Origin of the sequence: Anaerosolibacter carboniphilus (assembly GCF_014205875.1) — a bacterium.
In the GTDB taxonomy this organism is placed as follows: domain Bacteria; phylum Bacillota; class Clostridia; order Peptostreptococcales; family Thermotaleaceae; genus Anaerosolibacter; species Anaerosolibacter carboniphilus.
In genome coordinates this window covers 1-56,688 of record NZ_JACHEN010000031.1, presented here as the reverse complement: position 1 = coordinate 56,688, position 56,688 = coordinate 1, and the positions used below count along the sequence as shown (strand labels likewise).

The window sequence follows — 56,688 nt, the reverse complement described above, 5'->3', positions numbered from 1 at the left end:
AATTGATACAGTAATACTTATTATTTTACCGTTTGATAGAATAAATGCGTTTTGTTCCACGTTTGAACGAATACGTTCAGCTATACTTATTGCTTGCTGTGGATGACAATCTATTAGCATTACGGAAAATTCTTCTCCACCATTTCTTGAAACTATATCAAAATTTCGGCATATTTTAAGCAGAATTTTGCCAAGTTCTTTCAGTACAATATCGCCTTCTTCATTATGCTGGCGTAGCCACTTGTATATGGTAATTTCATGAACACCAAGATCATTAGCTACACTTTTAACGCTACGACCTTGCTCTTTAACTAATCGAACTGTTTCAAGTTTAAAGTCTTGATCATAAGGTTTTTTCTTACTCATTGAGGACATCTCCGTCTTAGTCTTATTATACTAGCTTTGGTGTGTGTCCATCAAATCGGGTATGATTCAACATAAATTAATGCATACTTTATATAAGTCGATGGGTTAATAAATCTAAAGTATAGAAATCCTGAAAAAGCAAAAATGAGAATTAAAGATAACAGCACATAAAGAGAAATCCACTTATAAGACAAAACAAGCAGTTTTCCGCATTGTTCACATTTGACTTGACGGATATATTCGTTATTAACAATTAACTTTTTCCATAATGGAACTGCTTGTCCTAAGCAATTTGGACATTTAGCAAACACAGTAATCACCTCAAAAGTAATTTGAATTATTGTAACATGTGTAGTATTTCACGTCAATTAAATGTAGTCCTAATGTAGCAAAGTATACGAATATCACTAAATTGAGGTTTAGTTTAGAAAATCTGATATAGATGAATAGAAATCTTACAATATTAGGATATTCGTTATATGGCTATTCAAATAGAAAAAGAGACCTATGGAGTGGTCTCTTTAGGACTAGGCAATAGGGGGTCATCCCCATATTTATTAGGTCCATCTGTACCTTTTTTAATCGCCAAAATCAATATGAAAATAAGTATTAGAATATTGAAACCAAGAAGATTTGTAATTTCACCAAGAATATGTAAAAAAGCAATCGTTAGCATACAGTAACCTGGAAGATTAATATCGTGTAGACGCTGTATTGATTTTAGTATAACAATTATTGATAAAGTTGTAGTGAAGAGGCTAAAAATTAGCAGAAAAGCCTGATTAACTCTACCATCAATAATCATTTCTAAAATAATAAATATGCCCGCGATGAGTTGATATAAGTTGTATTTCTGTCGATTGATACGGCCTTTATATGAAAAGATATGTTTTAAAATTGTAATCACTCCTCTTACAAGAATAGCATTATTTTACAACAACAGTCCATTTTAGTAAATAAGGCTACAAGTGGATTATTGATTTTAGGAGCATAGGTTTTGGTACTTTGATATATCACTATCTGTGGGATGGCATATAATACTAAATTTGCAGTTTGTGGAGTGTGGGCAATATGAGAATTATAAAACTACTAAAATGCCATATATTCAATAAGCATGATTATAAAATAATTTCTTATGAATCAACACCAAAAGGATATAGGCAACGTTTCTTTTGTCCAATTTGCGGATCAAGAAAAGTAAAAATTAAAGTTATACGAAATATACCAGATTATTCAACAATGAAATTTCGTGAAATATAAGATTAATGGAAAATGAAAGGGGAATGGAAATGATAACATTAGGGAAAAAGGCAAAGGATAAAATCACTGGATTTGAAGGAATTATCACAGGAAGGGCTCAGTATTTGTATGGGTGTGATCAATACTGTATCGCTCCACCTGCACGAGACGGAGAGATTAAGCACAGTGAATGGTTTGATGAAGGTAGAATATTAGTGGTTGGTGATGGTGTAAAACCTGAGGATGTGGGAGTAGAGAAATCTGGGGGACCAAATAGAGATTGCCCAAGATAGAAGATACGAATAATAAGTTTTCCGAGGAACTTAACATACTACATAAATGTATAACTCCCGTACTGAATTCGGCAGGAGGGGAGTTCAAGGGGGAAAGCTTAGGACAGAAGTTAAGTGCGAGAAATGTGGTAGAACCCTCTGTGACCTAGAAGGGAAAGTTAAGATCAGATTAAAGAAGTTATTATATTGAAAATTATGTTTTCAGGAATTCAGCATAGATACCGAATTGTATTGTAGAATGGCTTGAAATGGATAGGTTGTAGGAAATACATAAAAAGAGAAAGGCTTGTTAAACAAAAACACTATTGCCGAGGAAATAGTGAAATTTAAACGTTTTGAGACAAAATTAGTGTTTAAAAACAGAATCCTGAAGAAGCGAGTCGAAAGATGCTAAAGTTGTATTTAGCGAAGATGTTTAGGAACATAAAATAAATACAAGAAAGACCAATATACAGGAGTTGATATAGGTGATATATCATATCTGAGTATTACAGCAGAACCTATAACCAGCATTGTAACTAGTAATGCTGCCACATATTTTTTACTACCACAGATAGAAATAAGTCTAGCTTTATAATTGAATATTCTATCAAGTAGATAAAGTATTAAAATCAAAATCGCCGAAGAAAAAATTAAGGGCAAAGCATTCATAGGAAAATCATCCTTTCAAATCTTAGTAGGATGATTATATCAAAAGTATACAATAATTACCACAATGGGGAATAAGCAAGGAATAAATAGTTAGTGCGATTTTAAATCGGAGCATTAAAGAACATGAAAAATAAAGCAATTAATCCTATAATAGCTCCAATAATACCTTTCATTCTTTGGATTACGAAATATGACTTAGGTGGTTTTTTATGAGATTTCCATTCTTCCGTTATATGCCAAACCAAATGTGGATTGATCGCGGTTAACAGTGAGAAAATGGTACCGACTACAAAAAATAGTTTGAAAACAATTAAAAATATCATAAAAAATCCCATAATAATACCTCCTAAAATAAGATTTCGTCTGAAATAGAATTTAGGCCCCTCTTATGACTCCGACTGCAACAAATACGAGAAAACTTAGCAGGAAGCAGATAAAGAAGAAGGGGATTGCAAAGGGCCTCCATTTTGGGTAACAACGGGCTATCCAAAAAGTAAATATAGCATTGATAATAAAATACAAGATACGTGCATTATGCTCAGATATGAATGTACCAAAGGCTATAATATAAAAAATAGAAAGCTCCATATAAACGGAGTTATTATCCCAAATATAATTAACAGACAGCCTTTTTTATCATCATTGTCCATAAAAAGTCTCCTTTAAATACTCGTTTGTATATATGAAAGATAGATATAAAATATCTCAATGATATTTTGAGAATTAAGATGAATATAAGGTCATAGTCGAAAAATTGAGGTTTCACGAACAAAGCAAAAAAGATACATTAAAAAATTGTACCTAAATAGAAGTTAATCTAAATTATTCCGATTTGTATAGGATTCGAAACCCTCAAGTATGATGAGTAAAATTTGACAAATGATTTTCCATATAACAATTGAAACTATGAATACGCATCCTCCTACAAAGATACCTTTCATAACATTTGGCCCAGTTGTGAAAGTGTAAAAACCCGGTTGCTCGGCTGGAACTTGAATCTGCATAGGAGATAAAATGGCAAAGTATTTTCCTAACCAAGATGCAGAGAAGAACAAAGGGAATATACCAATATAAAAAAGTCTTTGTAGTAAATTAAAGGCAGATTCTTTTTTAAAAGATAGGAACTTTTCAAACACGTAAATACCCCCTGAATTAATCAAATTCAGAATAATGATATTATGGAAAATTATTACAGTCAAATTCATATTTCTTTTAAGAGAGATGTACTAAATTATGTTTTAGTGCATGATTAGAGGAAAAGAATGATACTTGTAGATGAAAAGGGAAACATTTACGAAAATGGAAATTTAATAGGGCGATGTTCAGTTATAGAGCATGTAAATCTAAAAGATAATCATTGCCCACAAGGGTACTACATACAGTTACATGTCTGTTTGAGATGTAAGCATTTTAGAAATGCATAAATATATAAAAATAGCACAGTACCTTGAATAAAAACTACAGGGTACTGCAAAAGAATCCTATAATTATGCAACGGGTGCGAAATTTACAGTTAGTCGTGTCTTAATTATTTGATGAAGTAAATAAAAAACTGTTCTTTGGAAATTGAATAATGTGATATTGGGAAAATATGTTGAATTTGACTGGAATATAGATTGAAATTTAACAATTTTAAAAAATATTTTGCTTTCTATTTTAAAGCGTAGTAGTCTTGTAATGAAGAAATTATCTATTCTTTAAAGGAGGCGAAGAAAGCAAATGATGGATATTATGATTGAAAAGATGCCAGCATATCGGATTGCTTACATAAGGCAGATTGGTCCTTATGGAATTCAGAATGTGCAAACGATGGAAGAGTTAAAAGAATGGGCGAAACTTAACCATTTATTCAATGACGAATCTATAATCTTTGGAATTGCTCAAGACAATCCCGAAACTACTAGACCTGAAGACTGCCGTTATGATATCTGCATTGTTGTTTCAAACGACTATTCAGTAATTGACGACTATGTAAGAGAAGGTAATATTGTTGGAGGGAAATATGCTGTTTTTAAAATTCATCATACAGCAGAAGCAGTTCAGCAAGCGTGGATTGATATTTTTCCAGAATTATTAAGGCAAAGATATCAACTTGATGAATCAAGACCAATTATCGAAAGGTATATGGTTCAAATGGTTAACAATCATTATTGTGAAATTTGTTTACCCATATATTAAAGTAGTCATTGGATAAATTTTCAATTTATCAAGATAATACTTACCAAGATATAATTAATGAAAAACATATTACAATATCGCATTATTCAAAATGAATTTGCGGTATTTTTTTATTACGCAAATCAACTATGATATGCACTAAATATGAGTTTTGTCAACAAATATAAGAGCTCCTATCAAAAAGACAGAAGCTCAATAAAAAAGGAGAATTTAGCTACTTACATTATAACCCTAGAGAATTTGTCCAAATCAGAAAAATTATTATTAATTAAAGTTTTCTGAGAAACCTAACATACTACATAAATCTATGGCTCCTGTTCTGAACTCGGCAGTATGGGAGCCCAAGGGGGAATGCTTATGACAGAAGTAAAGTGCGAGAAATGCGGTAGAACCCTTTGTGAACTAGAAGGGAAAGTCAGAATTAAGTGCAGAAAATGTGGCCATATGAATTACATAGTTGCTGATACAGCGGACCAAGCGCCCCAGGGAAATTGACACCCTGGGATTTTTCTATTGTGGGAGGAATTAGGATGAGAATAAAAGTACGAAAGAATCATTGTAAGGGATGCACATGGGTTAAACATTTAGAGGGAAGGCTATATTGTCCCTTTGAAAGATGCATTAAGAGATACGGGTGGACTGAGCATAAGTAATTGAAAGGGGTGGGAAGATGATCGAGGTTAAGGAAAAATACTACAAGATGGCAGAGAAGGCATTGAAATATTATCATCTATTGAGGGCGAATATTGATAATCTTGAGGACGAGTTGCTGGAAGTCGACCTCGAGTTGGGAGCAAAGGCTATCGATTACAGTAGAGAGAAGATTGGACAGACATTTAAAATTAATCATCCGGTAGAAGAAGAAGTAATCCATAGAGTAGAGAAAAAGGATATGATTCAGAGGCAAATTGATTTCTTGAATAATAAACTGGCCAGGGTGGACAGAGCACTAGAGTCGTTGGATGAAGTAGAGCAAAAGGTTATTATCAGCAGGTATCTAAAGGGAAGGCCATGGTATAAGATAGCCTATGAGGTTAGCTATAATGAAAGATGGTGTAAGGAAGTAAGAAAGAGAGGAATCAGTAAGGTAGCAGTTGCACTATATGGGAATACAGCACTTATAGAGCACGAATTCCTGGATGCTATGTGATAAGATGATATCGTAGAAATTAGTTTCAAGTTTATAAGCAAATTTAGGAATTTTTCCTAGAGAGATCAAATTTAGTTATTTAAAAAGGACTTTAGTACAAAGAGTAGAATATAATTAGTAGAAACTGGAAGATTAGGTGGAGGCTTATGACTGAAGATATGAAGGATGAAAAAGAAAAGGTTTATACAGCAAGCAAAGAGCACATTAAGAAAGCTGTCTTTAAATCACTTGCTATAGCTGCAGCATATAGTGTGTTTATGCTTCTAATAGGGAGAAGTACATTTACTTTCTTAAGTATTTTTGTTGGGATTATACTCGGTGCTATTTTTTTATTTACTGTTAATGCAATTTCAAAGAATAAAGTGTTTGTTGCCAATGAGTATATAGCCTTTAAACCCATATATACCAATGAAATGGATACATACAACTGGCATAGAGTTACTTCGGTTGCTATTGGAAATGTTGAGGATAATAGAGGGAGAGTTCCTGTCACAATTTATGGAGTGCAAATGGTTTATTTTAGAGATACTCTAGACGATGAAAAGGTAGCAACATCAATTGCATTTGCATTAGATCATTTTGTTGATTATGATTTATTGATTGATGATATCAAACAGATATGTATCACTAGAGGCATTAGCGTTCAGGATGGTAGATAGGGATATTTGTATAGGGCAAAGATGCATGCTTGCTACCTTTTTTCGGTGGAATCTATCTGTGATAGGCTATAATTGAGATTGAAAGGGGAGATAAAATTGAATGTTATACTAGCTTTGATTATTATTCCGTTGGTGATTTTTCTAATTACTTGGTTATTTCAATGGCTTTGGAATATTACAGTGCCAGGAATATTTGGTTTAAGGGAAATTACATTTTGGGAAGCTTTTAGATTAATTATTATGGCAGGCATCTTGTTCGGCGGTGGTCGCTGGACTAATATTGGAGGATGATAGAGTCTTTTAAAGGCTCTTTTTTCATTCTCAAAACAACTCAAAAGCATGTAGTGTCGAGGTGGTGGTATGTTAGAAATTAGAGCTCCAGATACAAAAGAGTTAGCAAAAGCAGATTACCTGAAAGGTATGAAGTATAAAGAATTAGCTGAGAAGTACGGTGTCACCTTAAATACTATCAAATCATGGAAGCAACGATATGAATGGGATAGAAAAAGTGTGCACACAAAAGAATCAGAAAGCAAAAAGGGTGCACACAAAAAAAGAGGCGCACCAAAAGGAAATAAGAATGCTGAGAAACATGGGTTCTTTTCCAAGTGGCTTCCGGAAGAAACATTGGAAATCATGAATGAAATAGAAACTAGATCACCTATTGATCTTCTTTGGGATAACATTAAGATAAAATATGCAGCTATCATTAGAGCTCAAAAGATCATGAATGTTAGAGATAAGCGCGATGAGACCAAAGTATTAAAGAAGAAGAAAGGCCAGTATTTTAATAAAGATGATGAAGTTAAGTTTCTCCCACTTGAAGAGGAATGGGAATACCAGCATGCGTGGGATAAATACGCCAATTTTCTTAATGCTCAATCAAGGGCCATGTCTGAACTCAGAAGTATGATTAAACAATATGATGCAATGCTACATTCGGACCTCGCTACTGAAGAACAGAAATTAAGGATAGAAAAACTTAAGAGTGAAATTGATTCAGTCGGCAAGTCTGGAGAAGATACAAAAGACTGGGTAGAATCTATAAAAGATATCGCCAATAGGAGGAAAGCAAAATGAATCCTCTTACAGAACTATTAGATATATACTGGGATAATCCCGTAGCCTTTACAGAAGATATGTTAGATTTTTATTGTGATTCTTGGCAGGAAAAAGTACTTATGGATTTAGCTTCGAGCCCTAAGGTAAGTGTAAGGTCAGGTCAAGGGGTGGGTAAAACTGGATTAGAATCTATAGCAGCTTTATGGTACTTAGCATGTAGGCCATTTCCTAAGGTAATTGCTACAGCACCAACGAAGCAGCAGCTTCATGATGTTCTTTGGGCCGAGATATCAAAATGGTTAGCAACCAGTAAGATAGAAAGACTCCTAGAATGGACGAAAACAAGGGTCTACATGAAAGGTATGGCGAAAGATGGTTTGTCACTGCTAGGACTGCGACACGACCTGAAAACATGCAAGGATTTCATGAAGAGTATATGTTATTTATCGTAGATGAAGCATCCGGCGTTGCTGATCCAATCATGGAAGCTATACTCGGTACCTTATCTGGAAAAGAAAATAAGCTCTTGATGTGTGGAAACCCTACAAGAATCAGTGGGGTTTTTTATGATTCTCATCATAGAGATAGGGCCGATTATAAGACTCATAAGATATCTAGCTTAGATTCTCCAAGGACCTCAAAAGAAAATATAGAGATGCTTAAAAGAAAGTATCATGAGGACTCAGATGTTTATCGCATAAGGGTACTTGGTGAATTTCCAAAAGCTGAACCAGATACCTTTATTGCCTTAGAACTTGCTGAGCTGGCAACTAAGGCTAAAATTGATTCTGTAGGTGATACAATCCATCTTGGAATTGACGTTGCTCGATTTGGTGATGATGAGACGGTCATTGCTCCGAGAATTGGTTCAAAAGTATTTAAGCTACACTGCTATTCGAAGAATGATACCATGGTAACTGCCGGGTGGGGAATTAGTATCGCTAAACAAATGCTTGAGAAGTTCCCTACTGCATACAAAGTTTGCTTCAAGGTCGATGATAGCGGTGTAGGCGGTGGCGTTACAGATAGGCTCAATGAAGTAATCAGAGAGGAAGAATTGGAAAATTGGGAAGTGATACCCGTAAACAACGGATCATCCTCTGATGATGAACACTATGATAACAAAGGGACTGAATGCTGGGCCGCTGTTAGAGATATTTTACAAGAAAATTTCTCTGATCATGTGCAGGGTAAAGATCCTATTATTGAGCTACCAGATGACGAGAAACTAATTTCTCAGCTTACTACGAGAAAATACCGTATGACAAGCAAGGGGAAAATCGCACTAGAAAGAAAAGAAGAAATGAAGAAGCGTGGGCTTCAGTCACCGGATAGAGCAGATGCAGTCGTATTGGCATTCTATGAACCACCTGATAAGAATCCATTCTACGTCTCTGTACTAGAACGGTAAAGGAGGTGAGATATTGAGATTAAGAGATTTTTTTAAAAGAAAAAACAAACAAACTCCTGATGGAGTAACAATCCAAACCAGGACAGGGTATCAGCACCCTTTCAATGCAATTAATCAATATGTTCCTCTAAGGGTTGAGTATGAGCTTTATAAGACTATGAGGGAAGCGGTTCCGGTACTAGACACAGCTGTATCAAGAATTGTGAGACTGGTTGGGAAATTTGATATTGAATGTGATAATGATAGACAGCAACAGGAGATTAGAGATTTCCTTGAAAATGTAAAAGTGAATTCTAATCAGAAGGGTATCTATGCATTTGCAGCCAGCTATTTAGATCAATTGATTGAATGTGGGAACAGTGCTGGAGAAATTGTTCTAAATAACCGTAGAAATGATCTTTACGCACTAAAGAATGTTGATATTTCCAGCATTAGATTAAGACAGACAGAAAACCCCCTTGAGAATTCAATCTCTCAAATACAACCAGGTCATTATGAACCAAAGGTCCTTCCGTATCAGGATCTTATTTTATTTACGCCCCTTAATCCAAAAGGTGATTCGCCCTATGGAGTATCCTTATTTCGATCGATGCCTTTTGTTACGGGGGTTCTATTAAAGATATTCAATTCTATGGGTACAAATTGGGAGAGATTCGGTAATGTTCGATATAGTGTAATCTATAAGCCTCAAGATGATAAAGAGGACATAAATAAGATTAAAGAAAGAGTAAAGCTGATCGAGGCTTGCAGAGGGCTATCAGCCATATGATGTTAATAATGCACTTTGGTTTCCAAATCCCCCTAGTAATTTAGTAGCAACAGCAGGTGATGCTCAAGTAAATCTTACATGGGATGCAGTTGAAGGAGCAACAAAATACTATATTAAAAGATCATTAACAGCTGGTGGAAATTATCAAACAGTGGGAGAAGCTGTTTATGGAGATGGAGAAAGCTACACAGATAAGGGTCTAGATAATGGAAATACATATTATTATGTTGTTTCAACAATAATTGATGGCGTAGAGGGTCCAGATTCAAATGAAGCATCTGCTACACCACGAGGGACTATTGTAACTCCGCAGCCAACAGGTGACAAGGCAATATTAACAATTACAATGGTAAACGGAGTAGAGAAAGAGTATGATTTGCCAATGTCCAAGGTATTAGAGTCTATTTCTTGGTATGAAAGCGAAGGAGCCGACAAGCCGTACTTTTTATTTGATAAAGATTTCAATATAGGGCCTTTCAAAGCAAGAAAAGATTATATAGCATTTGATAAAATAGCATCTTTTGAAGTAAATGAATATGATGCAGAGTAACTTGTTGCAGGAGCTTAGGCTCCTGCTTTTCCTTTTACATAGAAACTTTGTTTTGCGTAGTTAATAGAAATTATGTAATATGATATAAACAGATAAAGCGATGATTTAGCACTCGCAAAGTGGCAATTTGATAATTGTACGGATGTTTGATAATATTTTCAAGCTGTGAATGAGGAGCTCTACATATAAATAATAATCCTATTGCTAGTAACTAATTCAAAAGGAGGGATTAGCCTTTGAATGCTAAAGGAATTAATGAATTTCCAGAATTAGAAACAAGTCGACTATTATTGAGAAAGATAACAAGCGAGGATGCAAAGGTCTTATTAAATTATTGGTCTGATGAAGATGTAATACGTTATATGAATATCGAATCATTAACAAAAATTGAATTCATACATGAGATGATAGACTTGCTAAATAATCTCTACGACAATAGGCAGGCTATAAGATGGGGGATTATTAATAAGGAAAATAACCATTTGATTGGAACATGTGGTTATAATAGTGGGCTTGATGAAAATGAGCATACCGGTGAAATTGGGTATGAAATAGGGAAAGAATATTGGGGGAAAGGATTTATGCAAGAGGCGCTAAAAAGTGTAATTGATTATGGATTTCAGACAATGGATTTAAATAGAATTGAAGCATTGGTTATGCTAGAGAACATAGCCTCTATTGAACTGTTGAAGAAGTTAGGATTTAAAGAAGAAGGAGTCTTAAGAGAACATGGGTTCTATAAAAATAGTTTTTGGGATGAATATTGCTTCTCTCTATTGAAGAGAGAATGGATGATCTGATTTATCTTCTAAATGAATAATTGATAGAAAGTGGGATTTCTCCTACCTTCTATTAATTTGAAGGAAATCTAAGGATAATAGCGAAAAATAAATTAAAACTTCTAAGTCGTACAGATTAAAAATCATGAAGTATGATTGTTCATTCGATTCTGTTTGAGGAGGAGACTGTTTATATGAATATAACTGTAAGACAGGAAACAGCGCAGGATTATAAGGTGACAGAGTTTATTGTGGAAAAGGCGTTTGAAAATGCAGAGTATAGCGACCATAAAGAGCAGTTTTTAGTTGCGAGGCTGAGAAAAAGTGCTTCTTTTATACCTGAGCTTTCCCTTGTAGCAGAGCTTGACGGAAAAACCGTAGGGCATATTATGCTTACAAAAATATTTATTCAAAATGAAGTGAAAGAATATGAATCATTAGCGTTAGCGCCTGTTTCAGTTTTACCACAATACCAGAATAAAAGTATCGGTAATGCACTTATAATTGAAAGCTTAAAAATCGCAAAACAGTTAGGGTTTAAGTCCATAGTTCTACTTGGGCATAGTAAATATTATCCACGATTCGGCTTTAGACCTGCTAGCATATGGGGAATTAAAGCTCCATTTGATGTGCCGGACGAAGCTTTTATGGCGTTGGAACTTGAAGAAAGAAGTCTTGAAGGTATCGCAGGAACTGTTGTTTATCCAAAAGAATTTTTCGAATAGGTTGTCTCAGCCTCAAAACTAAAAGGTCAACAGATAAATAAGTCTGTTGTCCTTTCTTTTTTAAAAGACAAAAAATCAAATATGGTTATTTGTTTTTTATTGCTAACAACAAATTACGACAAGATAATCCATGAAAAGATATTAAAATATAACTAATAAGAGCCAATAAATATAAAAGGAGGGCATATGGAAAACGAGGAGAAGATAGCAGAGACATATACAGCTTCAACGAATGATAAAGTAGTACAGGAGAATAGCGAAAGTATTCATAATTCGAAGCCACATCCATTCTATGCAGGAGTATGCGACTGGTATATAGTTGCCACTATCTATGCTGCTATTATAGCGTTGATAGAAAGTGTGAAGGGTTCAAGTTTATTTGAATCAGCTTTAACTACGTTCATTATGGCTATAACCACCAATATTCTGATAATCGTTTTAGTTATTTTCTATCATAAAATAATATCTAAAAGAGTATTATGGCTTAGCCCTGGTGAGAAAATTGCTGGAAAGTTTATTATAAGTGGTGAAAAGGTGTGGAAAAATCCATATTCACTTAATAGATGGGGATTATTCTTTTTTAGCATTTTAACATTAATTGTTCTAGGTAACAATTTTGATGGAATATCTAACGGTTATCAGTATACACTAGCCAGATTAATTGGCATGTACATTAGTACTTTTTTGCAGATTATGGGCTTGATTTTAATTGGCCAAGGACAGTTAAAAGCATCTTTTATATTTATAGGTATACATGTATTAAGTATTTTTGTAGGATTTCAATTAAGTAATTATAGCGAATATGAAATGATAAGCACATTTGTGTTTAAATTCTCGATAATACTCTTATTTCTGGATGTTATAGTATTTTCAATCTATTATTTTTTACATAAAAAGATATTGTTGTTAAAACAACAATGAGAATGAAGAGAGAGGCCTAAGCTATTTAGAAGTCAATTTTGCAACATTAAATGGAAAAGGTAGGTTAACTTCTTGAAGAGGCACTAATGAGTGCAATAAAGACTACAATAGCATTTTCTCGTTTGGCATAACATTAACTTACTTGAGATGATCTAAAAATAATCTAGTGAAAATATCAATTAAATCCAAATATTACATGTTAGGAGATGAAGAATACATGCAAATCAAAGGTTTTATTTCGAAAATTATACTGTTATCACTTTCTGCAACTCTTCTTTTAGGGTGTAGTTCGAAGGACGAAAATAAGGATTTAGCCCTTAATAAAGCTCCAGAGAGTATTGTAGACTCTTCTAAAGAAAGTATTACTGAAGAACAATCAACTCAGACCCTGCAAGTTTCAGTTGAGCAGTCAACTTCTACACAATCAGTAGAAACCAAAGAAAAAGAGGTACCTTTAGATTATGAATTTCATAAAAAGTTAAATATCTTCTTTAGTAATTTCTCTGAAGTATACATGCCTGATTTTAAAGAAGGTGATGTAACGAATGAAGCATTGATTCATTTTTCATGGTGGCATAACTATATTAATAATTCTAATTCTCTTAAGAGTTTTAATAACGATGGTTATGGATACATATCTGAAAATCAAATCTATAAGAGTATCAATAAGTATTTCGGAATAGACATGACGACTAGAAATCTTAGTGATGTAGAATCAAAACGAGAGAATGGCTATTATAAGGAGATCTGTGCTGATGGAGAAGCCTTTCCGTTTTCCCAGCTAACAAAACTGCTAGACAACGGTGATGGAACTTATACGGCGGATGTAGACATTTATGATCCTCAAGCGCTAGATATCTGTAGTTATGAACCAAAAGATAAGTGGGATGAAGAGACATTAGTAGAATCAAAGCTTTCAAGAAAAATGAAATGTCTCATTAAAAAAGAAGGGGATAGGTATGTTTTATTAGAGTATTTGACTCAGATGAACTACTAATCATTTTGTAATTTATTTTGAAAGGAGTATTGCAACTAATGAAGAAAAACACTATATTATTTTTTATATTTTTATCTATACTTGTTACTAGCATCCAGCAGATTACATTTGCAGGAAATATAACTTTTCCAGATGCAAAATATAGTTGGAGCAGAAGTTATATTGAAAAATTGGCTGAGAAGAAAATAATGAATGGCTATACTGATGGTACATTTAAACCAGACAATAAGGTGACTGTATATGAGTTTACAACTATTCTTATTAAAGCATTAGGGCATAATCCGCCAGCTTCAACAGAAGGAAATTGGTATGATAGCTATATTAATAAGGCAATGGAGCTATCAATTATAAAGGAAGGCGAATTTAGTGATTACACGAAGCATATTAATCGCGTTGAAGCAGCCAGAATGATTACTAGGATGATAGGGAAAGAGACAGAAGCAGTAGAGTGGATAAATAAAAAAGAAGAAAATCTAAATTATTCAAATATTTGGGGATCAGATATTCAAGATGTGCCATATGAATTAAGGGTTTATATCAAGACGATCCGAGATAACGATTTAATGAGGGATCATGAAATGGGAAAATTCTTTCCCTATAGTCCTTTAACAAGGGCAGATGTTGCAAAATTATTCTATATGGCAATAACTAAAATTAATAAAGATTTCTTTAAAAGTTATGGAGCATATAAAACCCTAGATCAGTTACAATCGATAGATTTAGGACCATTAACCGATAATAAAGAAGAAAATAGTAAAAAGCTATTTAATACCTTAGGACTTAAAGATGGATATTTGTGGGAAAGTCATGGTGAGGATTTTAGTAGTCGGAAGATATATTATGCCAATGTAAACGATCTACCAGTAAAAGTTGGAAATGTAATGGTTAGAGGAGTTGAAATTAAGCATAAAGACAAATATAACGGTGATATAATTGCAATTAAGCTTACAAACCTGCTCGATGAAAGGGAATTACATTCTAGTGTTGGCATTGGCTTAATTGATAGCAAGTATTTTAGACCAAGGAGAATATGCAATTTTTCAAATGAAGATGGATATTATAATTATTTTTATGATCTGTATCCGGACTTTTCGGGGTTAAGCGGACTAACTCAATCAATTATGCCAAATCAAGATTATACTGCAATTACTTTTTTGCAGGAACCGTTAGAATCAGAATTAATAAAGAATGTTTCAAAGCCCACTAAGAGTAGCATTGATAAAATCGCTATATTTACCAAATCTAAATATATAGGTTATAATGGAACAATAGCAGAGAAAGGTGAGCAACCAATTTTAATTATAAATTTAAAATAGATGAAAGGCACATTAGCTATATAAATAGTTACTGTGCCTTTCATTTTTGTTTAGGCTTTTGATGCACATTAATTTTTAAAAGACATGGTGACCGCTCTTTCAGCACAGGTAGGCACTCATCCGCACCTTTACTATACTGAAAGAGGCGTGTAGAAGTAACCTCCATAGGATTGAATTTAGTCCTACAAACTGGAATTTACTCTTTCACTTTATTGCTGCATTTTTTATTAGTCTTTACACAGAACAAACGTTCGGGTATAATTATATTAATACAATGATAATAGGGTTGATATTATGGAAAAGCACATGTCGAGTACTACTAGAAAACAATTAGAATTGCTATTAGCTATTTTAGACTATATTGATTCAAATGGCTATAGTCCAGCCATCAGAGATCTTCAAGGACTAGTTACATTTAATTCCACATGTACTATTCATAAATATATTTGTATGCTTGAGGACGCTGGCTATATACAAAGAAAAGAGCTAAGCTCTAGAGCGTTGATGATAACAGATGAAGGTAGATTAATAATAAAGAAAATAAGGTTTAATTTTTAGAATGAGGTGATTAAATGATCGATCATGTTCTAAACTATGCCTTAGAAACTAAGAAGCCTGTTACTATCATTTATCAAAGAGACATGGAAATTTCGCAGCGACAAATTCTAATAAGAAATATTGAACGAAACATAGTTCACGCATACTGTTATAGCAAGAAGGCTATTAGAAATTTTAAGAAGGAAAATATTTTGTCAGCTATGATTCCAGGAGTAAAGAAAAGTAAGATGCACGTTTCATAGAAAGTATGATAAAAGATCAGCTGAAAGGCTGATCTTTTACGCTGTTTCCTCTTGAGAGGTGAAATTTTCTTCACTATCCGTTTTGTAACTGATGAAATATTTTAGCGTTAGAATAAGCAGAATACTGCCTGTTATCAAAGCCACTAAATTAAAGTTACCATCAAAATAAAGAAGTTCGCTTACAGCAATGAAATTATTGAAAATATGCATCACAATGCTTGGAATCAAAGAGTTAGTCTTTAGATAAATAAATCAAAGAATTAAGCCTATTATAAATGCATTAAGATCTTGGTGAATGTTTAAATGTATAAAACCGAATATTATTGAGGAGGTGACTACAGCAACCCAAGGCTTATTTCTCATTAGTAAACCTTTCATAATAATGCCTCGATAAAGAATTTCCTCGTATATAGGACCTGTAATAACTACCAATAGAATTAATACGATCGGGCTTACGGATAATTCTTCAAAATAATCTATAAGATACTCATCTGGAGGAATATCTTTCAGAAGGTGTATAAGTGTATTATCAATGAACAAGTTATAACCTACCACGAGCAATAGGATATGCAAGCAAGTTTTTAAAGAGGGTTTACCTCCTAAAGTAATGGCTTGAGAAAATCTTTTTTTAGCGTATCGATTTAGATAAAGAATAACTAATAAATAAATAAAAAATTCTTCAGCAAACTGTAAAAAAGCCATGGAATTAGGATTAGAATTGAAAAACGGGAAAAGCATAGCAATTTCAAAAGGTATATATAATCCAACTTGTATTGCTATGACTAAAAGTACGAATAAAAAAGAACCTATAACAGTAAAGCCAGGTACTTTTGTTTTTGATTTTTCCATGATTGGCCTCCTAACTTGGCTTGTTCTACCCGTGCGGGTGATGGGTGGTTTTAACATGAATATCAACTCCTTCAACTTTAGGATTTAAGTTGAAAGATGAAAGTGGAGATTTATGAGATTTTCTGCATGGAGAGAAGTGTTTTCACACGCCTTTCTACTGCTTGATAATCCCCAATATTGATGGCTTTAGATTTGTTAGTAAAAGCCAGGATAGAGTTACTAAGATCAACTGTATCTTCAAAGAATACTAAACTGCGATTGCGTTCAGGATCCTTCTGAACTTTTTTTATTTCATGGCTACTGGCTACAAAAAATACCATAAGGTCCTTATCTGTAATTTGCATTAGTTTATTATGCTGCAAATCATCACCTTAAGTGCTATAAATTCATAGTTTTGGTATATCTATTTTTGAAAAAAGATAAAAAGTTCATAATTCACGATGTGAAACGATGTACTCCAAATATCTTAATGTAACTCTCAATTACGAGTACTGGCTAAAAACAACCTAGAACATACGTTCTTGAAAAGTTAAAGATTTTTAGCTTATAATAGAATATATCTAATACCAAATTAAGGCAGTAAGAACATTAAAAAGCAATTGAATAGATATAGAATACATCAATTAAAGTAGCATTCAAATTATAAGGGAGTGAAAATATGATAGCTAAAGACTATAATAAGATTAAAACTGTGAATGAAATTGATGAATATGGAACGTCAGAAGGGATACTAGATAACTGTACCGGAATTATCGTTCTAGATAATGATAGAGTCTTACTTGGATTAAGAACAGATGGACAAGGGTGGAGCATAGCTGGTGGAAAAATGGATGGGGCTGAGACGACTTATGAATGTGCAATTAGAGAATTAGAAGAAGAATTTGGATTGACGGGTTTGAATCTAGACTATTTAGGGCAAGTTGAATCTAGGGCATTCGTTAAAGGTGTTGATAGGATAGTAATGCCTCATATTTTCCTTTGCAAACAATTTAAAGGGGAAATAAAGATTGCGATAGATGAAATGGTAGAGTATAAATGGGTAAAATTCGAAGAATTAGAAGAAATCCATCACTGGTTTCCACCAAGTAAAAAAGCACTTGAAATGTTCTTAGCTAATTAGTTTGAAGATAGAAAGTAAAAAAGGAGGAAATTGAGAATGTACATAAACGGGAACGTTTATAGGCTGTTTGAAACAATAGAAGGGTATTGGGCTCCTAAAATAATCGGAGAAGTGAATGACGATTATATTAAACTAGCTAAGTTCAAAGGTGAATTTGTATGGCATGAGCATGAGAATGAGGATGAGATGTTCTATGTAGTAAGAGGTAGTTTTGATCTACACTATGAAGATGAAACATGGCTACTAAAAGAAGGAGATATTCATGTGGTGAAGAAGGGGGTTAAGCATAAGCCAGTAGCCACGGATGAGTGCTGGGTTATGCTTATCGAGAGAAAAGAGACAAAGCATACGGGGAATGTTAAAAGTGAGCTAACTAAATCTATTGATGATCAATTAGTAAAATAAGAAGTATGTTAGAATGGGGGAACTTAGAATATGAACATCTCTAAAGAAAAAGGCGTTATTTTCATAATTTATGCTGAAGATCAAGATAAATCAAAAGCCTTTTATCAAAAGGTATTAGAATCCAGACCAACCTTAGATGTGCCTGGAATGACAGAGTTTAAGTTGAATGAGTATGCTGTGTTAGGGATTATGCCTGAAGAAGGCATTTATAGGGTGCTTGAAGGAAAGATACCACATCCTAATGAAGCTAGTAAAAAGCCTAGATGTGAGATCTATATATATGTGGATGACCCAGACAAATATCTTGATAGGCTTGTTGAAGCTGGAGGGACATATATAAGCGAGGGAAAGATAAGATCTTGGGGTGATTGTGTCTCATATGGATCAGATCTAGATGGGCATATTTTAGCATTTGCAAAGATAGTAAATTGCTAAGTTTGTATACAGGAAAATAGTGAAAATGTAATGATGAAGATTACAGTTATTTGAGGGAACTTTATGAAGAAAGTGACATGACGATACCCAAGGAAATTCCTAGTAATGAAAATTGTGAAATATCCCATCTATAAGGAATATATTGACAGTAAATATAAAATAATATAATATAATTTACAAACATACTTTGAAAAATTCTGTGAAGAGAAGAGTATCCATTTATATATTCTAATAGCGAGCAGGAGTATGGTGGAAGTTCTGCAAGAAATCAAATGGAGAAGAGGGCCTCTGAGAAGCTGCCTGAACTATTGTAAGGGTTAGCCGTTAACTGCGTTAAAGTTTTAAGTGGACTATATAGTCAATTTGAGTGGTACCGCGGATATATACCCGTCTCTATTATTAGAGATGGGTATTTTTTATTTGCTATTTTAAATTAGTCAAAAAATCTAATGGGAGGTATATATATGAAAATGCTCATTAAGAAAATAAGTAATATAGTTGAAGATCAATTCGAACAATTTGGCTATGATAGAGAATATGGCACAATCACAATATCAAATAGACCAGATTTATGCCAATTCCAATGTAATGGAGCTCTTTCTGCTGCTAAACAATATAAAAAGGCACCTGTTCAAATAGCCAATGAGATATTAGAGGAACTGAAAAAAATAGAGGCATTTCAAGATGTTTCAATAGCGGGTCCTGGCTTTATCAATATCAATATTGAAGATCGTTTCCTCACTGAGTATATAAATGAAATGTATAATAATAAAAAACTTGGATGTGATGAAGTTCCTAATCCAAAGACCATTATTATAGATTATGGTGGCGCAAATGTTGCAAAGCCCCTTCATGTTGGACATCTTCGTTCAGCCATAATTGGTGAAAGTCTTAAAAGAATTTCTAAGTTTATGGGACATAACGTAATAGGCGATGTTCATTTAGGTGATTGGGGTCTACAAATAGGCATGGTAATATCTGAGCTTAGAAGACGGAACCCAGACCTTCCATATTTTGATGAAAGCTTCCAAGGAGATTATTCAAAAGAAGCTCCCTTTACAATAGATGAGCTTGAAGAAATATATCCTACTGCTAGTAAACTAGCAAAAACAGATAGCGTAGCTATGGAAGAATCTAAAAAGGCAACTTCTGAGCTTCAAAAAGGACGAAGGGGTTATGTTGAACTTTGGAAGCATATTTTAAATGTCTCTGTAGCGGACCTAAAAAAGGGTTATGGTAATTTAAATGTGCATTTTGATCTTTGGAAAGGCGAAAGCGATAGTCAAAAATATGTTGATGGAATGGTAAAATATTTGAAAGACAATAACTATACTTCAGAGAGTGAAGGATTGCTAATAGTTGATGTCGCTAAAGAAGCGGATACTCATATAATTCCTCCTTTCATAGTTTTAAAGTCCGATGGGGCTTCCTTGTATAGTACAACTGACCTTGCAACTATATGGGAGAGAGTTGAAGAGTATGCACCTGATCAAATCATATATGTCGTTGATAAAAGACAAGATTTGCATTTCGAGCAAGTATTCAGATGTGCTAAAAAAACGAAGATTGCAGGTGAAGCTTTAAAACTAGAATTTATCGGATTCGGAACTATGAATGGCAAGGATGGTAAGCCTTTTAAAACAAGAGAAGGTGGCGTGATGAGACTACAAGATCTAATTCAAATCATTAAGGATGCAGTTAAGGATAAGCTCCAGGAAAACAAATCTATTGATTTTGTAGAAGCAGACGAGATTGCAAGAAAGGTTGGATTGTCTGCGTTGAAATATGGTGATTTGTCCAATCAGGCCACGAAAGATTACGTATTTGACATTGAGAGGTTTTCATCTTTCGAAGGAAACACGGGCCCCTATATTTTATATACAGTCGTTAGAATTAAATCTATTCTAAGAAGAATTACTGAGGAAGGTTTTCAATATTCCAATAAAATAAACACTCCATATAGTAACGTGGAAAGAAGTCTATTTTTAAAGCTATCAAAATTCAATGAAGTGGTGGAATTAAGCTTTAAAGATAAGGCACCCAACAAAATATGTGACTACGTTTATGATCTGGCTAGTACCTTTAATAGATTTTATCATGATAACAAAATAATAGCAGAGGAAAATATCGATAAAAAGGCATCCTGGATTAACCTTATTTCTCTAACAATGAGAGTTCTTGAGACAGGATTGGATCTACTTGGTATTGAGACTCCAGAAAGAATGTAGTTTGGGAAAAATTAACAAACAAAGTAGATTTGTTTTCTTGATTTTTGCATAGATTTGTATTTGCTTGAAATCATAAAAAGAGCCACAATAGCAGTAGTGATGAGAATTTAAGTGAAAATTGAAGTATGCTTTATGTTTTGACAGACTAAGAGCTTTGGGGGATCTAGAAAGTTCTAAAATAATTTTTCAACAAATAATTATGAATATAACTTGAATGAAGAATGTAAAATAATTTGTGTGCGAGTAAAATAGAACTCCTGTCTGTATAGAAACTAATGCAGATAGGAGTTTTTCCATGTCGCTTAATAATTTAGTGCCAAATGCACTATTTTTATTTTACATACAGAATACGACAATATTTCTGTTATAAACCAGCTAGAATAAAAATAGTATGGCAATTTATTTTACGAGGGCATGGATAAAGAGCATATTAGCGTACTGCCCAACAAAACCATATTCATTAGGAGGATATAAATGAAAAAAGAATTCTTTTTTTCTACGAAGGCACTGATCATTAACGATAATAAATTTCTAGCAATATATAAATTGATAGATGATAAGAAACGATGGGATTTACCTGGTGGCAGAATGGAATTTGGAGAAACAGCGGAAGAAACTTTAGCCAGAGAGATAAGGGAAGAACTAGAGATAGAGGTAAAACCAATTAAGCTAATAGATACATGGGAATATAAACCTAGCGAAAACTTTCATACCACTGGGATAATATATCATTGTGAAATTATTCCTGGAGAGATAAATATCTCTGACGAGCATGATGGATTTGATTGGATCAGTATACAGGATATTGGAGAAATTTTTGACAGAGATATATTTGTTGATAGAATGAAATCTTGGAACTGGGACTCAATAATGAATAGTAAAATAGTATACAAGTGCTATAATAATGATTAATTTTGAAGTGGAGGATATGTATATACGGGAAAAGAATTGTCAGAAATGACGCTGGAAGAATTATGGGAGTTATTTCCTATCATCTTAAGAGAACATAGTACAGATTATAAAGATTGGTATGAAATTGAAAAACGAGAGCTTTTAAATTGTATTGATAGTAAAAATATTATGCGTATTAACCATATAGGAAGTATCTCGGTTGAAGGTTTGATTGCTAAGCCAACAGTAGATATATTGTTAGAAATAAATAATGAAAGCAATATTGAATAATTAACAGACGCCATATTACATAACGGTTGGTTGTTGATGTCATCTCGAAAAAACCCATGGATGGATATGGTGTTTAATAAAGGATATACAAAAGAAGGGTTTGCAGAAAAAGTATATCATTTACATGTTCGCTATTATGATAACTGGGATGAATTGTATTTTAGAGACTACCTTAAGGAACATGAAGAAGTTGCTAAAGAATATGGTAAACTTAAATTAGAACTTATAGGAAAATATGAACATAACCGAGATGGATATACAGACGCTAAATCTGATTTCATTTTAAAATATACAGAAATGGCAAAACAAGAATATGCCGACAAATATAACCCCAAAAATAATCTACTGTCATTTTAATACATAACATTCTTATAATGAGTAGTAAAATCAAAGTGATTTATTGAATAATAGGTTGATAATGGGGGGATTGTTTATGTTCAAATACATAATAGATAACGATGTTGAACTAAAAATATTGGATATTAACAATGCGGAAGAGTTATTTGATTTAATTTATTCATGTAAATCATATCTTATGGAATGGCTTCCATGGGTTGATGGTACGAAAAGTATGGCAGATACAAAAACATTTATAGAAATGAGCAAGAAACAAATTGCGTCAAATAGTGGATTTCAAGCAGGAATATGGTATAAACAAAAATTAGCTGGTGTTATAGGTTATCACAAGATGGATTGGACAAATAAATCAACAAGTATAGGTTACTGGTTAGGAGAAAACTATCAAGGAAAAGGAATAACGGTAAGAGCAACGAAGGCATTTGTAGAATATGCATTAACAGATTTAAATCTAAACAGAGTAGAGATTAGATGTGCTGAAAAAAACTATAAAAGTAGGGCTATTCCTGAAAGATTAGGTTTTAGTAACGAAGGAACTTCAAAGGAAGTAGAATGGCTGTATGACCATTATGTCAGCCATGTTATTTATGGTATGTTGGCTAGTCAGTGGAAAAATGCTAGAAGTATACATTAGGAATAAAGATGAATGTACTGCATATGGTGCTTTATATAATAATAGTATTTTAGTGAATACCTGGACAGCGATAATGAAAAAAACAATTGAATTGCAATAGTACCTGACAAAAAATAAATACGCCTTAAAGTAAAGACGATATCCTTATCGTCTTTTTTACTCCTCTCCCTTTTAAGGAGAACACTTTCAAATAATGGATACTTCTTTCTATCGAACAAACGCTCGAATTAGAAGGTCGGGAGTTCGAATATCTCTGGGCGCACCCCAAATAAGAACCTTGGATTTCCGAGTTTTTTATCATGCTTAAAAAATCTCTGACTTGCATACTTGTAGTCTAAAAGTAACGTTCATCAGGGCGTAAGGTTGATTTTATGACATTATAAAAGGGAATCTCTTCAAAATAATACCATTAAATAAGTTATCAATTTCTTTTAACGCAAAATCAGCAAAATTAATTAGTCTTTCCGATTTTATATCGAATGTCTTATAGATATCAGTATAAGTATTTAACGCAGATTGAATTATGTCTCTATATTGTGCTGGAAGATTGAAATTTGCCCATTCTCCTCCTTCTTTTTTAGAACATACTTTTCCACTGTGTAAGAAATATAAAACTCTACATAAATTTAAAACATAATAAATTGGATTATCGGTAATCTCTTCTTTTGAAGAGCGAATATCATTTATAATTGACTCAATATAGTACTTTTTAGGAACTACTTGGAATACTTCATTAATTGGTTTGCCAACCAGGCAAATTCCCCTCTCTCTTACAACTACTATATGGCCAGCTAAATCAGGGTCCTCGGAATTACCGCAGATGTAATTTAATTGATTTATATATTTATCTCTATGATAATCTGAATAATGTAATATAAAAGGAGTTGGATACTTAAAGTTTTTTGTATCATTTTCTAGAAGAACACTCATCTCAAAACCTTTTCTAGCACTATTTCCTGATAAGTTGATTAGTACATTAATTAGCCCTCTCATATCATTGAAGGTAGGTGCTTCTTTAACTACAACTAAAAAATCTATATCACTTGAATAAGGATTGAAGCAATTCATTGCCAATGAACCATGAAGATAAATTCCTACAAGATTTCCATGTAAAATGGAACAATAAGAGCTTACAATAGTATCTAAAATTTGTTTCACTGGTAACATTAACAACTCACCTGCCCATTTTAATCATAATAAGCTACAATTACGAATTAATTTTATTATACAGAATATGAATATTCCTTGTATATAGATCAAACAATATAGTTTTTAATAGAGCCTTAAATTAAAATCCTAAATTCTTTTTCTGAATGTTATCAAGGGGTGACAGTCTGTGGAAGTTATGAATTACATAGGATGATGCAAGCTGAGAGTATCTACGTACAATTTCTTGACTTGTATGTGATGATGGGACTTTAAGAAAGACTCGAAAGCTGGATAACGGAAGATTTGCTGATAAGCATTGGATCAAGAACTATCAATACAGGCCTATTAATGAAAGATTGGTTGAGAAATTTCCTGAGCTTAAGCATATTAAGCATAATTTGATTCTGTTTCTTGAGGATGTTGACTTTTCACTGGGTGCAGCAAAGAATCCCTGGACGGCACAAATGAAGCTGGTCAATAAGCAGCTCGCTGCCATGACCGGATATGAATATATTCTTGGAACGAGATTCTATTATACTGACAGCATCCAAAAAGAGCAGCCAGCTATATATTTTTTTCGGCATATATAAGATAAATCCAGAATGAATGACCATCTTTCAACCAGATATATACAAATTTATTTAGACAAGGCTTTATAGCTTCAGTTACATCATTTTGTGATCTGTTTTCAATATTTGATAGGTCAAGTGAAGGTAATTGAGGGAGATCATCTGGTAGAGCAAGAATAGGTATAATGGAAGGATTATTTGGCTGTTGAGTTGTAGCTTTGTTAGATTGTATAGACACTTTGAAATTACTCCTTTCTTCTAATTGAACTATATAGTATTCAAAAAAGAAAAAGAGTGTACGAGATTAACAATAGTTTCATTCAATTTTGGAAGGAGAATAAAGATGCTATCAGCCATCATTAAAGCTGAACTAAAACAATAGACGCGCATCTCTTCTCCTAATACATACTATTCAAATGACAGTAATTTATACAATAAAAGGGTAATGCTTGTGACAGAAGTAAAGTGCAAGGTTACCTGGGAACTGTTAGATTGCAAAAAAAAGAAATGATTTAAAAAGCGGACAGATAGCATTGAAGCATCTACCCACAGGTTATACATTAGATTATAAAGTTAAGCGGTGATTGGTCCAAATGCTGCGATATACCGTGCATCAATGGATATTAGAGTTCTTACAGGAATTGATCCAAAGGCTTCAGTTAATATAGTTCTAATGAATGGTATTGGCCCTTGGGATTCACAAGATGCTACTCTCTTAATTAATGTGTTAGGGCTACCGCCTTCAAGCACAAACGCTCCTATGGCACCAACAACTATACCACCTTGAGCTAAGATTTGACATGTGTCAGGCAAAACCTGCTCAATAGAAGTTTCACTTGACATAGATTTTCCTTCAATCATAATATTTTGATGCAAAACATAATGCAGCATAGTGCCTTGTCCCAGTTCACGGTATGCATATCAATGATTAGGTGTCAAAAAATGCTTAAAATAAGATGTAGTAAACAGAAAAACTACCCAAGGAATAAGGGTAGTCAAGTAAGGAATACATTTGTGGGGTGGACACATTGCAAAGGATTTTGTCCTAGTACATACTTACTAAATTTACTTTATTTTCAAAAGCTAGCAGTAAATTATTTTCTTGCAATAAAGAAAGTTCCACACAGCAAAAGAATAACACCTATAAGCTTTAGCCAATCAAATTCATGCTGTTTTGTAATGAATGCATCTATTAAGAGTCCGCATATGATTTCAGATGCAACTACAATAGTGAGAGTGGTTGCTACACCTAATTTGGGCATAGTTTTTGTTACAAGATAAATGATGAAGGTTCCGAATATACCACCGATAAGTAAATGGGGTCTAACATGAATTACTTGAGCATATTGGCTTAAACTACCCTTTAGTAGATTTGCTATAAGTATAATGAGTGCTCCGGTAATCAGGCTGTGTAGTGTGGCAATTATAGGAGTAACAATATTTCCAAGTTTTGCATTAATGCTTGTTTCTAAAGCAGTAAAAATACCTGCAGAAATAGCGAAAAGGATGGGAAGAAGATCTTTCATTGTATCACCAACTTTTTCAAATTTAAGAAAACCCGTCTTTATAACAAATATGAATGATGCATGGAAAAACGGAGTCTCTATGAATATATGTTTATAGTTCGCTTTCCATGAAGATATTTAGAGAAGGATATTTCGTAAGGATGATAGCTGTAAGAAAGTTTAAAGAGATGCAACGATCTAAGGTAACTTTCTAGTGTAGGTGATCCTATTGGACCAGAAAATGATAAATATATTTCAGAAGCAGTGAAGGGAGCGGGGATAATTATTGATGCATGGGGATCGAATGGAAAGTCTACAGAGGCGCATGAATATTTAAAGGCTATCAGCAATTAAATTCTATAAAAATTTGTGCTGAAAGTATGATGAAAAATCAAAAATCATGTGATGATTAAAATTTTTGGGGAACTTTCATGCTTTTTTATATTTTCATACAGATAACATATCGAAACTGCTATAATGTATTAAAGGAGTTGTTACAAATGAACGTCGGGCAAATAAAACAAAAGCTTCAGTCTGAACAGTATGAATTCTTAAGAACTAATGAGCATCTAGGTAATAATATAATTTTACTAACTACAGGTGGCTCTCATGCATATGGTACGAATGTAGAAACTAGCGACCTAGACATTAGGGGAATCGCGATGGAAAGAGAGAAAGAAATATTGGGCTTGTCAAGCTTTGAAGCTTTTGAAAATAAAGAAACAGACACTACAATTTATGGATTAAGAAAAATAGTTGGGTTATTACTTGATTGTAATCCTAATACTATTGAGATGATGGGAACCAAGGATGAACATTTATTTGTAGTGTCAGAGGAAGGGAAGATGTTAAGAGATAATGTACAGATATTCCTATCAAGGCGAGCAGTACATAGCTTTGGCGGTTATGCCACTGCACAATTAAGAAGACTTCAAAATGCTCTAGCGAGGGATTCATATCCTCAAGAAGAAAAAGAAAGACACATATTAAATAGTGTTCTGATTCAAATGGAGCATCTTCAAAGGCATTATACGAATTTCACGAAGAATGGGAGCATAAATCTGTATATTGATAAATCCGATAAAGAAGACATTGAAAGTGAAATATTTATGGATATTGAGTTGAAACACTATCCACTTAGGGATTTCAAAAACATCTATAGTGAAATGAGTAATGTTGTTAAGGATTATTCTAAGTTAAATCATAGAAATAAAAAGAAAGATAAACTACATCTAAATAAGCATGCAATGCATCTGATTAGATTACTAATAATGGGAACTGAGCTGCTGGAGGGAAAAGTAATAAATACCTATAGAGATAAAGACAAAGAAATGCTTTTAGATATTAGAAATAGTAAATATTTATATGAGGAAATCTTTGAAATGGTAGATGAGTATGAAAGTAAGTTTAAATATGCCGCTGAGAACACAGAACTCCCACAGATGCCAGACCATAGTAAAGCTGAAGAATTATTAATAGAGATCAGCAGAAGGAGATTACTGAAATGAAAATTCAGATGCCGCAAGAAGTGGATTCGATTTTAAAGATTATCAATAAGAGTAGTTATGAATCATTTATTGTTGGTGGCTGTGTTAGAGATTCTTTATTAGGAAGAGCTCCAAAGGATTGGGACATTACGACTAATGCTAAGCCGGATGTTATTGTTGAAATATTTGAAAGTAAAGGATATAAAGTAATACCTACTGGATTAAAACATGGTACCGTCACCCTGGTTGAGAATGGAGAACACTATGAGGTTACAACCTACAGAATTGATGGGTTATATGAAGATAATAGAAGACCTAGTAGTGTAAAGTTTACTTCTAATATTCAAGAAGATTTAAGTAGACGGGATTTCACTATTAATGCTATGGCATATAATCACACTGATGGACTCGTCGATTATTTTAATGGTCATAGTGACTTGCAGAATAAAGTGATAAGGTGTGTAGGGGATCCTAACAGTAGATTTCAAGAGGATGCACTTAGAATGATGAGAGCCATTAGGTTTACTGCACAATTGGGATTCCATCTAGAAACTGCAACTAAAAATGCTATTTTAGATAATTCATACTTACTTGAAAATATTAGTAAAGAAAGAATCCGTGAGGAATTTTCTAAAATAATTGTTTCGGATAAACCATCATCCTATATAAAAGATATGGTCTCAGTAAATTTAATGAGATATGTAATCCCTGAAATATATGAATGCATAGGATTCGAACAACACAATCCTAATCACGATAAAGATATATTTAATCATATTCTTGATGTTTTAGATAATACAGAGGATGATTTAATCTTGAGATTATCTGCATTATTTCATGATATTGGAAAGCCACAGACATTTATTCTAGATGAAGATGGAATAGGACATTTCTATACTCATCACCTGAGAAGTGCGGATATAGCAGAAGGGATAATGAGACGATTACGTTATGATAATAAATCTATTGAACAGGTCATGATCCTAGTTAGAGAGCATATGTCAAAATATGAAAAACTTAGAGTTGCAACCGTTAAAAAGTTCATAAACAGAGTGGGAGTAGAGAACCTAGATAGAATATTTAAATTGCAAATTGCGGATATCAAAGGATCAGCGAACAGAGATGGTATAAGTAGCATAACAGAGTTAAGAGATGAAGTTGAAAGGGTTCTTAATGAAAAACAGCCCTTATCTGTAAAGGAACTAAAGATCGATGGATCTGATTTGATAACATTAGGGATACCACAAGGGAAGCGAATTGGAGAAATTTTAAATGAATTAATGGAGATGGTTCTAGAACAACCTGAGTTAAATGAAAAGGAAAAGTTGATTGAGATTGTGAAGTCAGAGATGAATCAAGTTTCAATCGTTGGAAACTAAACATATCTTTAATTCATAGATTTGAAATTAGACATATAGCCTTTAGGAAGGAAAAGTGATTTTCAATAAGTTAGAGGTAATAATCGAAGAAATAAGATGTATTAATTGTGAGAGATTACTTGGGAAAGTCCTTAGGGAGATAAGAAAAGAAATTGAGATCAAATGTACTGAATGCAAAACAACACACAAATATATATTAGAGGCTCTAGAAGCCCAGACCACTTAAGTCTGGGTTTTTATTTTGCGAGGGATTGAGGATGAGAGCAGAAGTACGAAAGAATCATTGTAAGGACTATAGTAGGGAGAAGATTGGACAGAGCTTTAGAGTCATTGGATGAAGTAGAGCAAAAAGTGATTACTAGTAGGTATTTAAAGGGTAGACCATGGGATAAGATAGCCTATGGGGTCAGCTATAATGAGAGATGGTGCAAGGAAGTGAGGAATCGGTAAGACAGCTTTTGCACTATATGGAAATATAGCACTTATTGAGCACGAATTCCTAGATGCTATGTGATAAGATGGTGCCGTAGAAACATATATGGTAATGAGCTCATAAGTTGAGTATAGTGGGTAAATGAAAAATAGGTAATTTTCACTATTTATGTAAATTAAAACATTCTGTAAAATAAACATACAACCCATTACATGCTGAGGAGGACAATTATGAGAGGGAATAAAATTTTATCTGTAGCATTAGTAACTGCATTAGTATTATCTAGTGCGACGATATCTTTAGCGGCTCCAAAAGGAAATGCAGGTAAAGGAAATAACGAAAAAACAGTAAAGAAGAGCGAGTCTACAAAGCCGGAAAAATCAGTAGATTCTGCTACCACTGAAAATCAAACCATTGAAACAGCAACTACAGAAAATCAAACTGTTGAAACACCAAGTACTGGTACAAAAACAAAAGCAGAAATTAAAAAAGAAATTAAGAATCTAAGAGAAGCTGCTAAGCAAGCATATACTGAAGAAGAAGTTCAGAAAATTAATGAATCAATAGAAGCAATTAAAGCTAGTAACCCAAATGTAAAAGTAATTCCTGTAGAGAATATCATCTCAAAAAATATGAAGATTAAGTTTGATACACCTCCTGTTATAAAGGATGGCAGAACTCTAGTACCTGTAAGAGCTTTAACTCAAGCTTTTGGTGCTGAAGTAGGTTGGAATAGTGAGACAAAGGAAGTAACTATTTCAAAAGGTGATGTTGAGATAGTTTTAAAACTTGGTAGCAATATTGCTATAGTAAATGGACAGGAAGTTGAAATTGAAGTGCCAGCTGAGACAATAAATAGTAGAACAGTGATTCCATTAAGATTTATTGTAGAAAGTCTTGGCCTAAAAACAAACTGGGATGAAGACAGTGAGACGATCGAAATAATTGATGAAGATCAGACTACAGATGAAACTACAACTGATGACACTACAGTAACAAATCCCGATCCATCGGCTGGAGATCAAAATACAGACGGACAAGAAACTATAGATGAGACTTCAACTGATACTAACCTAGATCAATCAAATAGCGATACTGAAACACAAGTAGGAGATCAAACAACGACTGATACATCAGCTGGTGAAGCGACAACTCCAACTGATGCTGATCAGACTCAACAGAATACTACTAATTAATCTTCCGAAGATAAAAAGAGCCATTGGCTCTTTTTTCATACCAAGCTTCATTCCAAGAATGATATGAACTGAGTATTAATGATACTTCATATTTATTTAAAACTATATTAAAAGTAGTCTTTACACTGTATGGGAATAAAGTACTTATCGAGCACAGATTTCTAGATGCTATGTGATAGGATGGTATTGTAGAAAAGAAGCATGATTGATACTCATTCATTACGAAAGGAATATTAGCAGAAAACGTTTGGAAATAAATGTAATTTATGATATGATAGATTTGTATTTAGGACTATAAGAAAATACAAATCTTTTCTGAAGGGATTGTTTAAATTGAGAAAAGCATTAGCTATGGTGTTTATATTAGTTCTTATATTAGCAGTAGCATGTAGTATTAGTTTAAAAGAAGAATCTCCAATTGCAACAATAGAATCTTCAGAGCCTACTCCTACAGTGAATGATACTGCAGTGGAGAATATTAAAGTGGAAGATTTAAGTCAATATTTTACCGGATATGATGGAACCTTTGTTTTATTTGACAAAAAATTAGGCGAGTACATAATCTACAATGAACCTAAGAGTAAAAAGAGAGTTCCACCTTGTTCCACATTCAAGATTGTAAACTCGCTTATTGGGTTAGATACAGGTGTGGTTCAAGATGAGAACTCGGTATATAAATGGGATGGCAAAAAACGTTCTATTGAAGAATGGAATAGAGATCATACTCTAGCGTCTGCTGTAAAATATTCTGCTGTATGGTATTTCCAAGAACTAGCCCGAAATGTAGGTTCAGAAAGAATGCAGTCTCATTTAGATGAAATGAATTATGGTAACAGAGACATATCAGCAGGCATAGATAAGTTTTGGTTGCAATCGTCATTAGAGGTCTCTCCAGTAGAGCAAGTTGACATGCTAAGAAAATTATATGATTATCAGTTGCCTTTTTCAAAACGAAGCGTAGATATAGTAAAGAAAATAATAATTAATTCAGAAGAAAATGGTGTTATATTATCAGCTAAAACAGGCTCAGGTGAGAAAGCTGGTAAAGGCATAAATGGCTGGTATGTAGGTTGTGTTGAAAATGATGATAATGTATATTTCTTTGCGACAAACATTGAAGCAGAAAATAATGCAGCAGGAGTGAAGGCAAAAGAGATAACTATTAACATATTAACGGATAAGAATATTCTTTAGCAATTAATGAATTGCACAATAATAAGCAAGTTAACCCTAGATCCTATGTGACATGATGATATTGTAGTATAAAAGTACTAGTTTTTAAAAATGGGAATTTTATTAGAGGTATTTGTAGATCGTTGTAGAATGATAGCACTAATAACATAATCAGGAGGTGTTGTCATGAATATAAGTGGTTATGCAGCACAGAACACATACAGTATTAAACAAGCTTTGAATATGTCTATTCTACAAAAAGCTATGAACCAGGATGCCACAGCTGTAAGTATGTTGGTTGAAGCTATGCAGAATGCAAGCAGAAGCATGATGGAAAATTCAGTAACTCCAAATAAAGGTGGCAATATAGATATTTCAGTTTAGAACTAGGGTACTCAGAAATGAGTACTGTTTTTTATATTAGCCTTATCGAAAATTGCTATCAAAATTTGAAGGATACTTTTCTGCTATAAAGAATATCAATAGAAGGAGAGGAGGGATTAACTATGAGCTTACTAAGTGGTTTGATGGGAAATGCATCAGAAGTAAATATATCTGAGGTTCAAAAGGAGTTCTTACAGATTTTAGCTGACAATGAGAACATTGAAAAAGCTTACAAGCTAGTTAGAGATATGTTTATCTTCACAAATAAAAGATTAATATTAGTAGATAGACAAGGGTTAACAGGAAAGAAAAGTGAGTATCATTCAATACCTTACAGAAGTATAACGCATTTTAGTATTGAGACAGCAGGTAACTTTGATTTAGATGCGGAGCTAAAGATTTGGATATCTGGAACTCAGTTACCGATTCAAAAACAGTTTAACAAAAGCCTTAACATATATGAGCTACAGTCCGTATTAGCTTCGTATGTTTTGAAGTAAAATAGATAGCAGTTGGGATCACGAGATAATACTTTCTTTTTCCGGCTGCTTTTATAATATTCATATAAGGAAAACGTTGAGATTTCAATAATGAGATAACGCACTAAGTATAATTAGTGTGTTTTTAAAGTGTTAATGTATAATATTTATCTATGAAAGATCTGGGAATCAACCCAAAATCTCGTAAAGGGTAACAATTATAAATTCTGGTGGAACAGAATATATAATCAAAAGAGCCGTTACAAAATAACCTCTCATAGATAGCCATTTCATCGTTAGACCTCCTTAGCATTTTATTGAATGATAATATAGTATATGTTCTGGTGGATGATGGGTGTGACTTTAAAATTGATAGAAGGAATGAATGAGGTATATGGAACTAACGCCAAAACAGAAGACATTTATAAATTACTATATTGAGTTAGGCAATGCCAGGACCTGGTGCTCCTACTCCAACATTACCTGGGCAAGTTGGAACCGGTGGACTGTTGACGGAAGCAATGAAAAAAGGAGCAGTGAACATGCTTCCAGTTTTTAGTGCCGAAGCAATAACAGCCTTCTTAAGTGGCCTTCCTATTTTAGGTTTAGCGGGTATGTTAGCATCTGATAAAATAGCATCTTTTGAAGTAAATGAATACGACGCAGAATAACTTTTTCTAGGGACTTAGGTCCCTACTTTTTCTTTTTCAGGCAAAATAAGAGGGGTTTTTCCACAAAAATCGAAATATATAGACAAACGTATTTTGGAGGGAATAGTGTGCACGGTCTTATTATTATTTTATCATTTCTCATACTACTCATAGGCACATTAGCGATCCAGGATAGGCTAATAAAATCAAAATATAAATATGGGTGGTTTAAGGTGTTTATTCCATCTATAGTATTAATAGTTATTAAAGAATTTTTTGGATATAAAGCGAATTTAGTAGGTGGGGAGGTAGGATTAGAATACTCTTTATATTCCATAGGATTTGGTTTGGTATGCATTGGAAGCTCTGTTTATGGTGCTTGGTTGATTTATAAGTTGAGAAAGATATAAAATTCATGTATTTGAGTTTTATAGGATGTACATGTGGCGATAAGGCAACATCAGGATATGTTAATATCATAACTATGAGAATCTAATACAGAGTCTTATATATATTGGAATATACTCTCGATATATAAGGCTTTTTTCTTTTCATTATTCTGAATTAAATTTGGAATTTTGATTTATTGTTGATAAAATGATTTAGGTTTCCTATAAAATCGACACGATATTATAAATTTTTCATATGCTATAATCTATGCTTTAATATGGGAGATAGAGGAAATTTGAAACCAATAAGGAATAGAAAATAGAGGTAAAATAGAATCTATCTCATGTATCTCAAGTGGGCTTGAGCTCACTTTTTCTTGTTCATTACACCATTGGAATAGTTAGACATGCTCCTGATGATAGTACAATAAATATTCAACATTTTTTCGTTAAATAGAAATTAAGTGAAATTTATTGTGGTTTTTAAAACGTATGATCTGCAAAGTATATGGACTTTGGTTATCTATTTCTATTGTGCGAAATGTATTTTTGCAGTAGGATTATTGTATTATTTCTATTAATTATCTTTTTAGAAGAATTATTGAGAAAAATTGTGTTTACTGGTATTTTGAGGAGGAAAATAATGAATATAGAGATTAAGAATAATTGTTTAAATATTGATTGGAGCTATGTATCTGAAACTTTAAAAAAAGTTGGAATGGCATATTATGATGCTAAAATACATAAAAAGGCTTTTGAAAATAGCCATACAGTAGTGTTTGTTTTTGACAATGGAATATTAATTGGCTTTGGTCGTGCAATTTCAGATGGAGTATACCAAGCTGCAATTTATGACGTAGCAGTATTACCAGAATATCAAGGAAAAGGAATAGGAAAGATTATCGTGAACAATATTTTAAAACATCTTCCAAATTGCAACTTCATATTATATGCTTCACCTGGCAAAGAGGTATTCTACGAAAAGTTGAATTTTAAAAAAATGAAAACAGGAATGGCATTATTTCAAAATGCTGAAATAATGCAAAAGAAAGACTTTATAGAATAAGTAGAGGTATACTCCCTAACTGAGCGCTTTATACGAGTAATATGCCGTTTATTGAAAATGTTTAAAGGAAAATATTTTGTCAGCTATGATTTCGAGAATCAAAAGAGAGTTCAAAATGTGTCCTAGAACACAGTGAGTAAGGCCAGCTACAGCGAACTGAATGTTTTAGTGCTGTATTGAAATTGACATTCGGAAATAACAGCTTCTTATTCCAAAGAGACGCGGAAGCCATAGTTCAACAACGCCAGAATATGGTGCTAAAGTAAAATATATTGAAATGTGGTCTAAACTATCAGACCGTTGTGATATGAATGAGATTAAAAAGTGTGTGAAAATATTTGTTAATGAATTTTTACATGAGGACGTTTTAAACGTTGAATTATTAAATATTCCAACATATGAGGAAGCAAAGTTATCATATGATAAGGATTATGCACCATACATTATATGAGGATAGGATATGCTTAGTTTGAAAGATATATATCATGTCTAGACATATTAGGGGATAATTGAATTAGCTATAAAATGTAACTATTTTGTGTCTAGGTTATTGATCTAAATCCAATTGTGAATTAGTTATATATTACGAATCTAACATTATTATGTAGAAGGAGGAAACTTATGGACCAGCTAATTTTATTTTCAAAATTTCCATTCGTTCAGACAAGTGAAATTACTCTTAGAAAAATAGAAAAATCTGATTTAGATGAGCTTTACTCAATATATAGTAACGAAAACTTATTCAAATATAGACCAGGAGAAGTAAAAAGGAATAAGTCTACTGTTGAAAATATGATTTCTCATTTTGAAAGAGATTTTGGCAAAAAGAAAACCATATTTCTTGGAATTTGTCTGAATGAAGATTTGAAAAGGATTATTGGGATTGCTGAAATATTTGATTTTGACACAAAAGTGAACATGGCTACGATTGGATACACTTTAAACGAAGATTATTGGGGACATGGTTTTGCTACTAAAACAGTAGAAGCATTACGTGATTATTTGTTAAATACTATCGGAATAAATAGAGTGCAAGCCTTTGTTATGCCTAATAATATCAAGTCAAAAAATGTGTTAGAAAGAAATAAATTTACAAAAGAAGGAACAATAAGACAAGGGGCAGTTTGGAAAGGAAATGGTGTTATTGATTTAGATTTGTATTCATTTTTAAAATCAGATTTATAGTTCATGAACAATACATGAGACTGTAAAATAATTTGTGGAAGAGTAAAAAAAACTCCTATTTGGCATTGAAAGTACTACTGGCAGATAGGAGTTTTTTTATGTTTTGTCTTAATTTTTAAACAGAATAAATCTATTCTGCCAGATGAGAGATCCTTCCAATACAAACCCACAGAATTATTTATACTCCTCGTATTTTATGCTCATTTTGTAAGGTTTTCTATGGCGGCAACAGCTTCGATTTCCACCAATTGATTTGTATATCCTAATACTGTAACTCCAGATAAGGTGCTTGGGACATCATGTTCACCAAACTCTGTTCTTATTGCTCTCCATGCAGTTACCAAGTCTGATCGATTTTGAGATGCTACAAGAACCCTGGTATATACGACGTTTTCAAGTGAGGCACCGCACTCCTTCAATACAACTTTCAAATTCTCCATACAAAGTTTTGCTTGAAGATCATAATTATCTAGGGCAGACACTTCTCCATCTTTATTAAGAGGACATGCTCCTGCTAGGAATAGTAAATCCATACCCGGAGGTACTTGAGCAGCGTAAGCATAATCAACGGAAGCTAGATTTGTTGAGCGAATTAATGATATTTTCTTATTCATTTTGATCCCTTTCTTTTGTTGTAATATCTATACGAAATATCATAGAGTAGTTTTTTATTTTTTGCTCATTTCTCTAAATTTAAGTATTTCGTATTTTTCTATAATTGCTACTTAAAACTTGATGATTTATTATTTCGATGCTACCTATAAATGTCCTTTAAAAAAGTAGACTTTATTGGATGATTCCTAATTGATATAAACGGGTACCTGTATTTATATAATAAATTCCATACTTACTGTAATACTTAAAAGAAATTTGACATCAATAACTCAATGCTTAAGGCACTATTTTTTATTTTCAATGACAAAATATTACAATCTTTCTGTAATTGACAAGCTAAAATATAGATGAGTAGAAAATTTTGGAGTCTATGTACTGAATAAAAATGCCACAGTGCAAAAAAAGATCCATAGCAGGAGGTATTATTATGGAACTATCTCTTGAATTAAGAAGAATGTTAGTTGATTTAGGAGCTTCTTTAATTGGTTTTGCAGACTTGAGACAACTATCTTCGAATTGTAGAAAAGGTATGGAATATGGAATTTCAATCGGAATTGGATTAAATCCTCTAATAATTACAGGGATTGAAAATGGTCCAACCTACGAATATTTTGAAGAGTACAAACGAGTAAATAATCTTTTAGACACATTGGCTTTAAAAGCAGGAAATTTCCTAGAGAATGCTGGACATAAAGCGATTTTTAGAACTGCAACAGAAGTTGTTGCGGATTCTACATATAGCACAGATTTACCTCATAAAACTGTTGCTACTCGAGCAGGACTTGGATGGATCGGAAAGTGTGCACTTCTCGTGACACCAGAGTTTGGTTCTGCTGTAAGAATAACTACAGTTTTGACGGATGCTCATCTAGAAGTTGGAGTTCCAATTAATGAGGCTAGATGTGGCAATTGTAATCAGTGCGTCATATCTTGTCCAGGAAATGCGTCAAGTGGAGAGAATTGGAGTATAAGCAAGCATAGAGATGAGTTTTTTAATGCAAGTGAATGCCGTAAAACTGCAAGGCAAAAAGCTGCTAGGATAGGTATCGATTCCACTATATGTGGTAAGTGTATAGAAGTCTGCCCGTGGACTAAAAAATATGTTAAATCATCTAACAAAGTAATCTAGATTGCTGAACATATTTTCTTATATTTTGAAAGCGTCTGGAATGCAAATCATCATATGAAATTGCCTTTTTATTATCTAAAGTATTTTTTCAGAAATTTCAAGGTATCTTTTTGGATACTATAATACAAAAAAGTACTTAATTGTAATAGTAATATTTATATTTTAAAATGATACTATGCACTATCAGTGGCTTTAATTGAAGGAGGAGGAATTTAATAATATGCTCAAAGAAATTAGTTCCAGAAGAAGTATACGGAAATATATTGACAAACCAGTTGAAGATGAAAAAATCATTGAGATTATCGAGAGTGCAAGGCTTGCTCCATCTGGCTCTAACACGCAGCCTTGGCATTTCATTGTAGTGAAATCTGATTTGACTAGGCAAAAACTAGCTGAAGTATCGAACAATCAAAAATGGATGATATCTGCACCGGTTTATGTAGTCTGTGTTGCAGACATACGCTCTAGAACTGAAGCAGATATAGCAATCTCTCTGGATGAAAATAGCCCGCAAAATGAACTCAAACAGATAATTAGAGATACATCCATAGCAATAGAACATTTAATACTCTCTGCCGAAAACTGTGGATTAGGTACTTGTTGGGTTGCTTGGTTTACGCAGGAAAAGATTAGACCGATCTTGAATATTCCGTCTGACAAATATGTAGTCGGTATCATTACACTCGGTTATTCAGATGAGTCACCTAAGGCTCGACCGAGAAAGAAGCTAGAACAAATAATTCACTATGAAAATTGGTAAAAATCAAGATTACAAAATAAATGTAGATCAGATAGAATAAAAAGTAGGGGGGCATAGTATGGAGAACACTGCTTTGTTAATTGTAGATGTTCAAAATGCATTAGTTGATGAAAAACCATTTAATATAGATCGGATTTTATTCAACATTAAAGAATTATCAGATGCATGTAGAGTGAATGGGATAGAGGTTATTTATATACAACATGATGGTGAAAAAGAAGATTACTTAGAACCTTTATCGCATGGATGGGATATTCATAACTCAATATATCCTGAGCAAGGAGAAAAAATTATTCGGAAAACTCATAATAGTGCATTTAAAAATACAGAGTTAGAGGAATACCTTGCTAGGAAAAATATAGAGACATTGATATTAGTAGGCATGCAAACGGAGTATTGTATTGATACAACATGCAGAGTAGCTTTTGAAAAAGGATATAATTTAATAATGCCAGAGGAAACCAATACAACTTTTGATAATGGAGATTTGTCTGGAAGTGAAATATATACATATCATAATTTTAGAATCTTTAAGGACAGATTTGCAGAAGTTAAAAGTTTAGATGATATTATAGCAAGAATAGAAAAATAGATATTTGGATCAATACTTTGAGATTCCCAAATATTTTATGGGTGAATGAAATAGAGTTCATATCTGGCAATATATCAGAGGTGTTGAAGGATTTAAGTAAAAAAAGAAGAGTGTCCTATGTTTCCCCTGACTAAGAGCTTTGGTGGAACTAAAGAGCTCTAACATAATTATTCAACAAGCATAGTATAGTAGGCTGAAGAGGACGGTTTGCTAAACCGTTAGACCGGGTAACTGGTGCGAGGGTTCGAATCCTCCTAAGCCCACCATTAATAAGTTGAAGGAGAAAAGTTCAAAGAGATAAGTTAAAAAGTTTACAACTTTAATATCCGGTGACTACAGCGAAGGGGTCACACCTGTTCCTATACCGAACACTGAAGTCAAGCCGTTCAGCGCTGATGGTACTTAGGGGGTAGCCCCTTGGGAGAGTAGGTCGTCGCTGGTTTAAGTAACGCAAATTTCGAGAGCCTTACTCGAAGAAATTTCGTTGGAGCGATGAGCAAGTGTGAGAGCAGCGTGCGAAATTTTTAAAAAACTTAGAAGAAATTTCTTCTGAGTTTTTTTATTTATGCACACATTATTTGTTTTAGGTATTATACTAGGAAGAGAAACATGAGCGCCAAATTACGATCTTTAGCGTAGCATACTATAAACGATGCATGTAGGACTGTGTGAGTTACAGGAGACATATTCATACCGGATTTCCTTCATTACTTACAAAAACAGCCAGGCTATGCTAGTATGAGGGGGGAGTAGACCATGAATTATATTGCATTAATGAATGAAGTCATTGATTATATTGAAGAAAATCTTAATACCGCTATTAATATAGACGAATTAGCTAATCGTTTTTGTGTATCAAAGTACTATTTCATCAGGATTTTTAAAGCGGTTACTAATTATACGGTTAAAGAATACGTTGACAAAAGAAGAATCACGGAAGCAGCAAAGGAACTTATTAAAAATAAAAAGAATATTATTGATATCGCTTTTGAATTTGGTTATGAATCCCATGAAACATTTACGAGACAATTTAAAAGAATTTTCTCCATAACGCCTATGGAGTTAAAGAAAAAGGGTGCTATTATTTTCGGTTATGAAAAAATAATAATTGTTGAACGAGATTTTAAAAACTTAAATAAAGACTTAGTAGTAGATTTTCAAGTAGTCCATGAAAAAGAATTAAAATTACTTGGAAAAATGACGCAGTTTGATCCGAGTAATGAACAATCAATAGCAGAATTAACTCCATTTGTAGAATCATTTGTTTCTGATTATATTGAAAAGAGAAATATCTGTAGAATGTATAATGTTGTGATGAACCAAAATGAAATTAGTCAATTTGGATATTTTACAGCATTTAAGTATCAAGATAATATACAAGAAGTAGATTTAGGTGAAATGGTAATTCAAGAGACTACTTATGCTGTATTTAAGTACAGAGCGGATTTAGGTGAAATACATAGAACTGTGATGAATGATATTTGTAGAACGATTGTCATTTCAGATCTTTCTTTTAATAAAATCGGAATTGAGTTCTTCTTAGTTTTTGAAGAAGACTATTTTGAAACGAATGAATATACCATCTATGTACCTGTGAAAAAATAATTACTGCAAATATTGTCAAGAAACCTTTTTGTTAATATGCTAATCTACTTATAGATTAATCAAAGAGGTGAAAGAAAATGATGCAATTGAATGGAATACAAAATTCATATGAGGCTAACGGTCAGGATTGCTTTAATTATATAGCTAGATATGGAATATCTAATGTTCAAATACAGGGAGTAATTGAATTTAAAGATCGAATAAATTCAATACTTTTGCAGCAAGCTGTCAGATTATCAATAGATGTGGAGCCGATCTTAGGATGTCGTTTTGTAGAAAATGAAAAGAAAGCCTATTGGGAGAGATTTAAGAATATTGATGAAATAACATGGTATACCTATGAAGAAAGCGAAGATAAAGATAAAGCGATAAACGACTTCCTTACAGATCCTTTAGGATTAGATGGACAACAGCAGGTTCAGGTAAAACTCATTCATTCTAGTAAAGGTAGTACTATATGCATAAAGGTAAATCATGCATGTTCTGATGCTGGTGGTGTGAAACAATATTTATATCTATTATCAGAACTATATACTCGATTAGAGGATGATTCAAAATATAGACCTTTATTAGTAGAAAGTAGAAGAGATGCAAAATATTATTTTGATTCCCTTGGTATTGAAGAGCCGATGGCATTATTTAATCCTCAACAAGGGTCGCAACAACCTACTTGGGCATTTCCGTATCATGGATTAGAATTGTCTGAAATGCACATAGAGACATTGAGATTTTCACCAGAGAATTTTAAAAGGATAAGCACCTTTGCCAGAGAAAAACAAGTGACTATAAACACGATGATTTTGACAGCTTTCTATAGAAGTATGTTCGATATGTTAATGCCTGAACAGGATGAAGAGATGGAGATTTATGTTACAACTGATTTGAGAAAATCTGTTCCTGAAGATAAAAAGCAAACTATTTGTAATTTATCATCCATGATGAACGTTAGAATAGCTAGAATTGAAGAAGAATCCATTGAAAAGACTCTACAAAGAGTAGCTAAAGCAGTAGATATGTTAAAGAGTAAAGATGCGGGTTTATCAACCGCTGTTATGTTTGAAGCATTAGGAAAGATTGAGTATTCTCATTGTTTACAGATCCTTCAAGGGGCTAGAAAACAAGCGATAGAAAGTAAAAAGTCTTCTCCACTGTTGTCTAATATTGGAGTTATCTCTATACTAAGGTTTGGTAATATAGATGCCAACGATGCGTATATTGTTACTCCTAGTATGTATGCTCCAGGGTTTATGCTTGGTGTTAGTAGTTATAAGAATACACTCACACTGGTAGTCAGTTATTATGAGCCATCGACAAGGAAAGAAGATGTCGAACAACTTCTTAATAGAATAAGAGAAGAATTAGAGGCTGTTGATAAAAAATAGTGCTTAAATTATAATTATCATCGTGCTATTTGTATTCTTTGGTTATGGCTTATAGGGATAATTGAAGCTGGAGTAAACTCCAGCTTCAATTATTATAGATACAATTATTATTCAAATATTAACTGATCCTTAAATACAATTTTTAAGCATGAATGCCAAGAGCTGTTATTATATAGTGAAATAAGTAATATACGGTTGTAGAAAATTAGAAATTTAGGCATTACCTAGGATGAGATCAATGATGTTTACAAGGAATAAAAGAGAGACGAGATGAGCTTATAGAACTCATAAAAAACTAATATTGATATGAGCTCCTGTGAAAAACAGTTAATTACTTGGATGAGGTTAACCTTACGCTTACGTTTATGTCCGAATCATGAGGGTATTTTTTATAAATATCCCTGTTAAAGATTTATATTATGGAAGGAAGTTGTAAACCTAAATCTGCTATCGGAATCTTCGACAATAATTTTTCGAAGCATTAAATGATTCCAATCAACCTTTAATTCCATTACTCGGTTTTTCCATACGGACGAATCTTTAAATGTAATCCTACAAAAGTCTATTGATTGATTAGGCTTTTCAGTTACTTCGATTTCTTTAATGTCTTCACGCTGATTGTCAAATATAAAAAACTTATTCGTACTTAGTATTGGATCGCTGTTAAGCGAAGGGCCGACCCCTTTCATATCCCTATCAGTATCAGCATTGCATGCGAATCCTAAAGACTCACCTTTCCTTAGATTATAGGACCATGACCATCCATTAACTTTTACGTCGCTGGCATAAAAATATGGTTTAGAGAGTACAATTTCCAATAGGCCATCATCCTCAGGGCAAAATGATTGTGGCAGATTGCGCTGTGTCCCTTCAATATGTATCTTTGATCTGTTGAAGTATTCGAAATCTGTTTCAAATTTATAACTTCTACTGAAAGCTATATTATTTAGTGTTTCAATAATCTTGTTTTTTTCACTTTCCGTTGCGATTCTGAATTCCATTGTAGATGTCTCGGCATTCGTTTTAAGATATTCTGATCTAGATTCCGATTCGGGTTTCTTTTCAGCATCCTGCAAACTTTCTAAACTGGATTCTAAAGAGAGTTCATTTCCATTTTTCGATGTATTTTCCGAACCAACTTCTTTTATGTTAAATCTCATGGCAAAAATAAAAACGAAAAAAAGTAAAAAACTGATAGTTATGATAAATGATTTATTTTTCATGTTGACCCCTCTCATGCTATACTTTCTGAAGCATCATTTCTAGTTATGATATATGTGTATTATATCAAAGTGGGATGAAATAAAAAAGAAACAGAATGATTATAGATTGTCAATAATGGAGGTGTAACTGCAGCATCAAAAGAAATTACATTTGAAATATATTTTATAGGTATCTATTATTCAAGATGCATTCTCCTATAATTTTAATGATAGTGAGCATATAGAGTTCCGGCTGCTTTCAAGTGATGACTCGATTGAAGAATTAACACAACTTCTTCACAGGTCATATAAGATTTTAGCTGACATGGGGTTTAACTATTTAGCAACTAGGCAGGATAACAGCATAACATTACAGAGAACAAGTCAAGCATATAAATGTTATGTAGGTATCTATAAGCATAAAATCGCTGCTACAATATGTCTTTATAGTCCAACACCTTCAGATAAAAGTAGTTGGTATAGTAAAGAGTATATATCTAAGATTGGACAGTTTGCCGTTGAGCCCGAATTGCAAAAATACGGAATCGGCAGTATAATGATGGATATTGTTGAAGCTGAGGCCAGAAAGATAGAAAATGTGAGAGAAGTTGCATTAGATACTGCAGAAACAGCATACCATTTAATTGACTTTTATAAAAAAAGAGAATACAGATATATAGAAACTATACAATGGGATGGTATGAACTATAAGAGTTTAGTATTAAGCAAATCGCTACGTAAATAAATGAAAGCTCCTGTATAATACGCTAGGAGCTTTTAAATGTCACTCAATAGTTATAGCATTGCATTCAGGAAATACATATTTAGCGCAATAGGGAAGACTAAAATTCAAGGTAATAGATTTATTATTCGCCATAAGTAGTAGACATCGTTGCCTTGTTATTTGGAGGAAAATGCCGAGGTAGTTTATTTTTTCAATGAGGATGCGTTCGATTGATTTGTTGTAGTATTTACTGTTTAAATTAGACTTTTCAATGGTGCAGACAATCCTAATAGCGCAAGTAATAATAGTAGATGTAAGTAACAATACGGCAGTAACTACATCAAAATGTAGAATGTGAACATAAAAGATAACGAGTGGCGAATAATTTGATTTCAGTCTCATATAGGAGGTGACCGACTGAGTGACAAATGAAAATCATCAAAAATAAATGAAAATACTCGTTATCTTTTATGTAGAAGGAACGGGAAATGAATCCCAATTCCTTGAAATCTAACAACCGATTCCCCCAATTCCCCCAATCAGAGGACAGCAGAAGAGGATGACCAGCAACAGGAAGAAGAATAGTAATTCATCGCCTGTACCAAATAATCCTTTACAAGGTCCTTGGAATAGTACTACAAGTAATAAGAAGAACAGTAGCGAAGATTCTTCACCTGGCTTGCATCCGAAAAACTTACTCAGTACTTCACCTACGAGTTTTCACCTCCTTTATGGTTCTAGAGCAGGTTGTCTCTTTTTCTAGTACATGATATTCAGGACATAGGAAAGCGTGAAAATTGTTTATTGGCTATATGGAAATATTTTTTAAAAATAATGAAAGCAAACCATGGAGTTATCCCTGAACATAAAATGCATAACTAGGAGAAAAGATTAGATTAGTTTCTGTAAAATGATAGCATGAAGCGTTTGGGAATTTTTACATGTTCATTAGGCCCATCCGAGGATATTAAATATGTAGTGGAATAAGATAGCAATTGAGGAAGGAGCAACATAATATGGAATGTCCTGTTTGTGGAGAAGAATTGACTCAAAAAAGTTCATGATGCAAGAAATGTCCACGGTGTGGATATGAGGAATAGCACTTGTTTATTAGATGTTATTTATACTTTAAAGATATTTCTATGAATGATTCTCAAAAATGTTATATTTAAGAAATTCTAAGCGCAGCATGTTACATAAGGATAAAATTTCTTAGAAGAATACATTCTTATCACTGCAACATACTAATAGTGAGGTGATTATATGAAAAATAAAAGCCAAAGTAATAATACAAATACTCACAACACTCCTGAATTAGTAAAAGTATATCATGAGCAACAACAGTGGATACCAAGTGAAGATAAACCTTTTACCAGTAAAAAGGGACAAGAAAATATCAATAAGAATAGATAATGAGGAGTCCAACATGGGCTCTTTTAAGTTGGAACAATATTAAACAAATGGTTGATTATGTCAAGAGTGTCGGGACCAGCACATGGCGCTGAGTGGTTCAACTCCACAAAATGATAAATTGTCAACCTCAAATTGTGTCGATGGCAAGATTATATGAAAACTACAATTTTCATTTGAAAGGTGATCAATATGAAAAAGAAAGATAAAAATCCCATAAGAGTTGATACAGCGGTCCAAAAAGATATGCCAAGTATCAATAACTATTTTGATTCGAAAATTGGAGAGACACCTGGTGCTGAATCTGTTATTGAAAATATGGAAAAGAAAGGGCAATTAGAAGCTGAAAAGATAATAAAAGAATTTGAAAAGAATGGAATAAAAACAATCTAATTTAAAGAGCTCAAATAGGGCTCTTTTTCATTGCCAAAAAGGATGGTGCCTATGTATGAAATAAAGTTTAAGAGCGATAAGCGCTGCATAGATCAGACTATTGAACAGAATAAGAATCAATGAAAGCTATTATATCAATTAGATACAGTGACTCGGATGCTTGCCGAAAAAATAAATGCCATGATACAGAGATTCCTATATAAGGTATAAGTGTATAAAAAAGTGCTATCCCAGCTAGAGTAGCGCTTTTTTAAATATGCAATAGAGTGACGGTATTTATTTAGTGTTCTCCTATGTATGGTTCGATAGTTAATACAAATAATAATAATGCTTTATAAGAAAAAGTAGGAGGAGTATACATATGAAAATGTTAAAAGAAAATGTGTATTGGGTTGGCGCCAATGATTGGGAAGTTAGATATTTCCATGGTTATGAATTATCAACCCACAGAGGATCCACATATAATGCATATCTAATAAAGGATGAAAAGAATGTTCTCATAGACACTGTATGGGAACCACTTGCAGAAAATTTTTTGGAGAGACTAAAAGAGGTTATTGATATAAGCAAAATTGATTATGTAGTAGTAAATCATGCAGAGCCGGATCATTCTGGTGCATTACCTGCTATTATGGAATATTGTCCCAATGCAGTGATTATCTCATCCAAAAATGGAGAAGAAAGTATAAAGAGGCACTATCATAAAGAATGGAATATTAAAGTTGTAAAAACCGGAGATAAAATTAATATTGGTGAAAACGACATGATATTTGTTGAGGCACCTATGCTACATTGGCCAGATAGTATGTTTACGTATCTAACAGGAAAAAATATATTATTTTCTAACGATGCCTTTGGGCAGCATTTTGCGTCTTCAGAGATATTCAATGACGAAGTAGACGAAACGGAAGTTTACCAAGAAGCTTTAAAGTATTATGCCAATATATTGACACCCTTTAGCAAGCTTGTTATTAAAAAAATAGATGAGTTGAAATCCTTGAATCTACCAGTCGATATGATCGCACCGAGTCATGGTATCCTTTGGAGAGAAAATCCTATGAGAATCGTTGAAAAATATTATGAATGGGCAACAGGCAAATCCGACAATAGTGTTGTTATATTTTACAATTCTATGTGGGGAGCAACCAAAAAGATGGCTGAGCATATAGGTGATGGCTTAGAAGCAGCAGGGATAAGCTATAAAATCTATAATGTGGCCACAGCAGATAAAAATGATGTACTTACTGAAATATTTAAGGCCAAAGGTATTATATGCGGGTCTTCTACAGTGAACAATGGAATACTTAGCTCATTGACACCTGTATTAGAAGAAATGCAGGGACTTAGATTTATTGATAAAGTTGGGGCATCATTTGGAAGTTATGGTTGGAGTGGAGAATCGCCAAAAGTATTAGAGGAATTCCTTAGAAAAGCGAAAGTTAAAATCATTCAAGAGCCTATTAAATTCAAATATATCCCCAATGAGGAAGAACTGCAAGCCTGTGTTGATTTTGGAAAGAGCTTCGGAAGTAAACTGGCATTAGAAATGTAAGCGGTAATTGACAGGTATAAGACTCCTGTTTCTTCTATGAACAGGAAGTTTCTGTTTAGGATTTAAATCTCAAGGGACCACTTAAAAAATAAGGAGAAAGACTTTTATGACAATCTTGTTGAAAAGCAACTAATATTTGACTTGGGTCAAGGTTTTAATTTGCTATGCATTTTATAATAAAACTATAAAAGGAAAAATTAATGAAAAATAAAAGGAGGAATCATCGATGTTAACAAAAACATATCAGCTTGAAACATTAACATGTCCCAGCTGCACAATGAAAATTGAAAGTGCTGTGAAAAAGATAAAAGGTGTTCAGGATGTGCAGGTACTATTCAATGCCAGCAAGGTTAAGGTAGCATTTGATGAAAGCGCAAATGACGGAAGCGAAATCAGAAAGACAATTGAGGGATTGGGTTTTGATGTCTTAGGAGAAAAATAAGGCGTTAATGGAAGGGAGAGAATAGATATGTTAAGGATCAGTAAAGGGCAGCGGGTAATGATATCGGGTATCATGATCGTTATCGCTCTAATGCTCAACAAGGTTAAAGTCTACCCTGGCATATCTGATATTTTGATGATTGCTGCAGCTTTCATCGCTGGGTATCCTATCGCATTAAATGCAATCAGGGCTTTAAGATACAAAATACTTGGAATAGATGCACTGGTTACCCTTGCAGTGATAGGGGCACTATTAATAAGAGAATTTTGGGAGGCTGCAGCCGTTACCTTCCTGTTTATGCTGGGGAATTATTTAGAGTCTAAAACTCTTGAAAAAACAAGGTCAGCCATTAAAGCGTTATTAGACTTAGCACCAGACGCTGCAAGGGTTATTAGAGCTGGAGTGGAAAAGGAGGTATCTCTAGAGGAAGTCGTCGAAGGCGATATCGTCATTGTTCGACCAGGAGAAAAGATACCTGTGGATGGAATGGTCTTAGAGGGAAATGCGTATGTTAATCAAGCACCCATCACAGGGGAATCTATGCCAGTCAATAAGGAAAACGGGGATGGTGTTTTCTCTGGAACAGTTATCGAATCAGGATATTTGAAAGTAAGAGCAGATAGAGTAGGGGAGGATACTACATTTTCAAGGATTCTTCAAATGGTTGAGGAAGCTCAGGATAAAAAGGCAAAAACTCAAAAATTTCTCGAAGTCTTTTCAAAATACTATACCCCAGGGATTATGGTACTTTCAGTAATTGTTTTTATCATCACGAGGGATATTGAATTAGCGCTGACCCTACTGGTAATCGCATGTCCTGGAGCCCTCGTCATATCCACACCTGTATCTATTGTTGCAGGTATCGGCAATGGAGCCAAACGGGGTGTGTTAATAAAAGGTGGAGAAATCATAGAAAAGCTTGGGACCATAAAGGTACTTGCCTTTGATAAAACAGGTACCCTTACAGAAGGTAAGCCAAAGGTAACGAATGTCAAATCCTTTGGATTGGATGAAGAGGAATTGTTAAATATAACTGCTAGTGCAGAGATGTATTCAGAGCATCCACTGGCAAGAGCAATATTAGAAAAAGCTAACTTGACACTAGGAAATAGTTTGATTACACCAGAGGAATCCCAGATCATCCCAGGTCAAGGACTGAAGGTGAAGCTAGGGGATAAACCTATATTGGTGGGAAATAGAAAGCTCATGGGTGAAAATGGGATTATAATTTCTCGGGAGATTGATGAATATCTAAAGAATGAGGAATCTGAAGGCCAAACGGGTGTTATTGTAGGAGATTTAGAAAGGATTTTAGGTGTCATTTCAATTGCTGATACCATTCGAGAAGATGTAGATCAGCTCATAAAAAGATTGAAAAACTTAGGTGTCAAGAAGGTAGTGATGCTGACTGGAGATAACAAACGGGCTGCAGCAGCCATTGCTAAAAAAATAGGCTTAGATGATTATTATGCAGAGCTGCTTCCAGAAGATAAGGTGACTATATTGAAAAAATTACAGGATGAATTTGGAACAGCAGCAATGGTTGGGGATGGAATAAATGATGCGCCTGCATTAGCTTCTGCAGATTTGGGCATTGCAGTAGGAGGCGCGGGAACAGAGGTTGCTATGGAAACAGCAGATGTCGTTTTAATGTCTGATGAAATAAAGAAGCTTTCTTATGCCATTGGGTTAAGTAGAGCAACGGTAAGAAATATGAAACAAAACATATATTTTGCAATTACCGTGGTAGGAATGCTCTTGGCAGGGGTATTGGTTAAAGTAGTATTTCTCTCATTCGGAATGCTCATACACGAGTTGAGTGTCCTCGTTGTTATCATCAATGCAATCAGGCTGTTGAAATATAAAGGGAATTAAATCAAAGGGCATGGTGAATGATGACGATTATCAATAAAACAATCTAAGTTAATTATTCTAAGTGCACATTACCAAGCTTTTTTATATAGTAGTAAATCTGAAACATCATAATGAAAAATATTATCAATTAATAGAGTGATAAAAATAGAAAAAACAATAAAAGTTAGTACAAATTATAATAAATATTATAAATACGTTTATTTAGATAAATTTCAAGCTAATTTGATTACTAGATTTAAGCAATATAACTTCTAAAATATTTCACTTAATATTAGATTGACTATGCAAATATTAATTACTATGAGAATATGGAGAAATAGTCGAAATGATTGTAAATTAGCTAGTTAGGAAGAGCTTATATCTTCGGATACAACTATTCTTTAAATGTATATTTAGGGAATAGTTAAGATGATTGATAAGTATTCTCATTAAAATTATGAATTTGTTGTCTTAGTACGTATACTTCTGTTGTTTCACAACGTTTCTCTCTCTAAACTATTAAAATATGTTATATAGTGCTCATTCATCTAAGCAAAACTGACACCGTATGAAAAACGATGTCAGCTCTTAGTAAGTTTAAATTATCCTGTAGAAATTAGGGCTATTCTACTATAGACCTCTTTATTTTGAGGCTTCAAACAGGGTTCACTTTACTAAGTCCCTGCTTTTCGATTGATTTTATTATCTATTTTTATGTGGAAATTTCTCATCTATTTCCCAAGATTCAACAATTCTATGAGCCCAGCGCATAACATAGCCCATCTCCATCAAGTATGCAATCAAAGCTACTTCAATCATTTATAAGATATACGGATCCTCAGGAGTGGGCCCAATAACAGTAGGTGGAATCGTAACTTGACGATTCTGCAATACTTTCAATGTTAGGAAGATAACCATTTTTTCTTCAATACTCTTAAATTGTTTTTCTTCAAAAGGTATTTTATAGCCGTCTGGTCGAACATGGCCCAATTGCTCATCAAACTCTACAATTCTGCTGCTTATTAATTCGCAGTAAGGAAGTTCATTGAAGAATTCTGTACTGATTTGATTAAATTCTGACAGATCACCAGACATTAAGCGGTCTTTATCGGCAAATTCCGGACCATGTAGTTTTTGTTGTTTTAGATATTCAAACTCCACTGAAGTTCTAGGAATAGGACTTAATGGTGAGATACCATTGAAAGCTACGGGAGTGATACAGCTCCAAGGTACATCTATTGTGCAGTGCTTAATATCCCCACAAAAACTTTGATTGTTGGAGCAGGTACGCGTTGCATATTGGATATTCTTACGAACAAATCCCTTGATAAAGAGCACGTTTGTTTCTTGAATAAGGAGACATTGAGTAACTTTCAAATGTTTTTTGATATCTTTGATTTCCCATGCATATTCTGGTAGATCGATAATTGAATTTACATTGACTTGGACAGTTAGTTCTGCAAGAACAACAGGTACTTTAGCAACTGCACCAGTAGTTAATGGAATAATAGCGGCAGGTGTACTCACACAGTCCCCTGTAGTCTCACCTGTTACTATCGCGCAACTTGAATGATGCGGCTTTAGTGAAGTTACTTCTGCTTTGGGACTATCATAAACATTATTTCTGCTGTAGCACATAGTTTTCTTATAATGTTTACCACCGTCACAATTATTTTTGGAGCTGCATCCTTTGTTTAAATTGCATTGCTTGTTCCAAGGCATTATGAAGGACCCCCCTTTATATATTTTTACTTTTAGATAAGGATCAAATAGATAATTTGTCTCCCACCTGGTACATGCTATTCTCATTAGTATAAGAATGTTACAAAACGACAGAAGAATTTGCAACGCTAATAATAGATCAAGGCAACTTGTCGTTAAGATTAATTAGACAAATTGCCTCAAAGAAGAGTATTAATCGCCTATCGGATTTTCGATGAGGGTAGCGAAAATAGTCTCATGAAAATGACCATCTTCTAATGTCGTTATATCCACAATAAGGTGAACGTGCTTCCCATTGCCTATATTAATGGCAGGACCTGTTTCGGCAGCTAGTTCATGTAGGTGGTTTTCGTAAAAATCAGTATTAGCAAATAGAGCATGTTTGTGATCACCCTCTGGCAAAGGGATTATTTCACTGGTAACTCCTGCAAAACGGTGGTTGTGTCTGTTATCACCTTCATCAGCTAATTTAGTGCTTCCAAGGAATTCATGAGTATGTGTCTGGCATGAGATTGTTGGGCATGAATGCTCTAGATTATCTGGTTTACCAAATTTAATTTGCATAATTGCTTTCACCTCCTTATACTAAAATGTATATTTACATGTAGGATTCATGTCAACATGTATCAGCACTTCATAGTATTAGGAACATGTACAACTTGTGCTAAATGTGATAAGTCCTAAATAAAAAGTAAGAAAACAAGCTCTATCAAATTCTAACAATCTATGTTTAATAAAACATCAAAACCTGCATTTCTATGTCAATACAGGTTTTGATGTTTTAAATTGAAATATTTGTGTTAAATCAAGAAATTACTATGATATACTCCGTTCTCTTTACTTTCTTCTATCAATCTCTTTTACGATTTTATCGATGAGATCATAAACTTCAAATCCGCCTCTTTCACTGATCATTTCCATAGTCGCTATGGAAGACATAGTTTTAAAGAGTATTGGATTTTTTAGCTTGCTAAATTTTGGTGAAAGATGGAACAAGAATTCTTTTACAAAGGGATATTCCTTTACCAATTCTCCTATGACTGTCTCTTTTGTGATACCGTACTTGTTTTCTTGTTCTTCATGTTCTTTCTCTTTGTCATTAGCATCTTCTTTTTTGTCCTTCCAAGACAGGAGTCTCTGACTTCCAGTTAGTCCTCTAATTCGAGTAACATCCTGCATCATTTCCAATACACCTCTGAAATTTCCTGCTTCATCTCTTACTGCGTTGTAAATAATATAGATAAACTTTCCGCCAATTTCGAGCCAAAACTCGGCTTCATCATGTTCTCCTGCTCTGAAGGCTCGGATAATTTCCTCAACTGTATCTACGCTTTCTCTTGGATGACAATTTTGAACTTCTCTTCCGATAACTCCTGGGCTTCTTGGAAAAACTCTATGTTTGGTGTCACTGTAAAACTTTACAATGTCATTCTCGTCTACAAAAGAGAGATCTACCTGGAGATGCTTGAAAATAAGATTGATCTGTTCAAGAGTAAGTTTTCCTTGACTGACATCGAGTACTTCATTATTCGAGGCATTAGCGAGCATACCGTGTTTTTGTAATACATTAGCCAAATCCTTCAACAATTCGTTATTCGAAGAAATATGAATATCTTTTTCCGCTTCATTTCCATATGATGGCGGGGATTCAATCAAGCAATAACCAATCTCATCGTCTCCTTTTCTCATCTTAACAAAATCTTGATCAGAAAGTAGATCCATTGAAGTTGGGTAAAGAATTTCCTCTTCTTTGACCATCATATCCTCTACCATCTCAATCACTTCATCTTGAAGCTTCAAAAACTCCTCATCCTGATTAGCTTCCAAATGTCCTTTAGCTTTTTTCATAATGTCTTTAATGTTATTCTCTAATGTCCACATTACTTTTGATGGCTTATCAAATCCTTTACTTTCTAATGCTGGGTATAGTTGATTTTGTTTTCTAGAAAAATGGATATCAATCTCACTTAGTTGATCGTAGAGTTCTGCCCATTGATTCTTGATAAAACTTTTCTTGAGTATCCGTCTCATCTGATCCAAGACGTTCCGAATTGCAGTCACTTCGTCCATATAGGTTTTGATGGGATGACCATCCGGCAGATTTAGTTTGTTGGACACCAGTAGCCCATCGAATATTTCCAATATCTCGTCCATTCTCTCTGCAAGTACATCATCTGAAATGCCGTATCTTTGAAGATACTGCTCACATATGGCAAATTCCTGGGGCGTAACTTGATCAAAAGATTCTCTCATTTCTTTTTTTGCTTCTTCAAGAGAAATCTTTCTATTTAAATAATTAAGTTTTATGTTCATAATCTTTTCAATCTTTTTGTCATCAAGATCTAGATGTTCTCCCATTTTGATTTTCTCAAATTCAGCTTTAGGAGTAAAATAAACATGAAACTCTTGATCGCTTATTTTTTCTACATGTTTATCAAAGCCTTTTTCTTCCATCATTTTGTACATGGGAAAAGGTTCAAAATCTTTAATAATGTGTATTCCTTCGTTTGGTTTTAGGTCTTTAACTGTTTTTGTAATGCAATCTTTAAAGGATTCATGCTCTCCTCGACCATCTATGGTAATGTATCTGATTTCTTTTTCCATCTTCGTGCCATCCCTTCTCCTTTATTTTTGAATCAAGTGTTTTAGTAAAAACTTTCTTATGATAAATTTTTCTACATTTTATCTACTTTATACCTTTTGTTTTCTTTATATCTAGATTTTAAAAAACAACCTGAAATCAACATTCCTGGCTGTTTTTTAAAAGGATATAGTCAATTACATTTTAAGGTTTAAAGACAACAACTAAAAACATTTTAAACTGCTCTTTTGCAAGAAGGGCATGGGGGATTCCTGCTGGCATGACAATGACATCACCCTTTTTAGCATGGAATACTTCTTCGCCAATTGTAATTTCTGCCTCTCCATCAAGTATATGGACCATCGCATCTCCACTTGAAGAATGTGAACTAATCTCTTCTCCCTTATCAAAAGCGAATAAGGTCAAGCTTAGATTTTTCCCTTGAGATAAAGTTCTGCTAACTACCTGTCCTTCTCGATAATTCACTAAAGCTTCTAATTCCACCACCTTTGAAAATTCAATGTTCTTAATCATTTGTTCCATGATAACCCTCCTTAAATAATTATATCTTTTATGATAAGTGAACTCTCCTATAACCTATAAAATACTTTTACCCAATCAAGATGAAAATATTTGTAAGCTTTAAAATTATTCAACTTTAAAGATGCTTTCTTATGCATAAGGATAACATATCCCCATTCTAGTGCCTGTGACTACAATCACATACGTGAATAAATATTTTTTAAAGGCTTTCATGCAATGACTGTACAGGATGAAATACAGCGTATGTCTGGTCTGTGGCACTAATTTAAACAAGCGTTCATAAGTGGTGGTAGGGTAATATCTTTTCAGCGACAAATATTTGACAGGATACACTTTTCGAAGTATACTTTTCCTTAAAAAGACGCTTTCTTTATATTTACTATTTTCATTACGGGAGTGGCGACTATGACAAGAAAAATGATCAAAGTACATAATAAGTCAGATAAACCTAATAATATCGTTCAAAAAGAAAACGAGATCATAGAAAAATGTATCGAACTGGAAAATATCTTGCCTGATTTCATGAAGGATTTCTTCCTATATTTAAAATCCGGTGTTGCCTTAACAACAAGATTTGCTTACTTGCAAGATATTCATTTCTTTTGCAAATATTTGGTGAGCGAAAAGACAATAACAAAGGCTAGTGATACACAAGATATTCTACTTGAAGAATTTAGCCAAATTAGGGCGAGAGATATCAATCGTTTCATAGGAGAGTTCTGTACCCGTTACACTGTAGAAAAACAAGATTCCATTACCGTGATGGAAAACCATAATCGTTCTCTTGCCCGTAAAAAATCATCCTTGGCTGTACTATTTAAATACTTATATAGGGATGAGCTGATCCCCGAGAATATAACGGATGGCTTTAATCCCATAAGGCTTCCAAAGCCACAACCCGATGCAATAAAACGTTTAGAGATTGATGAGGTAGCTATATTATTAGATGCAGTTGAAAAAGGTGAAGGACTTACAGAAAAAGAGATTGAGTATTGGGAAAAAACAAAATTAAGGGATAAGGCCATTCTCCTACTCTTTGTTACCTATGGGCTAAGATTGAAAGAACTTCAGCAGTTAAATATAAGTTCCTTTAATTTTGGAAGAGGAGATTTTAAGATCTATAGAAAACGTGGCAAAGAAGTAAGCATGCCTTTGAATAAGTCGGTAGAAAAGGTTATAAAGGATTATATTGAAAAAGAACGGCCTGGTGAAGTCCATGTTTCAGAAGAGAATAAAGACGCATTATTCCTTTCGCTGCAGAAAACAAGAATGACAGAAAGAGCTATTCGGGAACTGGTAAAAAAATATACCTCCATTGCCCTAGGAACCACAAAGGATCATGGATATAGTCCCCATAAGCTGAGAGCAACGGCAGCTACATCATTAATACAATATGGGTTTTCTATCTATGATGTACAAAACTTATTAGATCATGACAATGTCACAACGACACAGTTATATGCTGCTCATAAAAAGAATGTTAAGCGAGAGATTGTTAATAATTTTGAGTGGTTAGATGAATACGATAATAATGAGAAATAGCCCTAAAAAGGGCTATTTCTCATTATGTAAGAAGCTTTAATTATTCTTGAATTGGAATCTTAATAATTTGGCCGGGATAAATATCAGGTGTGGACAAATGATTTAATTGACTGATTTCATATATAGTCTTTCGTACATCCTTATGGTTAGGCGTACATTGTTTTGCTAAGCTCCATAGCGTATCTCCGGACTTGACACACATTTCGTAGTACTGCTGCTCTACAGCTCCTTCGGCAATATTTAATTTTAATAAAAGGATGCAACTCAAGCTAATAACGATAGCCAGAATAAGAATCGATAAGGAAAATCTACTTTTATTTGCGACATATATTTTCTTTTTCATTATTTACAGTCCTCCAAACATGTGTTCTTTTTCTTTATTTTAGCAGAACGGATGTTCTGTGTAAATAGTTTTTTGAAAAAACAGGTAAAGTGAAAGACTAAATTCCAGTTTGTAAGACTAAATTCAATCCTATGGATGTTACTCTTACACGTCTCTTTCAGTATAATAAAAGTGCAG

66 protein-coding genes, 1 rRNA gene, 3 pseudogenes and 1 other annotated feature (1 of these 71 only partly in view) are annotated in these 56,688 nt (G+C 33.5%); of the genes and pseudogenes, 53 read left to right on the top strand and 17 right to left on the bottom strand.

From position 1 onward, the window contains the following. The 3 genes and pseudogenes from HNQ80_RS26095 to HNQ80_RS20285 all read right to left on the bottom strand — a co-directional run. A protein-coding gene (locus HNQ80_RS26095; RefSeq protein WP_330602983.1) for a GGDEF domain-containing protein crosses the window boundary here: on the bottom strand, nt 1-210 show its 5' portion. The gene continues 120 nt to the left of window position 1, outside the view; 210 of the gene's 330 nt are visible here — the first part of the coding sequence; it begins with the start codon at nt 208-210; the stop codon falls past the left edge of the window. A 9-nt stretch (nt 211-219) separates the two neighbouring features. Continuing rightward, a pseudogene (locus HNQ80_RS26090) lies at nt 220-366 on the bottom strand (transposase); the annotation flags it as partial. A 505-nt stretch (nt 367-871) separates the two neighbouring features. Beyond that, nucleotides 872-1,273 (bottom strand): DUF805 domain-containing protein, encoded by a 402-nt coding sequence (locus tag HNQ80_RS20285; protein ID WP_184312515.1) that lies wholly within the window; start codon nt 1,271-1,273, stop codon nt 872-874. Between the two features lie 382 nt (nt 1,274-1,655). Between HNQ80_RS20285 and HNQ80_RS20280 the strand changes: the two genes are divergently transcribed. Next, nucleotides 1,656-1,898 carry a hypothetical protein gene (locus HNQ80_RS20280; protein WP_184312514.1) on the top strand — a complete coding sequence of 81 codons (243 nt, stop codon included), beginning with the start codon at nt 1,656-1,658 and terminating at the stop codon, nt 1,896-1,898. Nucleotides 1,899-2,650: 752 nt separating this feature from the next. Here the strand turns inward: HNQ80_RS20280 and HNQ80_RS20270 are convergent. Together HNQ80_RS20270 and HNQ80_RS20265 are read right to left on the bottom strand one after the other, a co-directional pair. Beyond that, nucleotides 2,651-2,884, bottom strand: a complete 234-nt coding sequence (locus HNQ80_RS20270) for a DUF6199 family natural product biosynthesis protein (RefSeq protein ID WP_184312512.1) — start codon at nt 2,882-2,884, stop codon at nt 2,651-2,653. Between the two features lie 477 nt (nt 2,885-3,361). Beyond that, nucleotides 3,362-3,685, bottom strand: coding sequence for a hypothetical protein (locus HNQ80_RS20265; protein ID WP_184312511.1), 324 nt, complete (start codon nt 3,683-3,685; stop codon nt 3,362-3,364). 583 nt (nt 3,686-4,268) lie between these two features. Between HNQ80_RS20265 and HNQ80_RS20260 the strand changes: the two genes are divergently transcribed. The 17 genes from HNQ80_RS20260 (at nt 4,269) to HNQ80_RS20185 (ending at nt 15,866) form a co-directional block, all read left to right on the top strand. Next, complete coding sequence (locus HNQ80_RS20260; RefSeq protein WP_330602982.1) at nt 4,269-4,727, top strand: AraC family transcriptional regulator; 459 nt, start codon at nt 4,269-4,271, stop codon at nt 4,725-4,727. A gap of 357 nt (nt 4,728-5,084) precedes the next feature. Beyond that, entirely contained in the window at nt 5,085-5,222 is a 138-nt protein-coding gene (locus HNQ80_RS20255) for a Com family DNA-binding transcriptional regulator (RefSeq protein WP_184312510.1), read from the top strand. 175 nt (nt 5,223-5,397) lie between these two features. Next, complete coding sequence (locus HNQ80_RS20250) at nt 5,398-5,877, top strand: hypothetical protein (protein WP_184312509.1); 480 nt, start codon at nt 5,398-5,400, stop codon at nt 5,875-5,877. A gap of 146 nt (nt 5,878-6,023) precedes the next feature. Further along, entirely contained in the window at nt 6,024-6,536 is a 513-nt protein-coding gene (locus tag HNQ80_RS20245) for a hypothetical protein (RefSeq protein ID WP_184312508.1), read from the top strand. A gap of 96 nt (nt 6,537-6,632) precedes the next feature. After that, nucleotides 6,633-6,827: a hypothetical protein gene (locus HNQ80_RS20240; RefSeq protein ID WP_243183447.1), complete on the top strand. Its 195-nt coding sequence runs from the start codon at nt 6,633-6,635 to the stop codon at nt 6,825-6,827. 69 nt (nt 6,828-6,896) lie between these two features. After that, nucleotides 6,897-7,616, top strand: coding sequence for a phage terminase small subunit (gene terS, locus HNQ80_RS20235; RefSeq protein ID WP_184312507.1), 720 nt, complete (start codon nt 6,897-6,899; stop codon nt 7,614-7,616). Beyond that, nucleotides 7,613-8,050 (top strand): DEAD/DEAH box helicase family protein, encoded by a 438-nt coding sequence (locus HNQ80_RS26540; protein ID WP_330602981.1) that lies wholly within the window; start codon nt 7,613-7,615, stop codon nt 8,048-8,050. Before terS ends, HNQ80_RS26540 begins: the two co-directional genes overlap by 4 nt. Beyond that, on the top strand, nt 8,035-9,009 hold the full coding sequence (locus HNQ80_RS20230) for a hypothetical protein (protein ID WP_330602980.1): 975 nt from the start codon (nt 8,035-8,037) through the stop codon (nt 9,007-9,009). The genes HNQ80_RS26540 and HNQ80_RS20230 overlap by 16 nt, the downstream gene beginning before the upstream one ends. A gap of 13 nt (nt 9,010-9,022) precedes the next feature. Next, complete coding sequence (locus HNQ80_RS20225) at nt 9,023-9,778, top strand: hypothetical protein (RefSeq protein ID WP_184312506.1); 756 nt, start codon at nt 9,023-9,025, stop codon at nt 9,776-9,778. 151 nt (nt 9,779-9,929) lie between these two features. Then, nucleotides 9,930-10,328 (top strand): hypothetical protein, encoded by a 399-nt coding sequence (locus HNQ80_RS20220; protein ID WP_184312505.1) that lies wholly within the window; start codon nt 9,930-9,932, stop codon nt 10,326-10,328. A 236-nt stretch (nt 10,329-10,564) separates the two neighbouring features. After that, a complete protein-coding gene (locus HNQ80_RS20215; protein ID WP_207727121.1) occupies nt 10,565-11,128 on the top strand; it encodes a GNAT family N-acetyltransferase in 564 nt (187 codons plus the stop codon). A 173-nt stretch (nt 11,129-11,301) separates the two neighbouring features. Next, nucleotides 11,302-11,832: a GNAT family N-acetyltransferase gene (locus HNQ80_RS20210; protein WP_184312504.1), complete on the top strand. Its 531-nt coding sequence runs from the start codon at nt 11,302-11,304 to the stop codon at nt 11,830-11,832. Nucleotides 11,833-12,018: 186 nt separating this feature from the next. After that, nucleotides 12,019-12,753 carry a hypothetical protein gene (locus tag HNQ80_RS20205; RefSeq protein WP_184312503.1) on the top strand — a complete coding sequence of 245 codons (735 nt, stop codon included), beginning with the start codon at nt 12,019-12,021 and terminating at the stop codon, nt 12,751-12,753. Between the two features lie 217 nt (nt 12,754-12,970). Further along, entirely contained in the window at nt 12,971-13,750 is a 780-nt protein-coding gene (locus HNQ80_RS20200; protein ID WP_184312502.1) for a hypothetical protein, read from the top strand. 38 nt (nt 13,751-13,788) lie between these two features. Then, on the top strand, nt 13,789-15,066 hold the full coding sequence (locus HNQ80_RS20195) for an S-layer homology domain-containing protein (protein ID WP_184312501.1): 1,278 nt from the start codon (nt 13,789-13,791) through the stop codon (nt 15,064-15,066). Nucleotides 15,067-15,372: 306 nt separating this feature from the next. Next, nucleotides 15,373-15,624 carry a LexA family protein gene (locus HNQ80_RS20190; RefSeq protein WP_207727120.1) on the top strand — a complete coding sequence of 84 codons (252 nt, stop codon included), beginning with the start codon at nt 15,373-15,375 and terminating at the stop codon, nt 15,622-15,624. A 14-nt stretch (nt 15,625-15,638) separates the two neighbouring features. After that, nucleotides 15,639-15,866: a hypothetical protein gene (locus tag HNQ80_RS20185; RefSeq protein WP_184312499.1), complete on the top strand. Its 228-nt coding sequence runs from the start codon at nt 15,639-15,641 to the stop codon at nt 15,864-15,866. 252 nt (nt 15,867-16,118) lie between these two features. On the opposite strand, the gene HNQ80_RS20180 is transcribed toward HNQ80_RS20185, so the two are convergent. After that, the gene (locus tag HNQ80_RS20180) at nt 16,119-16,715 is read right to left on the bottom strand and encodes a CPBP family intramembrane glutamic endopeptidase (protein WP_184312498.1); all 597 of its coding nucleotides are present in this window, start codon (nt 16,713-16,715) and stop codon (nt 16,119-16,121) included. 110 nt (nt 16,716-16,825) lie between these two features. Further along, entirely contained in the window at nt 16,826-17,059 is a 234-nt protein-coding gene (locus HNQ80_RS20175; RefSeq protein WP_207727119.1) for a DUF5659 domain-containing protein, read from the bottom strand. A gap of 314 nt (nt 17,060-17,373) precedes the next feature. Between HNQ80_RS20175 and HNQ80_RS20170 the strand changes: the two genes are divergently transcribed. The 7 genes and pseudogenes from HNQ80_RS20170 (at nt 17,374) to HNQ80_RS20140 (ending at nt 23,076) form a co-directional block, all read left to right on the top strand. Continuing rightward, nucleotides 17,374-17,835 carry an NUDIX domain-containing protein gene (locus HNQ80_RS20170; RefSeq protein ID WP_184312496.1) on the top strand — a complete coding sequence of 154 codons (462 nt, stop codon included), beginning with the start codon at nt 17,374-17,376 and terminating at the stop codon, nt 17,833-17,835. 36 nt (nt 17,836-17,871) lie between these two features. Beyond that, on the top strand, nt 17,872-18,240 hold the full coding sequence (locus HNQ80_RS20165; protein ID WP_184312495.1) for a cupin domain-containing protein: 369 nt from the start codon (nt 17,872-17,874) through the stop codon (nt 18,238-18,240). Nucleotides 18,241-18,270: 30 nt separating this feature from the next. Continuing rightward, the gene (locus tag HNQ80_RS20160; RefSeq protein WP_184312494.1) at nt 18,271-18,675 is read left to right on the top strand and encodes a VOC family protein; all 405 of its coding nucleotides are present in this window, start codon (nt 18,271-18,273) and stop codon (nt 18,673-18,675) included. Nucleotides 18,676-18,865: 190 nt separating this feature from the next. Then, nucleotides 18,866-19,073, top strand: a binding site (T-box leader). Between the two features lie 66 nt (nt 19,074-19,139). Then, a complete protein-coding gene (gene argS / locus HNQ80_RS20155; protein ID WP_184312493.1) occupies nt 19,140-20,903 on the top strand; it encodes an arginine--tRNA ligase in 1,764 nt (587 codons plus the stop codon). Nucleotides 20,904-21,377: 474 nt separating this feature from the next. Then, nucleotides 21,378-21,815: an NUDIX domain-containing protein gene (locus HNQ80_RS20150; RefSeq protein WP_184312492.1), complete on the top strand. Its 438-nt coding sequence runs from the start codon at nt 21,378-21,380 to the stop codon at nt 21,813-21,815. A gap of 45 nt (nt 21,816-21,860) precedes the next feature. Next, a pseudogene (locus HNQ80_RS20145) lies at nt 21,861-22,442 on the top strand (GrpB family protein). A gap of 76 nt (nt 22,443-22,518) precedes the next feature. Continuing rightward, nucleotides 22,519-23,076 (top strand): GNAT family N-acetyltransferase, encoded by a 558-nt coding sequence (locus HNQ80_RS20140; RefSeq protein WP_184312491.1) that lies wholly within the window; start codon nt 22,519-22,521, stop codon nt 23,074-23,076. 369 nt (nt 23,077-23,445) lie between these two features. Here the strand turns inward: HNQ80_RS20140 and HNQ80_RS20135 are convergent, their stop codons facing one another. Next, on the bottom strand, nt 23,446-24,243 hold the full coding sequence (locus HNQ80_RS20135; protein ID WP_184312490.1) for an aminoglycoside adenylyltransferase domain-containing protein: 798 nt from the start codon (nt 24,241-24,243) through the stop codon (nt 23,446-23,448). A gap of 269 nt (nt 24,244-24,512) precedes the next feature. Between HNQ80_RS20135 and HNQ80_RS25725 the strand changes: the two genes are divergently transcribed. Beyond that, nucleotides 24,513-24,815, top strand: a complete 303-nt coding sequence (locus tag HNQ80_RS25725) for a putative metallopeptidase (RefSeq protein WP_279289017.1) — start codon at nt 24,513-24,515, stop codon at nt 24,813-24,815. A gap of 552 nt (nt 24,816-25,367) precedes the next feature. Here HNQ80_RS25725 and HNQ80_RS20125 read toward each other — a convergent pair. Both HNQ80_RS20125 and HNQ80_RS20120 read right to left on the bottom strand, forming a co-directional pair. Beyond that, nucleotides 25,368-25,637, bottom strand: a complete 270-nt coding sequence (locus HNQ80_RS20125; RefSeq protein ID WP_184312488.1) for a hypothetical protein — start codon at nt 25,635-25,637, stop codon at nt 25,368-25,370. Between the two features lie 251 nt (nt 25,638-25,888). Continuing rightward, nucleotides 25,889-26,320, bottom strand: a complete 432-nt coding sequence (locus HNQ80_RS20120; protein ID WP_184312487.1) for a DMT family transporter — start codon at nt 26,318-26,320, stop codon at nt 25,889-25,891. 201 nt (nt 26,321-26,521) lie between these two features. Here HNQ80_RS20120 and HNQ80_RS26715 point away from each other — a divergent pair. The 14 genes and pseudogenes from HNQ80_RS26715 to HNQ80_RS20055 form a co-directional block, all read left to right on the top strand. Next, nucleotides 26,522-26,653: pseudogene (locus HNQ80_RS26715) on the top strand (DUF1643 domain-containing protein); the annotation flags it as partial. A 146-nt stretch (nt 26,654-26,799) separates the two neighbouring features. Continuing rightward, a complete protein-coding gene (locus HNQ80_RS20110) occupies nt 26,800-27,807 on the top strand; it encodes a DNA polymerase beta superfamily protein (protein ID WP_184312486.1) in 1,008 nt (335 codons plus the stop codon). Further along, complete coding sequence (locus HNQ80_RS20105) at nt 27,804-29,165, top strand: CCA tRNA nucleotidyltransferase (protein WP_184312485.1); 1,362 nt, start codon at nt 27,804-27,806, stop codon at nt 29,163-29,165. Before HNQ80_RS20110 ends, HNQ80_RS20105 begins: the two co-directional genes overlap by 4 nt. A 55-nt stretch (nt 29,166-29,220) precedes the next feature. Then, on the top strand, nt 29,221-29,391 hold the full coding sequence (locus tag HNQ80_RS26710; RefSeq protein WP_408626361.1) for a Com family DNA-binding transcriptional regulator: 171 nt from the start codon (nt 29,221-29,223) through the stop codon (nt 29,389-29,391). A gap of 83 nt (nt 29,392-29,474) precedes the next feature. After that, a complete protein-coding gene (locus tag HNQ80_RS20095; protein ID WP_184312484.1) occupies nt 29,475-29,615 on the top strand; it encodes a hypothetical protein in 141 nt (46 codons plus the stop codon). Nucleotides 29,616-29,828: 213 nt separating this feature from the next. Beyond that, nucleotides 29,829-30,794, top strand: coding sequence for a copper amine oxidase N-terminal domain-containing protein (locus HNQ80_RS20090; protein WP_184312483.1), 966 nt, complete (start codon nt 29,829-29,831; stop codon nt 30,792-30,794). Between the two features lie 333 nt (nt 30,795-31,127). Beyond that, nucleotides 31,128-31,988, top strand: coding sequence for a class D beta-lactamase (blaOXA, locus tag HNQ80_RS20085; RefSeq protein ID WP_243183445.1), 861 nt, complete (start codon nt 31,128-31,130; stop codon nt 31,986-31,988). A gap of 165 nt (nt 31,989-32,153) precedes the next feature. Next, entirely contained in the window at nt 32,154-32,351 is a 198-nt protein-coding gene (locus tag HNQ80_RS20080; RefSeq protein ID WP_184312482.1) for a putative motility protein, read from the top strand. Nucleotides 32,352-32,473: 122 nt separating this feature from the next. Beyond that, complete coding sequence (locus HNQ80_RS20075) at nt 32,474-32,851, top strand: PH domain-containing protein (protein ID WP_184312481.1); 378 nt, start codon at nt 32,474-32,476, stop codon at nt 32,849-32,851. A gap of 428 nt (nt 32,852-33,279) precedes the next feature. Further along, nucleotides 33,280-33,501 (top strand): hypothetical protein, encoded by a 222-nt coding sequence (locus HNQ80_RS20070; protein WP_184312480.1) that lies wholly within the window; start codon nt 33,280-33,282, stop codon nt 33,499-33,501. A 107-nt stretch (nt 33,502-33,608) separates the two neighbouring features. Continuing rightward, nucleotides 33,609-33,890 carry a hypothetical protein gene (locus tag HNQ80_RS20065; RefSeq protein ID WP_184312479.1) on the top strand — a complete coding sequence of 94 codons (282 nt, stop codon included), beginning with the start codon at nt 33,609-33,611 and terminating at the stop codon, nt 33,888-33,890. A 622-nt stretch (nt 33,891-34,512) separates the two neighbouring features. Beyond that, nucleotides 34,513-34,935 carry a GNAT family N-acetyltransferase gene (locus tag HNQ80_RS20060; RefSeq protein WP_184312478.1) on the top strand — a complete coding sequence of 141 codons (423 nt, stop codon included), beginning with the start codon at nt 34,513-34,515 and terminating at the stop codon, nt 34,933-34,935. Between the two features lie 307 nt (nt 34,936-35,242). After that, nucleotides 35,243-35,386, top strand: a complete 144-nt coding sequence (locus HNQ80_RS25720; RefSeq protein ID WP_207727117.1) for a hypothetical protein — start codon at nt 35,243-35,245, stop codon at nt 35,384-35,386. 170 nt (nt 35,387-35,556) lie between these two features. After that, nucleotides 35,557-36,120, top strand: coding sequence for a GNAT family N-acetyltransferase (locus HNQ80_RS20055; RefSeq protein WP_184312477.1), 564 nt, complete (start codon nt 35,557-35,559; stop codon nt 36,118-36,120). A gap of 200 nt (nt 36,121-36,320) precedes the next feature. Here the strand turns inward: HNQ80_RS20055 and HNQ80_RS20050 are convergent, their stop codons facing one another. Next, complete coding sequence (locus HNQ80_RS20050) at nt 36,321-36,734, bottom strand: RidA family protein (RefSeq protein ID WP_184312476.1); 414 nt, start codon at nt 36,732-36,734, stop codon at nt 36,321-36,323. 386 nt (nt 36,735-37,120) lie between these two features. Between HNQ80_RS20050 and HNQ80_RS20045 the strand changes: the two genes are divergently transcribed. The 6 genes from HNQ80_RS20045 to HNQ80_RS20020 all read left to right on the top strand — a co-directional run bounded on the left by HNQ80_RS20045 (nt 37,121) and on the right by HNQ80_RS20020 (nt 42,203). After that, complete coding sequence (locus HNQ80_RS20045; RefSeq protein ID WP_207727116.1) at nt 37,121-37,864, top strand: 4Fe-4S double cluster binding domain-containing protein; 744 nt, start codon at nt 37,121-37,123, stop codon at nt 37,862-37,864. Nucleotides 37,865-38,084: 220 nt separating this feature from the next. Further along, nucleotides 38,085-38,624: a nitroreductase family protein gene (locus HNQ80_RS20040; protein WP_184312474.1), complete on the top strand. Its 540-nt coding sequence runs from the start codon at nt 38,085-38,087 to the stop codon at nt 38,622-38,624. A gap of 58 nt (nt 38,625-38,682) precedes the next feature. Then, on the top strand, nt 38,683-39,216 hold the full coding sequence (locus HNQ80_RS20035; RefSeq protein WP_184312473.1) for a cysteine hydrolase family protein: 534 nt from the start codon (nt 38,683-38,685) through the stop codon (nt 39,214-39,216). Between the two features lie 325 nt (nt 39,217-39,541). Then, nucleotides 39,542-39,658, top strand: a 5S ribosomal RNA gene (rrf, locus tag HNQ80_RS20030). Nucleotides 39,659-39,972: 314 nt separating this feature from the next. After that, entirely contained in the window at nt 39,973-40,821 is an 849-nt protein-coding gene (locus HNQ80_RS20025; RefSeq protein ID WP_184312472.1) for a helix-turn-helix domain-containing protein, read from the top strand. A 77-nt stretch (nt 40,822-40,898) separates the two neighbouring features. Further along, nucleotides 40,899-42,203, top strand: a complete 1,305-nt coding sequence (locus HNQ80_RS20020) for a condensation domain-containing protein (protein WP_184312471.1) — start codon at nt 40,899-40,901, stop codon at nt 42,201-42,203. 404 nt (nt 42,204-42,607) lie between these two features. Here HNQ80_RS20020 and HNQ80_RS20015 read toward each other — a convergent pair whose 3' ends face one another. Continuing rightward, complete coding sequence (locus HNQ80_RS20015; RefSeq protein ID WP_184312470.1) at nt 42,608-43,426, bottom strand: hypothetical protein; 819 nt, start codon at nt 43,424-43,426, stop codon at nt 42,608-42,610. Between the two features lie 304 nt (nt 43,427-43,730). Here HNQ80_RS20015 and HNQ80_RS20010 point away from each other — a divergent pair, with 304 nt between their 5' ends. The 6 genes from HNQ80_RS20010 to HNQ80_RS19985 all read left to right on the top strand — a co-directional run bounded on the left by HNQ80_RS20010 (nt 43,731) and on the right by HNQ80_RS19985 (nt 49,801). Further along, nucleotides 43,731-44,150, top strand: a complete 420-nt coding sequence (locus tag HNQ80_RS20010) for a GNAT family N-acetyltransferase (RefSeq protein ID WP_184312469.1) — start codon at nt 43,731-43,733, stop codon at nt 44,148-44,150. Between the two features lie 1,242 nt (nt 44,151-45,392). Further along, nucleotides 45,393-45,542 carry a hypothetical protein gene (locus tag HNQ80_RS20005; RefSeq protein WP_184312468.1) on the top strand — a complete coding sequence of 50 codons (150 nt, stop codon included), beginning with the start codon at nt 45,393-45,395 and terminating at the stop codon, nt 45,540-45,542. A 189-nt stretch (nt 45,543-45,731) separates the two neighbouring features. After that, nucleotides 45,732-45,932 carry a hypothetical protein gene (locus HNQ80_RS20000; RefSeq protein WP_184312467.1) on the top strand — a complete coding sequence of 67 codons (201 nt, stop codon included), beginning with the start codon at nt 45,732-45,734 and terminating at the stop codon, nt 45,930-45,932. A 361-nt stretch (nt 45,933-46,293) separates the two neighbouring features. Beyond that, nucleotides 46,294-47,484, top strand: coding sequence for an oxygen-binding di-iron domain-containing protein (locus tag HNQ80_RS19995; protein WP_184312466.1), 1,191 nt, complete (start codon nt 46,294-46,296; stop codon nt 47,482-47,484). Nucleotides 47,485-47,710: 226 nt separating this feature from the next. After that, nucleotides 47,711-47,926 carry a heavy-metal-associated domain-containing protein gene (locus HNQ80_RS19990; protein WP_184312465.1) on the top strand — a complete coding sequence of 72 codons (216 nt, stop codon included), beginning with the start codon at nt 47,711-47,713 and terminating at the stop codon, nt 47,924-47,926. Nucleotides 47,927-47,953: 27 nt separating this feature from the next. After that, nucleotides 47,954-49,801: a heavy metal translocating P-type ATPase gene (locus HNQ80_RS19985; RefSeq protein ID WP_184312464.1), complete on the top strand. Its 1,848-nt coding sequence runs from the start codon at nt 47,954-47,956 to the stop codon at nt 49,799-49,801. Nucleotides 49,802-50,599: 798 nt separating this feature from the next. On the opposite strand, the gene HNQ80_RS19980 is transcribed toward HNQ80_RS19985, so the two are convergent. The 4 genes from HNQ80_RS19980 to HNQ80_RS19965 all read right to left on the bottom strand — a co-directional run bounded on the left by HNQ80_RS19980 (nt 50,600) and on the right by HNQ80_RS19965 (nt 54,626). Next, a complete protein-coding gene (locus HNQ80_RS19980) occupies nt 50,600-51,502 on the bottom strand; it encodes a CsxC family protein (RefSeq protein ID WP_243183443.1) in 903 nt (300 codons plus the stop codon). A 192-nt stretch (nt 51,503-51,694) separates the two neighbouring features. Continuing rightward, nucleotides 51,695-52,066, bottom strand: coding sequence for a YmaF family protein (locus HNQ80_RS19975; protein ID WP_184312463.1), 372 nt, complete (start codon nt 52,064-52,066; stop codon nt 51,695-51,697). A 273-nt stretch (nt 52,067-52,339) separates the two neighbouring features. Continuing rightward, on the bottom strand, nt 52,340-54,106 hold the full coding sequence (locus tag HNQ80_RS19970) for a PAS domain-containing protein (protein WP_184312462.1): 1,767 nt from the start codon (nt 54,104-54,106) through the stop codon (nt 52,340-52,342). Nucleotides 54,107-54,287: 181 nt separating this feature from the next. Continuing rightward, nucleotides 54,288-54,626, bottom strand: a complete 339-nt coding sequence (locus HNQ80_RS19965) for a cupin domain-containing protein (RefSeq protein WP_184312461.1) — start codon at nt 54,624-54,626, stop codon at nt 54,288-54,290. A gap of 405 nt (nt 54,627-55,031) precedes the next feature. Between HNQ80_RS19965 and HNQ80_RS19960 the strand changes: the two genes are divergently transcribed. After that, a complete protein-coding gene (locus HNQ80_RS19960; protein WP_184312460.1) occupies nt 55,032-56,168 on the top strand; it encodes a tyrosine-type recombinase/integrase in 1,137 nt (378 codons plus the stop codon). A gap of 40 nt (nt 56,169-56,208) precedes the next feature. Here HNQ80_RS19960 and yneA read toward each other — a convergent pair whose 3' ends face one another. Then, on the bottom strand, nt 56,209-56,511 hold the full coding sequence (gene yneA / locus HNQ80_RS19955; RefSeq protein WP_184312459.1) for a cell division suppressor protein YneA: 303 nt from the start codon (nt 56,509-56,511) through the stop codon (nt 56,209-56,211). Nucleotides 56,512-56,688: the final 177 nt, after the last annotated feature.

What these genes read in the sequence shown, in the direction of transcription:
- HNQ80_RS20280 (WP_184312514.1), top strand. Translation starts at nt 1,656, where the DNA reads ATGATAACATTAGGGAAAAAGGCAAAGGATAAAATCACTGGATTTGAA.
- HNQ80_RS20270 (WP_184312512.1), bottom strand. Translation starts at nt 2,884, where the DNA reads ATGGGATTTTTTATGATATTTTTAATTGTTTTCAAACTATTTTTTGTA.
- HNQ80_RS20260 (WP_330602982.1), top strand. Translation starts at nt 4,269, where the DNA reads ATGATGGATATTATGATTGAAAAGATGCCAGCATATCGGATTGCTTAC.
- HNQ80_RS20255 (WP_184312510.1), top strand. Translation starts at nt 5,085, where the DNA reads ATGACAGAAGTAAAGTGCGAGAAATGCGGTAGAACCCTTTGTGAACTA.
- HNQ80_RS20250 (WP_184312509.1), top strand. Translation starts at nt 5,398, where the DNA reads ATGATCGAGGTTAAGGAAAAATACTACAAGATGGCAGAGAAGGCATTG.
- HNQ80_RS20245 (WP_184312508.1), top strand. Translation starts at nt 6,024, where the DNA reads ATGACTGAAGATATGAAGGATGAAAAAGAAAAGGTTTATACAGCAAGC.
- terS (WP_184312507.1), top strand. Translation starts at nt 6,897, where the DNA reads ATGTTAGAAATTAGAGCTCCAGATACAAAAGAGTTAGCAAAAGCAGAT.
- HNQ80_RS26540 (WP_330602981.1), top strand. Translation starts at nt 7,613, where the DNA reads ATGAATCCTCTTACAGAACTATTAGATATATACTGGGATAATCCCGTA.
- HNQ80_RS20230 (WP_330602980.1), top strand. Translation starts at nt 8,035, where the DNA reads ATGTTATTTATCGTAGATGAAGCATCCGGCGTTGCTGATCCAATCATG.
- HNQ80_RS20210 (WP_184312504.1), top strand. Translation starts at nt 11,302, where the DNA reads ATGAATATAACTGTAAGACAGGAAACAGCGCAGGATTATAAGGTGACA.
- HNQ80_RS20205 (WP_184312503.1), top strand. Translation starts at nt 12,019, where the DNA reads ATGGAAAACGAGGAGAAGATAGCAGAGACATATACAGCTTCAACGAAT.
- HNQ80_RS20200 (WP_184312502.1), top strand. Translation starts at nt 12,971, where the DNA reads ATGCAAATCAAAGGTTTTATTTCGAAAATTATACTGTTATCACTTTCT.
- HNQ80_RS20195 (WP_184312501.1), top strand. Translation starts at nt 13,789, where the DNA reads ATGAAGAAAAACACTATATTATTTTTTATATTTTTATCTATACTTGTT.
- HNQ80_RS20190 (WP_207727120.1), top strand. Translation starts at nt 15,373, where the DNA reads ATGTCGAGTACTACTAGAAAACAATTAGAATTGCTATTAGCTATTTTA.
- HNQ80_RS20185 (WP_184312499.1), top strand. Translation starts at nt 15,639, where the DNA reads ATGATCGATCATGTTCTAAACTATGCCTTAGAAACTAAGAAGCCTGTT.
- HNQ80_RS20180 (WP_184312498.1), bottom strand. Translation starts at nt 16,715, where the DNA reads ATGGAAAAATCAAAAACAAAAGTACCTGGCTTTACTGTTATAGGTTCT.
- HNQ80_RS20175 (WP_207727119.1), bottom strand. Translation starts at nt 17,059, where the DNA reads ATGCAAATTACAGATAAGGACCTTATGGTATTTTTTGTAGCCAGTAGC.
- HNQ80_RS20170 (WP_184312496.1), top strand. Translation starts at nt 17,374, where the DNA reads ATGATAGCTAAAGACTATAATAAGATTAAAACTGTGAATGAAATTGAT.
- HNQ80_RS20165 (WP_184312495.1), top strand. Translation starts at nt 17,872, where the DNA reads ATGTACATAAACGGGAACGTTTATAGGCTGTTTGAAACAATAGAAGGG.
- HNQ80_RS20160 (WP_184312494.1), top strand. Translation starts at nt 18,271, where the DNA reads ATGAACATCTCTAAAGAAAAAGGCGTTATTTTCATAATTTATGCTGAA.
- argS (WP_184312493.1), top strand. Translation starts at nt 19,140, where the DNA reads ATGAAAATGCTCATTAAGAAAATAAGTAATATAGTTGAAGATCAATTC.
- HNQ80_RS20150 (WP_184312492.1), top strand. Translation starts at nt 21,378, where the DNA reads ATGAAAAAAGAATTCTTTTTTTCTACGAAGGCACTGATCATTAACGAT.
- HNQ80_RS20140 (WP_184312491.1), top strand. Translation starts at nt 22,519, where the DNA reads ATGTTCAAATACATAATAGATAACGATGTTGAACTAAAAATATTGGAT.
- HNQ80_RS20135 (WP_184312490.1), bottom strand. Translation starts at nt 24,243, where the DNA reads ATGTTACCAGTGAAACAAATTTTAGATACTATTGTAAGCTCTTATTGT.
- HNQ80_RS20125 (WP_184312488.1), bottom strand. Translation starts at nt 25,637, where the DNA reads ATGTCAAGTGAAACTTCTATTGAGCAGGTTTTGCCTGACACATGTCAA.
- HNQ80_RS20120 (WP_184312487.1), bottom strand. Translation starts at nt 26,320, where the DNA reads ATGAAAGATCTTCTTCCCATCCTTTTCGCTATTTCTGCAGGTATTTTT.
- HNQ80_RS20110 (WP_184312486.1), top strand. Translation starts at nt 26,800, where the DNA reads ATGAACGTCGGGCAAATAAAACAAAAGCTTCAGTCTGAACAGTATGAA.
- HNQ80_RS20105 (WP_184312485.1), top strand. Translation starts at nt 27,804, where the DNA reads ATGAAAATTCAGATGCCGCAAGAAGTGGATTCGATTTTAAAGATTATC.
- HNQ80_RS20090 (WP_184312483.1), top strand. Translation starts at nt 29,829, where the DNA reads ATGAGAGGGAATAAAATTTTATCTGTAGCATTAGTAACTGCATTAGTA.
- HNQ80_RS20080 (WP_184312482.1), top strand. Translation starts at nt 32,154, where the DNA reads ATGAATATAAGTGGTTATGCAGCACAGAACACATACAGTATTAAACAA.
- HNQ80_RS20075 (WP_184312481.1), top strand. Translation starts at nt 32,474, where the DNA reads ATGAGCTTACTAAGTGGTTTGATGGGAAATGCATCAGAAGTAAATATA.
- HNQ80_RS20070 (WP_184312480.1), top strand. Translation starts at nt 33,280, where the DNA reads ATGCCAGGACCTGGTGCTCCTACTCCAACATTACCTGGGCAAGTTGGA.
- HNQ80_RS20060 (WP_184312478.1), top strand. Translation starts at nt 34,513, where the DNA reads ATGAATATAGAGATTAAGAATAATTGTTTAAATATTGATTGGAGCTAT.
- HNQ80_RS25720 (WP_207727117.1), top strand. Translation starts at nt 35,243, where the DNA reads ATGAATGAGATTAAAAAGTGTGTGAAAATATTTGTTAATGAATTTTTA.
- HNQ80_RS20055 (WP_184312477.1), top strand. Translation starts at nt 35,557, where the DNA reads ATGGACCAGCTAATTTTATTTTCAAAATTTCCATTCGTTCAGACAAGT.
- HNQ80_RS20050 (WP_184312476.1), bottom strand. Translation starts at nt 36,734, where the DNA reads ATGAATAAGAAAATATCATTAATTCGCTCAACAAATCTAGCTTCCGTT.
- HNQ80_RS20045 (WP_207727116.1), top strand. Translation starts at nt 37,121, where the DNA reads ATGCCACAGTGCAAAAAAAGATCCATAGCAGGAGGTATTATTATGGAA.
- HNQ80_RS20040 (WP_184312474.1), top strand. Translation starts at nt 38,085, where the DNA reads ATGCTCAAAGAAATTAGTTCCAGAAGAAGTATACGGAAATATATTGAC.
- HNQ80_RS20035 (WP_184312473.1), top strand. Translation starts at nt 38,683, where the DNA reads ATGGAGAACACTGCTTTGTTAATTGTAGATGTTCAAAATGCATTAGTT.
- HNQ80_RS20025 (WP_184312472.1), top strand. Translation starts at nt 39,973, where the DNA reads ATGAATTATATTGCATTAATGAATGAAGTCATTGATTATATTGAAGAA.
- HNQ80_RS20020 (WP_184312471.1), top strand. Translation starts at nt 40,899, where the DNA reads ATGATGCAATTGAATGGAATACAAAATTCATATGAGGCTAACGGTCAG.
- HNQ80_RS20015 (WP_184312470.1), bottom strand. Translation starts at nt 43,426, where the DNA reads ATGAAAAATAAATCATTTATCATAACTATCAGTTTTTTACTTTTTTTC.
- HNQ80_RS20010 (WP_184312469.1), top strand. Translation starts at nt 43,731, where the DNA reads ATGGGGTTTAACTATTTAGCAACTAGGCAGGATAACAGCATAACATTA.
- HNQ80_RS20005 (WP_184312468.1), top strand. Translation starts at nt 45,393, where the DNA reads ATGAAAAATAAAAGCCAAAGTAATAATACAAATACTCACAACACTCCT.
- HNQ80_RS20000 (WP_184312467.1), top strand. Translation starts at nt 45,732, where the DNA reads ATGAAAAAGAAAGATAAAAATCCCATAAGAGTTGATACAGCGGTCCAA.
- HNQ80_RS19995 (WP_184312466.1), top strand. Translation starts at nt 46,294, where the DNA reads ATGAAAATGTTAAAAGAAAATGTGTATTGGGTTGGCGCCAATGATTGG.
- HNQ80_RS19990 (WP_184312465.1), top strand. Translation starts at nt 47,711, where the DNA reads ATGTTAACAAAAACATATCAGCTTGAAACATTAACATGTCCCAGCTGC.
- HNQ80_RS19985 (WP_184312464.1), top strand. Translation starts at nt 47,954, where the DNA reads ATGTTAAGGATCAGTAAAGGGCAGCGGGTAATGATATCGGGTATCATG.
- HNQ80_RS19980 (WP_243183443.1), bottom strand. Translation starts at nt 51,502, where the DNA reads ATGCCTTGGAACAAGCAATGCAATTTAAACAAAGGATGCAGCTCCAAA.
- HNQ80_RS19975 (WP_184312463.1), bottom strand. Translation starts at nt 52,066, where the DNA reads ATGCAAATTAAATTTGGTAAACCAGATAATCTAGAGCATTCATGCCCA.
- HNQ80_RS19970 (WP_184312462.1), bottom strand. Translation starts at nt 54,106, where the DNA reads ATGGAAAAAGAAATCAGATACATTACCATAGATGGTCGAGGAGAGCAT.
- HNQ80_RS19965 (WP_184312461.1), bottom strand. Translation starts at nt 54,626, where the DNA reads ATGGAACAAATGATTAAGAACATTGAATTTTCAAAGGTGGTGGAATTA.
- HNQ80_RS19960 (WP_184312460.1), top strand. Translation starts at nt 55,032, where the DNA reads ATGACAAGAAAAATGATCAAAGTACATAATAAGTCAGATAAACCTAAT.
- yneA (WP_184312459.1), bottom strand. Translation starts at nt 56,511, where the DNA reads ATGAAAAAGAAAATATATGTCGCAAATAAAAGTAGATTTTCCTTATCG.